This window comes from Streptomyces sp. NPDC085927 (assembly GCF_044540975.1).
In the GTDB taxonomy this organism is placed as follows: Bacteria; Actinomycetota; Actinomycetes; order Streptomycetales; family Streptomycetaceae; genus Streptomyces; species Streptomyces hirsutus.
Window position 1 is genome coordinate 1 of the sequence record NZ_JBITSN010000004.1, and the last position, 57,671, is coordinate 57,671.

Consider the following 57,671-nt stretch of genomic DNA (forward strand, 5'->3'; position numbering starts at 1 on the left):
CACGAACGACCCCATGCCCGGTCACGGCGTGGTGCGGTTGAAGTGTTTCATAGTGTTTCGGTGGTCATAGCGTAAGGGAAACGCCCGGTTACATTTCGAACCCGGAAGCTAAGCCTTACAGCGCCGATGGTACTGCAGGGGGGACCCTGTGGGAGAGTAGGACGCCGCCGAACTCCTTTTAGAGCTCTGGCTCTTGGGCACGCAGCCCAAGAGCCAGAGCTTTTTTGTTTTGAGGTAAGGTCAGTGAGCATCATCAATACGTTTCCCCCAGGAGGTCCCCGGGTGGAGGTCCAGGAGACTCGCGTCCAGACGGACCGTGTCCTCACCATCCCGAACATCCTCAGCATGGCTCGACTTCTCGGCGTGCCCCTCTTCCTGTGGCTGATCCTCCGGCCGGAGTTCGGTGGCCCGAAGAGTGACGGCTGGGCGCTCCTGGTGCTCGCTCTGAGCGGTGTCAGTGATTATCTGGACGGCAAGCTCGCGCGCCGCTGGAACCAGATCAGCAGCCTCGGCCGGCTTCTGGATCCAGCGGCGGACCGGCTCTACATTCTTTCGACCCTTGTCGGTCTCACCTGGCGCGAGATTCTTCCGCTTTGGTTGACGGCCGCACTGCTGGCCCGTGAGCTGGTTCTCCTGGTGATGGTGGGCATCCTCCGACGTCACGGCTATCCGCCCCCGCAAGTGAACTTCCTTGGGAAGGCGGCCACCTTCAACCTGATGTACGCCTTCCCGTTGCTCCTGCTCAGTGACGGTAGTGGCTGGATCTCGTCACTCGCTGCTATTTTCGGATGGGCGTTCGCCGGATGGGGTACAACCCTCTATTGGTGGGCAGGAGTCCTCTACGTGGTGCAGGTCCGCCGCCTGGTTCGTGCGGACGCCATGGCCGGCTGAACTCGCCGATTGGCACGCGCAACGCCGCGCGATGGCCCGCAGTGGAAAAGTGCGGGACAATCTTGGCGGGTGAAGTCGGCTAGACCGTCGTCTCTTGGAGGAGGACGCTTCCGACATGAAGGCCGTCGTGATGGCCGGGGGCGAAGGCACGCGCCTTCGTCCTATGACCTCAAGCATGCCCAAGCCGCTCCTGCCGGTGGCCAACCAGCCGATCATGGAGCACGTTCTGCGGCTGCTCAAAAAGCATGGGCTCAACGAAACCGTCGTGACCGTCCAGTTCTTGGCGTCGCTCGTCAAGAACTATTTCGGTGACGGCGAAGAGCTCGGAATGGAGCTCACCTATGCCAATGAGGAGAAGCCACTCGGTACCGCAGGGAGCGTCAAGAACGCCGAGGAGGCACTGAAGGACGACACCTTCCTCGTCATCTCCGGCGACGCGCTGACGGATTTCGACCTGACCGAGCTGATCAACTTCCACAAGGAGAAGGGCGCGCTGGTCACGGTCTGTCTGACCCGGGTGCCCAATCCGCTGGAATTCGGTATCACCATCGTGGACGAGGAAGGCAAGGTCGAGCGCTTCCTGGAGAAGCCGACCTGGGGACAGGTCTTCTCCGACACGGTGAACACCGGGATCTACGTCATGGAGCCAGAGGTCTTCGACTACGTCGAGGCCGACGTGCCCGTCGACTGGTCCGGGGATGTCTTCCCGCAGCTGATGAAGGAAGGCAAGCCCGTCTACGGCTTCATCGCCGAGGGCTATTGGGAGGACGTCGGCACGCACGAGAGCTATGTGAAGGCGCAGGCCGACGTTCTCGAGGGCAAGGTCGACGTCGACATCGACGGCTTCGAGATCTCCCCGGGCGTATGGGTCGCCGAGGGCGCCGAAGTACATCCCGATGCCGTGCTGCGCGGACCGCTCTACATCGGCGACTACGCCAAGGTCGAAGCCGGCGCCGAGATACGTGAGCACACGGTCGTGGGATCCAACGTCGTGGTGAAGAGCGGGGCCTTCCTGCACAAGGCCGTCGTCCACGACAACGTGTACGTCGGGCCGCACAGCAACCTGAGGGGCTGCGTCCTCGGCAGGAACACCGACGTCATGCGCGCGGCGCGGATCGAGGACGGCGCCGTCATCGGCGACGAGTGCCTGATCGGTGAAGAATCCATTGTCCAGGGCAATGTACGGGTCTACCCGTTCAAGACGATCGAGGCCGGCGCGTTCGTCAACACCTCGGTCATCTGGGAGTCCAGAGGACAGGCGCACCTCTTCGGCGCCCGTGGGGTGTCGGGAATCCTGAACGTCGAGATCACGCCCGAACTTGCCGTTCGGCTGGCCGGTGCCTATGCGACGACGCTGAAGAAGGGATCGACGGTCACCACCGCCCGGGACCACTCCCGCGGTGCCCGTGCCCTGAAGCGTGCGGTCATCTCCGCGTTGCAGGCCAGCGCCATCGACGTACGGGACCTGGAGAACGTACCGCTGCCCGTGGCCCGGCAGCAGACCGCGCGGGGCAGCGCGGGCGGCATCATGATCCGGACCACTCCCGGGGTGCCGGACTCCGTCGACATCATGTTCTTCGACGGGCAGGGCGCCGACCTCTCGCAGGGCAGCCAGCGCAAGCTGGACCGGGTGTTCGCGCGGCAGGAGTACCGGCGCGCGTTCCCGGGAGAGATCGGTGATCTGCACTTCCCGGCGAGCGTCTTCGACTCGTACACCGGCTCGCTGTTGCGGAACGTCGACATCACGGGAATCGCGGAGTCCGGGCTGAAGGTCGTCGTGGACGCGTCCAACGGCAGCGCGGGGCTCGTGCTGCCGAGTCTGCTCGGCAAGCTCGGAGTGGACTCGCTGACGATCAACCCGGGGCTCGACGAGTCCAGGCCGACCGAGACGGCAGATGTCCGGCGATCGGGGTTGGTGCGGCTCGGCGAGATGGTGGCATCCTCCGGTGCCGCGTTCGGTGTGCGATTCGACCCGGTCGGCGAGCGGCTCTCCCTCGTCGACGAGAAGGGGAGGATCATCGAGGACGACCGGGCGCTGCTCGTCATGCTCGACCTCATCGCGGCCGAGCGGCGCAGTGGCCGGGTCGCGCTTCCCGTGACCACCACCAGGATCGCCGAGCAGGTGGCGGCCTACCACGGCACCCAGGTGGAGTGGACGACCACCTCGCCCGACGACCTCACCCGCGTGGGCGGTGAGGAGGGCACGATCTTCGGCGGTGACGGCAAGGGCGGTTTCATCGTTCCGGAGTTCAACAGGGTCTACGACGGCACCGCGGCCTTTGTCCGGCTCATCGGCCTGGTGGCCAGGACGCAGCTCACGCTCAGCCAGATCGACGCGCGGATCCCGCGTGCGCACGTGATCAAGCGTGACCTGGCGACCCCGTGGGCGGTCAAGGGACTCGTGATGCGGCGGGTCGTCGAAGAGGCCGGTGACCGCTTCGTGGACACCACTGACGGTGTGCGTGTGGTGGAAGCCGACGGCCGCTGGGTGATGGTGCTGCCCGACCCGGCCGAGGCGGTCACCCACCTGTGGGCCGAGGGCCCCGACGACGCCTCTGCCCAGGCCCTGCTCGACGAGTGGGCAGCGGTCGTGGACAGCGCCGGACGGTAGCCGGAACCGGACAACGAGCGGCCTGCGCGCGTGCCGGACAAGTGTCCCCGACGGGACCTGTCCGGCACGCGCGCAGGCCCGTTCGGAGGTAGCGCCCGCGGCATGCGACGATGTGCGGCATGCCGCAGCAACCCCCCGTTCGGAGCACCCCCCAGCGGCTACCGCGCCCGGACGCGTCCATGTCGTTGATCACCAACGTGATGGACCACAGCCTCGACGAGGGATACGCCGAGGCTGCCGCGCGGAAGCAGGCCGACGGCAGCGGCGGCATGCCGAAGACCCTCCGGGCGAAACTGGGACTCGCCGGCGGTCTGGTGCTCGCGGCCCTGGTGGTGACCGTCGGAGCCGCGCAGGCCAGAGTCGAGGCTCCCGTCGTCGCCAAGGAGCGCGAGGAACTGATCGACAGGATCGACCGGGAAACCGAGGCGGCGGACGAACTCGAGGACGGCATCGACGCCCTCCGCGCCGACGTGGGCGCGCGCCAGCGCGAGGCGCTCCAGCGCAGCGGCCAGAGCGACCGGACCGATCTGGTGGGCATCCTGGCGGGTGCTGTCGCGGTGCACGGGCCCGGTGTGAAGCTCGTGGTGAACGACGCCAAGGACACGAGCGCCGGCGGGGACGGCGACGCTCGTGCGACCACCGGGTTCTCCGACACCGGGCGGGTCCGCGACCGGGACATGCAGCGCGTGGTCAACGGTCTGTGGGAGTCCGGCGCCGAGGCGATCTCCATCAACGGGCAGCGGCTGACCGCCCTTTCGGCGATCAGGGCGGCGGGGGACGCGATACTGGTCGACAACAGGCCGCTGGTACCTCCGTACACGGTCTTCGCCGTGGGGGACGGCCGCCGGTTGAGCAGCCGGTTCCAGAACAGCTCGGACGGGCTGTATCTGCATGCCCTGCAGGAGAGCTACGACATCCGTACCGCTCTTTCGGTGGAGGACGATCTCCGGCTGCCCGCCGCACCGAGCGTGATCGTCCGAACCGCTCAACCGATGACCGAGACCGCACCTGAGAAAGGCACATCGTGATCGCCGTACTGGGCCTCGTCGTGGGAGTCGTGGCCGGCCTGTTGGTCCGGCCCGAGGTTCCGGCGGTCGTCGAGCCGTACCTGCCGATCGCCGTCGTGGCGGCCCTCGACGCCGTCTTCGGCGGGCTGCGGGCCATGCTCGACGGCATCTTCGACGACAAGGTCTTCGTGGTGTCGTTCCTGTCCAACGTGGTCGTTGCCGCGCTGATCGTCTTCCTCGGCGATGAGCTGGGCGTGGGTGCCCAGCTGTCCACGGGCGTGGTGGTCGTCCTCGGCATCCGGATCTTCTCCAACGCCGCGGCGATCCGCCGGCACGTGTTCCGGGCGTGAGACCGATGAGCGACCAGGACCACGAGCCCGAGCACAAGCACCCCCGTCAGGACGACAGGATGACGCCCGAGCCGCCGGCCGGACCGCACACGGCCCCCGGAGCCCGCCAGGAGCCCCGCCCCGCCCCGGTACCGCCGCCCCCTGCTCCCGTGCCGCGTCCCGCCGCGGCAGCCGGTGGCGGCTTCCGGAAGGAGCTGCCCGACGAGGTACCCGCGAGCGCCTCCGCGTCCCCGCAGGAGGAGACGCCGGCGGAGCGGCCGGGATCCGGTCTGTCCGGACGGCAGAGGCTGGTGAAAGGCCTGTGGCCGCCCCGGATCACCCGGGCCCAGCTCATCGTCGCTCTCCTGCTGTTCGGCCTGGGCTTCGGCCTGGCCGTCCAGGTGGCCTCGAACAGCGAGGGCGACAGCGCCCTGCGCGGCGCACGCCAGGAGGATCTCGTCCGCATCCTCGATGAACTCGATGACCGCACAGAGCGTCTTGAGGACGAGAAGCAAGGACTCGAGGAGCAGCGCGACGAGCTCGAGAACAGCTCGGACCAGGCCGAGGAGGCTCGACGGCAGACCCTTGAGAGGGAACGCCAACTGGGCATTCTGGCGGGCACGGTGGCTGCACAGGGCCCCGGCATCACGTTGGTCATCGAGGATCCGAAGGGAATGGTCGAGTCGAACATGCTGCTCGATGCGGTCCAGGAGCTGCGCGCGGCCGGCGCCGAGGCCATTCAGGTGAACGGCGTACGGGTCGTGGCGGGCACCTACCTGTCGGATTCCGGCGACGGAGTGAGCGTCGACGGGAACAAGATCACTGCCCCCTATCGTTTCAAGGTCATCGGCAAGCCGCAGGACCTCGAGCCGGCGCTCAACATCCCTGGAGGAGTGGTGCAGACTCTCGAGAAGGAACAGGCCACCGCCTCGGTGGAGCGATCGACCAAGATCGTCGTGGATGCCTTGCGACCGGCGAAGCAGCCTGGCTACGCTCGGTCGTCCTCGCAGTGAACCGGGGGTGCATGGAGGGTGACCGGCGAGGGCAAGAGGTTGCGGGGGGTCGGCGCACCGAATGGGTGGTGCGTGGTGGAAACTGTCTGGTGGATACGGACGTTGTGAGGATGTCCGGGTCGGCCAGTGTGTTCAGTCAGGGTTCGTCCTGCCCCACGGGCGGGTCTGTTTCGGTCAAGGGGAATCGCCCGTGAAGTTGTTTGGGAAGTTGTTCGGCAAGAGCGCGCGAGAAGGCCGCGACAACGCGACCGCTCGTCATCGCGCACAGCCCGACGCGGAGACGTCGCGTCCGCTGTACCGGGATCAGGTCGGCGGCCCGGGTGAGGACGTTGCGGGAGGCCGGGGCGCGCCGTCGGTTGACCCTGCGCAGTCGAGCGGCATAGGTTTCGGGCAACCGTCAACCTCAGGTACGGGTGGAGGGTTCTCCGCCCCGTACGCGTCCCAGGCCCCCGGTGGGCAGGAGGATCCGTCCATGTCGGCCTTGGTGTGCACGAGGTGCGGTAACCGCAACGCGGAGAACAGCCGCTTCTGTTCGAACTGTGGAGCCCCGCTCAGGCCCGGAGCCGTCCCGGAGCGTCCCTCCGAGACGACGTCCACCATCTCCATCTCCGGTCTCGAGGCGTACGACGCCGAGGTCACCGGCCAGACGCAGGTGCCGGCGCTGTCCCCGGAGGCGCAGGCGGCCGTCGACGCGCTGCCGATGGGTTCCGCGCTCCTGGTCGTGCGTCGCGGGCCGAACTCGGGCAGCCGCTTCCTGCTGGACGGCGATCTGACCACGGCCGGACGCCACCCACAGAGTGACATCTTCCTGGACGACGTGACGGTCTCCCGTCGGCACGTGGAGTTCCGCCGCGGCCAGGACGGTTCGTTCACAGTGGCCGACGTGGGCAGCCTGAACGGCACGTACGTCAACCGTGAGCGGATCGACCAGGTCGGTCTGTCGAACGGTGACGAGGTGCAGATCGGCAAGTACCGGCTGGTCTTCTACGCGAGCCAGCGGGGTTACTGACCCTCTCCGGACTCCGTCCGGGGCACCCTGACCCCAGGGAAGGTCCATGCTTCATACACCGAGCGGCGGTGCCGGCCACGGCGCCGCCGCCGCGGAAACTGGACTGATGAGCATCGGCACGGTGCTGAACGTGCTGCGCGAGGAATTCCCCGAAGTCACCATCTCCAAGATCCGCTTCCTGGAGTCGGAGGGGCTCATCGAGCCGCAGCGGACCCCCTCGGGGTACCGCAAGTTCAGTGCCGGGGACGTGGAGCGTCTCGGCCATGTCCTGAGGATGCAGCGGGACCACTATCTGCCGCTCAAGGTGATCCGCGAGCACCTGGACGCGATGGAGCGCGGCGAGGCCGTCCCGCTTCCGGTACTGTCCCGGCCGCGGGACGGGGAAAACGGCCCCGAGCCGCCCGCCGACCCGGCCGCGACAGCGGCCCGGATCGGGAGGGCGCAGTTGCTGGCGGCGGCCGGCGTCGGCCAGCAGCAGCTCGCGGAGTGGGAGTCGTACGGGCTGATCGCGCCGGTGGGGGACGAGGTGTACGACGCCGAGGCGCTCACCGTCGCCGGCCTCATCACCGAGCTGGGGCGGTTCGGGATCGAGCCGCGGCACCTGAGGGCGATGAAGGCCGCCGCCGACCGGGAGGCCGGACTGGTCGACCAGGTCGTCGCCCCGCTCAAGCGGCACCGCAACCCGCAGACCAGGGCGCACGCGGAGGCGCGTACGAAGGAGCTCGCCGGTCTCACGGTGAAGTTGCACGCCGCGCTGGTGAGCGCGGCGCTCGGGGTGCGGCTGCCCTGAGGCGAGGAGGGCCCGGATCGGCCGCCCGATCCGGGCCCGACTACCCAAACGTCCCGGGCACGGCCTAGGGTTGCTGTGTGAACGAGCTCGATGTCGTAGGTGTCCGGGTCGAAATGCCCTCGAACCAACCGATCGTGCTGCTGCGTGAAGTGGGAGGCGACCGGTACCTCCCCATCTGGATCGGCCCGGGGGAGGCGACGGCCATCGCCTTCGCCCAGCAGGGCATGGCTCCCGCGCGCCCGCTGACCCACGACCTCTTCAAGGACGTGCTGGAAGCCGTCGGCCAAGAGCTCACGGAAGTGCGCATCACAGACCTGCGTGAGGGTGTCTTCTACGCGGAGCTGGTCTTCGCCAGCGGGGTCGAGGTGAGTGCCCGGCCGTCCGACGCGATAGCGCTGGCGCTGCGCACGGGTACGCCGATCTACGGCAGCGACACGGTGCTCGACGACGCGGGAATCGCCATCCCGGACGAGCAGGAGGACGAGGTGGAGAAGTTCCGCGAGTTCCTCGACCAGATCTCGCCGGAGGATTTCGGCTCCAGCAGCCAGTGAGGGGCGGCGACCGTTCCGCCGGATGCCGCTCGGAACCGGGGTGCGGGAGAGCCTTGCGCGGCCCGCGCGGAGAGCATTCGGCTAGCCTTTCCCCGCGGTGGGGCACGGGAAACCACTCTTAGGGTGATTATCACTCGGCGTGCCGAGTGTGGCGATCGTTGACGCACCCTTGGTGACTGCCTACCGTCGAGGAGGCAGGTCAAGGACGGAGGTCGGCGTGAGAAGCACCGGCGACGGTACGGCTGGGGGTGCCCCCGGACATGGTCTCGGGGTGAGCGGTCCGTACCCTCCCCCAGGCTCTCAGCTCCGCGCGAGCGGGGCGTATGCCCATCACGGCAGCGCGGCCGGTCCTGCTCCGCAGCGACCGGCGGCCGTGCCGAGCAGCGGAGGGGCGGCGACGTCCATGGCGTCCGAGGAGATCGGCTACCGCGGCCCGACGGCCTGCGCGGCCGCCGGTATCACCTACCGGCAACTGGACTACTGGGCCCGCACGGGGCTGGTCGAGCCCAGTGTGCGGCCCGCCCACGGCTCGGGGACACAGCGGCTGTACAGCTTCCGGGACGTCGTGGTCCTGAAGATCGTCAAGCGGTTCCTGGACACCGGTGTCTCGTTGCAGAACATCCGTACCACGGTCCAGCACCTGCGGGAGGGGGGCTTCCGCGACCTGGAGCGCATGACGCTGATGAGCGACGGCGCCACGGTCTACGAGTGCGCCACGCCGGACGAGGTCCATGCCCTGCTCCAGGGCGGCCAGGGGATCTTCGGGATCGCCGTGGGCGTGGTGTGGCGGGACGTCGAGAACGCGCTGTCGCAGTTGCACGGGGAGCGCGTCGACACCGGGGAGACGCTGATCGGCCCCAACCCGGCGGACGAGCTGGCGAGGCGGCGCAACCGCGCCGTCTGAACCGCCGCGCCGCACGGGGGGTCCGTGCCGTCTGCGCTTCCGGACGGTCTGCGCCGTCCGTGGGGCCGCACTGTCCGGGGGGCCGCACTGTCCGGGTCGTCGGGACGGCCGGAGGCACGCGCGGCGGGGGATTGTCAGTGGCGTAGGGCAGCATCGGGGATGTGAGATCCGCGCCCACAGTCCTGCATCTCGACATGGACGCCTTCTTCGCCTCGGTGGAGCAGGCGTCCAAGCCGAGCCTGCGCGGGAAGGCCGTGATCGTGGGCGGACTCGGGCCGCGCGGTGTGGTCGCCACCGCCTCGTACGAGGCCCGGGTCTTCGGCGTCCGTTCGGCGCTGCCCATGGCGCAGGCGCGGCGGCTCGCGCCGAACGCGGCGTATCTCGTGCCCCGCTTCGCGTTCTACCGGTCGATCAGCGACCAGGTGATGGGGCTGCTGCGGGCGCTGTCGCCCCTGGTCGAACCGTTGAGCCTGGACGAGGCGTTCGTGGATCTGGAGGCCGGAGGGGCGGCCCGGGACGAGCGGTCCGCCCGGCTGGCCGGCGCGAAGCTGCGCGCGGACATACGGGCGGCCACGGGGCTCACCGGCTCGGTGGGGCTGGCGGCCTCCAAGATGCTGGCGAAGATCGCCTCGGAGCAGGCCAAGCCGGACGGGCTGGTGCTGATCGAGCCGGGGACCGAGCGGGCCCTGCTGGCACCGCTGTCGGTCCGGACCCTGCCGGGCGTCGGGCCGGCCACCGGTGACCACCTGCGGCGGGCCGGCATCCACACGGTCGGGGACCTCGCCGAGGCAGGGGAGGACGAGCTGGTGCGCCTGCTCGGCAAGGCGCACGGACACGCCCTGCACGCCATGTCCCTGGCGAGGGACGATCGGTCCGTGGTGGCCGAGCGGGAGACGAAGTCGGTGTCGGTCGAGGACACCTACGACGTGGACATCCACGACCGGGTGCGGGTCGGGGTGGAGGTGCAGCGTCTCGCGGACCGCTGTGTGCGCCGGCTGAGGACAGCGGGGCTGTCGGGACGGACCATCGTGCTGAAGGTGCGGCGGTACGACTTCTCGACGCTCACCCGCTCCGAGACCCTGAGGGGGCCCACGGACGATCCGGCGGTGGTGCGTGAGGCGGCGGCCCGGCTGCTGGACTCGGTCGACACGACGGGCGGCGTACGGCTGCTGGGCGTGGGGGTCAGCGGGCTCGCCGACTACACGCAGGAGGACCTGTTCGCGCAGGCGGCGGGGGAGCGGGACAAGGAGTTGCCGGGCGGGGAAGCGGAGGCGGCAGCGCCCGCGGAGGAGCGGCAACAGGCGGGCGCCGAGCGGCGCTGGCCGGCCGGGCACGACGTCAGGCACAGCGAGTACGGCCATGGGTGGGTCCAGGGCAGCGGCCTGGGGCGGGTCACGGTGCGGTTCGAGACGCCCGGGTCGGCGCCGGGGCGGGTGAGGACCTTCCGGACCGACGACCGGGCCCTGCACCCTGCGGATCCGCTGCCGTTGGTGGAGCGAAGCCCCGGGGACGGCGCGGGAGGACCGGACGGCGAGAACCGCCAGGACGGTGACGGTCGGGGCGGTGAGGGCGCCCACGACGGGGCCGACGGCGACGCCCGGAGTACCCGGGACGGCCGGGCCGCCCGGGGCAGCCAGGGTTCAAGCGCTGGTGCGGGGGCGGCGGCTCGGGTGCGCCACGGGTGACGTCGTCAGGCGGAGTCGTCCCTGCCGGCGAGCCTGCCGAAGTCGTGGTCCGGGAGCGGGGGAGGGGCGCCTGTGTCCAGGCCGTAGTGGTGGTAGAGCTGGAGTTCCTGCTCCGGGGAGAGATGGCGGCCCACCCCGAAGTCGGGGGCGTCCTTGATCAGGGCGCGTTCGAAGGGGATGTGGAGGCTGCCGTCGATCAGCTCGCTCGGCTCCAGGGGGACGAAGGCGTCCCTGCTGAACAGGCCGGTGCGTATCGCCGCCCACTCCGGCACGCCGGTGGCGTCGTCGAGATAGACCTCGTCGATCGTGCCGATCCGGTTGCCGTTGCGGTCGAACGCCTTGCGGCCGATCAGGTTGCGCGGATCGATGTCGGTCTGCACGGGCCCTCCACGGGTCGCAAGGATTCGTCAGCACTACAAAACGGCACAATCGGCGGAGCGGCCACTCGAAAGTCCGGGTCTTGCCCTCGCTGGTACCCTGGCAGCGGCTGCTGACCCCGTGCGGGAGAGCCCTCTCTGCACCATCGGAGGGCGCCGAAGGAGCAAATCCTCCCCGGAATCTCTCAGGCCCACGTACCGCATGGACGAGGTCACTCTGGAAAGCAGAGCGGGTGTCGACGGCTCCCGCTCTCACCGACGGTGAAAGCCGGCCGCCCCGGGCGGCCGGTGAAGCTCTCAGGTTGAGATGACAGAGGGGGAGGCCGTCCGGGCACCCGCCGTGGTGCCCCTCGAAGGTCGTCGGACCAGGAGGCCTCCGCACATGACCGCCCATCGCATTCCCCTCTCCGAGCTCGAACAGGGAACGCCCTTCGAGCAGCGTCACATCGGCCCCGACCACGAGGCCCGCGCCAAGATGCTCGCGCAGGTCGGCTACGGCTCGCTCGATGAGCTGACGGCCGCCGCGGTCCCGGATGTGATCAAGAACGCCGACGCGCTGGACCTGCCGGGTGCCCGGACCGAGCCCGAGGTGCTGGCCGAGCTGCGGTCGCTGGCCGACCGCAACGAGGTGCTCGGCTCCATGATCGGGCTGGGGTACTACGGGACCTTCACGCCGCCCGTCATCCTGCGGAACGTCATGGAGAACCCCGCCTGGTACACGGCCTACACCCCGTACCAGCCCGAGATCTCGCAGGGGCGGCTCGAGGCGCTGCTGAACTTCCAGACCATGGTCGCCGAGCTCACCGGCCTCCCGACCTCCGGCGCCTCCCTGCTCGACGAGGGCACCGCGGCCGCCGAGGCGATGGCGCTGTCGCGTCGCATGGGCAAGAACAAGAAGGGCCTGTTCCTGGTCGACGCGGACGCGCTGCCGCAGACCGCCGCCGTCATCCGGACCCGAGCCGAGCCGGCCGGCGTCGAGGTCGTCGTCGCCGACCTGAGCGAGGGCATCCCCGCCGAGGTCGCCGAGCGTGAGATCAACGGCGTGCTGATCCAGTACCCGGGCGCCTCCGGGGCCGTGCGCGACATCAAGCCGGTGATCGACCGGGCGCACGAGCTGGGCGCGCTCGTCACCGTCGCCGCCGATCTGCTCGCCCTCACGCTGCTGACCTCCCCCGGCGAACTCGGCGCGGACATCGCGGTCGGCACGACGCAGCGCTTCGGCGTACCGATGGGCTTCGGCGGACCGCACGCCGGATACATGGCCGTGCAGGAGAAGATGGCGCGCAGCCTGCCCGGCCGGCTCGTTGGCGTCTCCGTCGACGCGGACGGGAACAGGGCCTACCGGCTCGCGCTCCAGACCCGCGAGCAGCACATCCGCCGCGAGAAGGCCACCAGCAACATCTGCACCGCCCAGGTGCTGCTCGCCGTCATGGCCGGCATGTACGCCGTCTACCACGGCCCCGAGGGGCTGAGGACGATCGCGTGGCGCACCCACCGCTACGCGACCGTCCTCGCCGAAGGGCTCCGGGCCGGCGGCGTGGAGATCGTGCACGGTTCCTACTTCGACACGCTGACCGTCCGGGTCCCGGGACGGGCCGCCGAGGTCGTGGCCGCCGCCCGGGACAACGGCGTCAACCTGCACCTCGTCGACGCCGACCTCGTCTCGATCGCCTGCGACGAGACCACCACGCGCGACCGGCTCGCCGCCGTGTGGAGCGCCTTCGGTGTCGAGGGAGACGTCGAATCCCTGGACGCGGCCGCGCGGAACACCCTCCCGGACGCCCTGCTGCGCGCCGACGAGTACCTGACGCACCCCGTCTTCCACCAGCACCGCTCCGAGACCGCGATGCTGCGCTACCTGCGCAGGCTCGCCGACCGCGACTACGCGCTGGACCGCGGCATGATCCCGCTGGGCTCCTGCACCATGAAGCTCAACGCGACCGCGGAGATGGAGCCCATCACCTGGCCCGAGTTCGGGCAGCTGCACCCCTTCGCGCCGGCCGGACAGGCCCAGGGCTACCTCACGCTCATCCACGAGCTGGAGGACCGGCTCGCGGAGGTCACCGGCTACGACAAGGTGAGCCTCCAGCCCAACGCGGGCTCCCAGGGCGAACTGGCCGGGCTGCTCGCCGTCCGCGGCTACCACCGGGCCAACGGCGACGACCAGCGCACCGTCTGCCTCATCCCGTCCTCCGCGCACGGCACCAACGCCGCCAGCGCCGTCATGGCCGGCATGAAGGTCGTCGTCGTGAAGACCGCCGAGGACGGCGAGGTCGACGTCGACGACCTGCGCGCGAAGATCGAGCGGTACCGCGACGAGCTGTCGGTGCTGATGATCACGTATCCCTCGACGCACGGGGTGTTCGAGGAGCACGTCGCCGACATCTGCGCGGCCGTGCACGAGGCCGGCGGCCAGGTGTACGTGGACGGCGCGAACCTCAACGCGCTGGTCGGACTGGCCAAGCCCGGGCACTTCGGCGGGGACGTCTCGCACCTGAACCTGCACAAGACCTTCTGCATCCCGCACGGCGGCGGCGGTCCCGGCGTCGGCCCGGTCGGTGTGCGGGCGCACCTGGCGCCGTACCTTCCGAACCACCCGCTGCAGCCCGAGGCCGGGCCGGAGACCGGGATCGGGCCCATCTCGGCGGCGCCGTGGGGCTCGGCGGGAATCCTGCCCATCTCGTGGGCGTACGTCCGGCTGATGGGCGGCGAAGGGCTCAAGCGGGCCACCCAGGTGGCGGTACTCAGCGCCAACTACATCGCCAAGCGCCTCGAGCCGCACTACCCGGTGCTGTACACCGGCCCCGGCGGGCTGGTCGCGCACGAGTGCATCATCGACCTGCGCCCCCTGACCAAGGCGACCGGCGTGAGCGTGGACGACGTGGCCAAGCGGCTGATCGACTACGGCTTCCACGCGCCGACGATGTCGTTCCCGGTGGCCGGGACGCTGATGATCGAGCCGACCGAGTCCGAGGACCTGGCCGAACTCGACCGGTTCTGCGAGACGATGATCGCGATTCGCGCGGAGATCGAGAAAGTCGGCTCCGGTGAGTGGCCCGCGGATGACAACCCCCTGCGCAACGCCCCGCACACCGCCGCGGCGCTCGGCGGGGAGTGGGAGCACGCGTACAGCCGTCAGGAAGCCGTCTTCCCGACCGGCGTGAGTGCCGCCGACAAGTACTGGCCACCGGTGCGCCGCGTCGACCAGGCCTTCGGCGACCGCAACCTGGTGTGCTCCTGCCCGCCGCTGGAGGCGTACGAGGACTGAGGCGGCGGTCGATCCCACGGGGCCGGGACCGGGGAACGGGACCGGCAACCGAGGAGCAACGCCCTGTACTGGTACCCGCACCGGTATCTGTACCGGTACCGAGGAGTGGAAGGGCTCCGCTTCGGCCGTGCGGCCGGGGCGGAGCCCTTCGTCGTACCCCCACCCGCCCTGCGGGCCCAGGGCCCGGGGCCTGGGCAGGCCGTTTCCGTGCGTCAGACGCGGTCGATATGGACGTTTGTCGATTTCACCCGCGCCGTGGCCTCCATGCCGACCTCCAGCCCGAGCTCCTCGACGGCCTCGCGGGTCAGCAGCGAGACCAGTCGGTGCGGGCCCGCCTGGATCTCGACCTGGGCGGCCACGTCGCCGAGCTTGATCGCCGTGACGATGCCGGGAAAAGCGTTGCGCGCCGAGGTGTACGGCGTGCCCTCCTCGGCCGCGCCGGCCTTCGCGAGGTCCACCGAGAACGCGGCCAGGTCCCGCCCGTCGATGAGCCGCCGTCCGCCTTCGTCGCGGTGGGTGGTGACCCGGCCCGCGTCCGCCCAGCGGCGGGCGGTGTCCGGGCTGACGCCGAGCAGTCGCGCTGCCTGGCCGATCGTGTAGGACTGCATGCCGATCACGATAGGGCGGGCGGCGGAGCCGGGCGGCGCGGGGGCGATGAGGGGGAATGGCTTCCGCGCCCTCGTTCGTAAGGTTCGCCGGATGATCCGAAAGTTTCGCATGCCTTGGCGGAAGTGACGCGGCGCCGCCCGGCGTGGTCGGGGACCGTCGCCGTGTGCTGATCGTCCGCTTCGAACCGGACCTCCGAAAGGGCCGTGGGCCGGGGTGCCGGTGGGGACGGCAAGGGCGTACCGGACCGGCCGACCGGCGGGAGCGCCGCCTTCCGGGGGGTGGCGGAAGAGCTCGGTCCGGCCCCGGTGGGCGGCCGTCTCGGTGCGTGCGGTGCGGGCCGGAGGCAGATTCACCGCGTACAAGGGGTTGCCACCGTTTGGCGGCTGTCTCTAGGGTGCGGCAACAACGCATGTTTCTGAATCTCTTCCGAAACTTTCGAACCAGTGGGTGGGTGTGGAGATGTCCGCCCCTGACTCCAAGGAGCGCATGACATGGGCGACCCGGCACTGTCCCGCCGCGGCTTCCTGGCGGCCTCCGCCGCGGCCGGCCTGGGCATCACGGCACTGAGCGCGTGCGGCGGCGACTCGGACGGAGGGTCGTCGGGGACGACCACGATCGAGTGGTGGAACATCTCCACCACCCAGCCGACGAAGGACGTCTGGGCCGCTCTCGCCCGGAAGTTCGAGAAGCAGAACCCCACGGTCAAGATCAAGATCGTGCAGCTCGAGAACGACGCCTACAAGTCCAAGATGACCGCGCTGACCGCCTCCGGGAAGCTGCCGGACATCTTCCACACCTGGGGCGGCGGCGTACTCAAGCAGCAGGTCGACGCGGGACTCGTCGAGGACCTCACCGGCTCCACCAAGGCGTTCGCCGACGGTCTGCTGCCGGTCGCCAAGGAGCCCTACCTCCTCGACGACAAGCTGTACGGCATCCCGTTCGACATCGGCATGGTCGGCTTCTGGTACAACAAGGCGCTCTTCAAGAAGGCCGGGATAGCCGAGCCGCCGGCCACGTGGAGCGGTTTCCTGGACGCGGTGGGCAAGCTGAAGGCCGCCGAGGTCACGCCGATCGCCCTGGCCGGCAAGGAGACCTGGACCGGCATGTACTACTGGGCGTACCTCGCGATGCGCACCGCCGGTATCGACGCCCTCGCGAAGGCCGACGCGGACAACGACTTCACCGGCCCCGACTTCGTCCGGGCCGGAGAGCACCTCAGGGAACTCGTCGACCTGGAGCCGTTCCAGAAGGGCTTCCTCGGCGCCTCCTACTCCACTCCCACCGGCCAGGCCGCCGCGGTCGGCAACGGCAAGGCGGCCATGGAACTGATGGGCCAGTGGGCTCCCGTCGTCGAAGCCGACGCGGGCAAGGGCCTCGGCGACGACCTCGGCTTCTTCCCGTTCCCGGCCGTCGAGGGCGGCAAGGGGAGCATCACCGAGGTGTTCGGCGGGGGCGGCGGACACGCGCTGCGCCGGGGCGCGCCGCAGGCCGCGGTCGACTTCCTGGAGTTCTTCGCCTCCGAGGCGACGGACCGCGAACTGGTCAAGGAGACCGGGGTGCTGCCCGTGGTTCCGGCCGCCGAGGCGGCGCTGACCGACGCCAACCTCCAGGCCGTGCAGAAACAGCTCAAGGGCACCACCGGCTTCCAGCTCTACCTCGACCAGGCCTACGCCCCCGCTCTCGGCCAGGAGATCAACGCCTCCGTCGGCGCTCTCATCGCCGGCTCCAAGTCCCCCGGACAGGCCGCCGAGTCCATCACGAAGACGGCGAAGGAAGAGCAGTAGCCGGCGATGACCTCCACGTTCCTGCCGGACAAAAGGACCGGCCCCGAGACCGATCTCTCGCCCCCGCCCACCTTTGACGCGCGCGGACGCCGACGCCGCCGCGCGCGGCACTGGCTCACCGCGGTCGGCTTCCAGGTGCCCGCACTGGTGCTGTTCGGCGTCCTGGTGCTGCTGCCGATCCTGTTCGCCGTGTACGCCGCCTTCTTCCGGTGGGGCGGCTTCGGCATGCCGTCCGACTTCGTCGGCGGCGACAACTTCGTCCGGCTGTTCCAGGACCCCGTGTTCCTGGGCGACCTGTGGCGCTGCTTCCTGCTGGTCGCCCTGTCACTCGTCCTCCAGCTGCCGTTCGCGCTGGCGCTGGCCGTGGCGCTGAACCAGCGCGTACGCGGCCGGGCCGTGTACCGCATGCTGTTCTTCGCCCCGTACGTGCTGTCCGAGGCCATCACCGGCGTGCTGTTCGCGATGATCTTCGCCCCTGGCGAAGGGCTCGCCGACGAACTCCTGGGCAAGGTGGGGCTCGAGGGCCTCGGCGGGGAGTGGTTCGCCGATCCAGACATGGTGATGGCGACCCTCTTCCTGGTCATGACCTGGAAGTACTTCGGCTTCCACATGATGCTCTACCTGGCCGGACTCCAGTCCATCCCCAAGGAGCTGACCGAGGCGGCACTGATCGACGGCGCGGGGCCCTGGCAGCGCTTCCGCAATGTCACCCTGCCGCTGCTGGCTCCCACCCTGCGCATCAGCGTCTTCCTGTCGGTGATCGGCGCCATCCAGCTGTTCGACCTGGTGTGGGTGATCACCCAGGGCGGTCCCGACCACCACTCCGAGACCATGGCCGTGACCATGTTCCAGTACGGCTTCAAGCGCTACCAGGTCGGCTACGCCAGCGCGATCAGTGTGGTCATGTTCGGCATCAGTCTCGTCTTCGCCCTCGCCTACCAGCGCTTCGTGCTGCGCCGGGACCTCGAAGGGGCGACCACGACCATGCGCGGAGGCGGAAAATGACGCTCCCCCAAAAACGGGCCGGCCTCGGCACGTCCGTGTCCGCGCCGGAGCCCCCGGCCGCGTCCGCGAGCCGGTCCGGGGCTGGTTCCGGGCCCGGATCCGGGCCTGTGCCCCGGCCCCCGCGCCGGCGTTTCCTCCGGACCCTGCCGTTGCATCTCGTCCTGGTCGCCGTCGGCGCGGTGATGGCCGTACCCCTGCTGTACGCCGTGCTGTCCGGGTTCAAGTCCACCGACCAGCTCTCCGGCAACCCCGTCGGGCTGCCCGACCCGTGGGTGGGCGCCAACTACACCGGCATCCTCGCTTCCGGCGACTTCTGGCGGCTGGTCGGCAACAGCACACTGATCGCGGTCGCCACGGCCCTGATCGTGGTCGCGGTGTCCGCGCTGGCGGCGTTCTCCTTCGCCCGGTTCGCCTTCCGGGGCCGGGAAGTGCTGTTCACGCTGTTCACGATGGGGCTGATGTTCCCGTTCGCGGTGGCCGCGCTGCCGCTGTTCCTGCTGCTGCGTTCCATGGGCCTGCTGGACAACCCGCTCGGCGTGATCCTCCCGCAGGCCGCCTTCGGACTGCCGATGACGATCATCATCCTGCGCGGATTCTTCCGGCAGATCCCGGGGGAGCTGGAGGAGGCGGCCACGCTCGACGGCTGCAGCCCGTTCGGCTTCTTCTGGCGGGTGCTGCTGCCGATGGCGCGGCCCGCGCTGGGCACCGTCTCGGTGCTCGCGGTGGTCACCAGCTGGAACAACTTCTTCCTGCCGCTGCTGGTGTTCACCGACGACACCTGGTGGACCATCCCCATAGGCGTCCAGCAGTTCCAGGGCCAGTACTCCGCGGACACCGCGCGTGTCTTCGCCTACCTCGTCCTGGCCATGGTTCCCGCGCTCGCCTTCTACTCGGTCGCCGAGCGCCAGCTCGTCGGAGGCCTGACCGCGGGCGCGACCAAGGGGTGACGCACACGCGCCCGGTGCGTGACGGTGTGCGACAGTCCCTGGACGCGTGTCGGGGCCGGGGCGCGGGAGTCCCGCGGTCCGGCCCCCGATGTTCCGTGGGCGGGCTCCGCTCCGCCCGGCAAAGCTAGGCGGTGGTCATCACCTGGGCGGCGCCCAGGGAGCGCTGCGGGGCGATGCACCTGCCGTCGGGCAGGAGTTCACCGGTGTCCTCGAAGAGCACGACACCGTTGCACAGCAGGCTCCAGCCCTGCTCCGGGTGGTGCGCCACGAGGCGGGCGGACTCCCGGTCGGCGGAATCGGCTGCGGGGCAGGGTGACTGGTGCTGGCACATGGATGGGATCTTTCGCTCTGGCGTGACCTGTGGGCTGGCTGTCGTTTCAGTTCCGCGGCGTGAAGCTTCGTTCATGGCCGCCCCCCGTGGTGATGGGCCCGTCGAGACGGGCCGGTCGGAAACAAGTGTTGCCCCTCGGGCGGCAATCCGCAGGGATTTCGCGGCACCACCCCTCACAGGTTGATGACGCGCCACCCTGGCGGACGGTTCAGCTCAACCGCCCTGTCACTTCGGGTGGTTCCGCATGGCCGGATGAGGCTAGTCCGGCCCGGGGGCCCGGGGGCCCGGTTGCTCCGGTGTCCAGGGCCGCGTCGGGCTTCCTCGTGGTTCCGGCGGGGGCGCCCCGCCGCCGGCGGTCCGGAGGCGGGGCGCGGAGGAGCGAGGTGCGGGAGAAGGAGGTGCGAGAGGGGCAGGGGCGCGGAAAGGGTGCTCGCGTGAGGTGCCAGGCGTCAGGCGGGCGAGCCGAGCAGCCGGTCGGGCGTGACCCGGTGGGTCAGCACCGGGAGGAGTTCGGCGGCCCGGTACGGACGGTGGGCCGCGATGCCGGGCGGTGCCGGGGCGAGCGGGACGAGCAGGTCGGTGGCCGCCGGATGGCCGGCGGCGCCGTCCGCGGCGCGGTCGCCGTGCAGCCAGAGGGCCAGCATGTAGAGGCCGGGTACCGACAGCAGCCGGGGCTGGTACGACTGCGGCAGGGCCTCGGCCTGGCGCAGGGCCAGTTCGGTGGAGGCGATGTAGGGGCCCTCGAAGAAGCGGGAGAAGGTCCAGCCGTCGGGGGTCAGTACGGTGTCCGCCGCGGCCACTGCCCGGTCGCCGCAGCGGATCAGGAAGCGCCAGCCGGCCAGGCGCGTCGCGGACACGCCCTCGGTGGTGACCCGGTCCAGGACGTGCACGGGCAGCGGCAGTTCGGGCGAAGCGGTCCCCTCGGCACCGAGGAGGGAGGGAGTTCGGGCCTCGCTGACCGCGGTGGGAGAGGAGAGCGCGGTCAGGACGGAACGCAGTGCGGGCGCGGGAGCCGGGGGGACATGCAGGGGCATGGTGGGTCGCCTCTCATTCGAAGGCACGGTGACGCGAGGGCGGGGCGGACGGCGCTGTCAGCTCGCGGAGGCCAGAAGGCAGGGGCCGGGGGTCTGAGTACGAGAGGTGGGGGTGAGGAGTGCCGCACGTCACCTCGTCGGCTGGATCACTCGACCGTGGGCGCCAACCTTCTGCCTTGTCCACGGAGTTTATACGACGCGTGTTCGGAGTATGTTTCGGCTACCCGTTTTCGACCCACAGAACAAGGGCACTTCTGGACGATGAAACGGGGGAATTATCCCGATTCTCGGCCGGGTATACGGCGATGACCTCGATAAATGGCCGCGCAGTGGTAGGCCTATTGTCGTCGGCGTTTTTCACGAGTTCGCCGTCGCCTTGTAACGTGCGTGGTCGGCCATGTGCCGGCCATGCCGCGTGAATGTGCCACTGGTCACCTTCGATCAGGGTAGCGGCCGACAGGTCACTTCGGGGCGTTATCAATCGCATCCACTGGGCATCCTCCACTGTGGACCGGGACCCGGCGGCCGATCATCGGACCGCCCGTCAGAGAAGGAGGGAGGCTTCGATGGGGGAGAAGGTCGTGGCAGGCGGGTTCGACCTGTCCGATCGCCAGCGCTACCGCGACAAGCTCCGCAGGTGTCTGACGGGTTTGGAGCGACTCCTGGCGGAGAAGCGGTTCGATCGGCCCAGGAACCTCATGGGGCTGGAGATCGAATTGAATCTCACGGGCACCGACGGGATGCCCAAAATGTTGAATGGGCAAGTCCTCGAGCGGATTGCGAGCCGTGACTTCCAGACAGAACTCGCCATGTTCAACCTGGAAGTCAACATAGCCCCACACCGTTTGGACGGCCGGGTATTCGACCGGCTCGCCGAGGAACTGCGCACCTCCCTCGCGTACGCGGACCGGAAAGCCGCCGAGGTGGACGCCGGAATCGTGATGATCGGCATTCTGCCGACGCTGGACCGCGACGACCTGGTCTCCTCGAATCTCTCTGCCGTCGACCGCTACACCCTGCTCAACGAGCAGATCGTGGCCGCCCGCGGGGAGGACTTCAGCCTCGACATCGAGGGGGTGGAGCGCCTCAGCTGCACCTCCAGGTCCATCGCGCCGGAGGCCGCCTGCACCTCGGTGCAGCTGCACCTCCAGGTCACCCCGGCCCGCTTCGCCGACGTGTGGAACGCGGCCCAGGCGGTCGCCGCCGCCCAGATCGCCGTCGGCGCCAACTCACCCTTCCTCTTCGGACGCGAGCTGTGGCGCGAGTCCCGGCCGCCGCTGTTCCAGCAGTCCACCGATACGCGTCCGCCCGAGCTCCAGGCCCAGGGGGTGCGGCCGCGCACCTGGTTCGGCGAGCGCTGGGTCGGCTCGGCGTTCGACCTCTTCGAGGAGAATCTGCGCTACTACCCCGCACTCCTGCCGATCTGCGACGACGAGGATCCGCTCGACGTGCTGGACCGGGGCGGCACCCCCTCGCTCGCGGAACTCGTCCTGCACAACGGCACGGTCTACCGCTGGAACCGCCCGGTCTACGACGTCGCCGACGGCGTGCCCCACCTACGGGTGGAGAACCGGGTCCTGCCCGCCGGGCCCACCGTCCTCGACGTGGTCGCCAACGCGGCGTTCTACTACGGCCTCGTCCGTGCCCTCGCGGAGGACAGCCGCCCCGTGTGGACCCGGCTGCCCTTCGAGGCCGCCGCCGCCAACTTCGACGCCGCCTGCAGGCACGGCATCGACGCCCGCTTCACCTGGCCCCGGCGAGGACGTTACGGGGGTACGGCCGAGGTGGACGCGGTCACCCTCGTACGCGACGAACTGCTGCCGCTGGCCGAGGCGGGACTGGACGCGTGGGGCATCGAACCCGCGGACCGGGACCTGTACCTCGGCGTGATCGAGGAGCGCTGCCGGCGTCGGCAGAACGGCGCGAGCTGGCAGGCCGCGACCTTCCACCGGGCGATGGACGGGGGCCTGTCCCGGGAGGCGGCACTGGCAGCCACCACCCGGCGCTACCGTGAGCTGATGCTGCGGGGTGATCCGGTGCACGCCTGGCCCGTCGGACTGCCGGAGCCGGTGCCGGCGGGCTGACCCCCGAGCGGGCGGACGTGCCCCGGACGGCCGGAGGGACAGTCGCCCGAGGAGGGGGCGGAAGGACGGCCGACGGCACGGTCGGCCGCGGAAGGGCACGGGGCCACCGGGCGCGGACCGCCCGTCGGGCCCCCGGACGGTGCCTTCATACTGAACCGATCGGACGGATCGGTGATGTGGAGGCAGGTGTGCAGGCGGAGGCGGGCCCGGAGGCCGATGCGTATCCTCGGCGGCGGCTCACGCGGAAGACGCTCCGCGACGAGACGCTGCTCGTGCTCGCGGTGTCACTCGGCGCGAGCGCGGTGTCCGCGCTGATCAGTTTCGTCGGCTCGGTCACCCGGCCGGGGGGCCTGAAGGACCAGGCGGCCACCCTCAACGGCTCGGCGGCACCGGGCCGTCCCTGGCTCGACCTGGCCTGGCAGCTTTTCGGAATCACCAGCGCGCTGGTCCCCGTCGCGCTCGTCGCCCACTTCCTGATCCGCGAGGGCGCGGGGCTGCGCACCCTCGGCTTCGACCGCACCCGGCCCTGGTCCGACCTCGGCCGCGGGGCGGCGGTCGCGGCGGCCATCGGCAGCAGCGGCATCGCCTTCTACCTGGCCATGCGCGGCCTCGGCTTCAACCTCACCGTGGTGCCCGAGGCGCTGCCCGAGGTGTGGTGGAAGTTCCCGGTACTGATCCTCTCGGCGATGCAGAACTCGATCCTCGAGGAGGTCATCGTCCTCGCCTATCTGCTGCGTCGGCTGGAGCAGTTGGGCTGGTCACCGGGCGCCGCGATGGCGACCAGTTCGGTACTGCGCGGCTCGTACCACCTCTACCAGGGCATCGGCGGGTTCATCGGCAACCTGGTCATGGGCGTGGTATTCGTTCACCTCTACCGCCGCTGGGGGCGGGTGGGGCCCCTGGTGGTCGCGCACACGCTGCTCGACATCGGGGCGTTCGTGGGGTACGCGCTGCTCGCGGGCAAGGTGGACTGGCTGCCTACCGCGTGAACCGGTTCGGGAAGGGGGCGTGCGGCGGTGCCGTACGCCCCCCTTTTTCCGTCCCAGGGCCCGGTTCAGCCCGTCGGTCCGCCGCGGCCCGGGGTCCCGCCGTCCGGTAGTGCGGCACTCAGCAGTTCGCCTTCGATGACGGTCACCGCCCGTCCGCCCAGCAGGGTGCGCTCGCCGCGCAGTTCCGTACGGACGCGGCCCGAGCGGGGTGAGGCCTGGAGGCCGGTGAGGGCGGTGCGGCCCAGGCGCTCGGACCAGTAGGGGGCCAGCGCGGTGTGGGCGCTGCCGGTCACGGGGTCCTCGTCGATGCCGACGTTCGGAAAGAAGCAGCGGGAGACGAAGTCGTAGCCCCGGGACGGGTCCTGTGCGCGGGCGGTGGCGATGACACCGCGCCGGGAGTGGGCACCGAGGGCCTTGAGGTCGGGCCGCAGGGCACGGACCGTCCGCTCGTCGGAGACCTCGACCAGCAGGTCGCCGACGTGCGGACCGGTGTCGAAGGCCGTGAGCGGCTCGGCCCCCAGCGTCTCGGCGAACCCTTCGGGAAGGGTGAGGGAGGTGAGCGGGGCCGTGGGGAAGTCCAGGGTCACGGAGCCGTCCTCGGCCGGCGCCGCGACGAGGACGCCACTGCGGGTGGCGAACCGGACGGGGCCCTCGTGCGAGCCCGTGGTGTGCAGGACGTGGGCGGTGGCGAGGGTCGCGTGACCGCACAGGGCGACCTCGGCGACGGGAGTGAACCAGCGCAGCGCCCAGTCGGCGTCCCCGCCCCCGGGCAGCGGGTGCGCGAAGGCGGTCTCGGCGTGGTTGACCTCCAGGGCGACGTCCTGGAGCCAGCCGTCGTCCGGGAACGCGTCCGTGTCCAGGAGCAGGACTCCGGCGGGGTTGCCGGCGAAGGGCCGGTCGGTGAAGGCGTCGACGATTCGAATGCGCATCCCCCGACGGTAGGGCGTGGGCGGAGCCGCGGGCCAAGGCCAATCCGAGGACACCGGACTGGATTCCCGGCGCTGATCCGGTGGCCCGCCGTCAAGGGGCCGAATCAGCCTCGGGCCCAGGGGGCGGCGTCGGCGGGGCGAGGTAGTCCGCCCGCCCTTCGTCGTCGAGTTCGAAGGGGCCCTCGGGGATGATGCAGAACTCATTGCCCTCCGGGTCGGCCATCACCAGGAAACCGCCGTCCGCGTACTCCTCCAGCCGACGCCCGCCGAGCGCCTCGACCCGCTGCTGCTCCGCAGCCGGGTCGGGTGAGGTGATGTCGAAGTGCATGCGGTTCTTGCCCGACTTGGGCTCGCCGGTCCGCTGGAAACCCAGACCCAGACCGTTCTCGCGTCGCATCCACACGTAGGGCCCCGTGCGGCCCACGACCGGGCGGCCGAGCAGTTCGGACCAGAACGCGGCGAGCCGCTCGGGGTCGGTGGCGTCGACGATGAGGGCGTTGATGCGCAGAGGTGAGCCGGTCATGCGCTGATCCTCTCAGGGACCACGGCACTGTCCGCCGTGTCGCCGCCGGTTCCCGCTCCGCGCCCCGCGCAGCTGCGGGACAGAGCGGCCGTCGTGACGGCAGGGGTTGCCACCATCATCCTTCCGATATATCGTTGAGTTATCGCGACAGGTCAACGATGGAATGGAGAGTGGTTGCGATGCGTACCCATGGTTTCGAGCATGGACATGGTCACGGTGGCCCGAGGGGCGGCCGGGGCGACTTCGACAGGCTGCGGGCCGCATTCGGGCCCTTCGGTCCCGGCGGGCCGGGCGGCCCCGGAGGCCCCGGCTTCGGTCCGGGCTTCGGGCACGGTCCCTGGGGCGGACGAGGGCGTGGCGGGCCCAGGGGGAGGGCACGGCGCGGTGACGTACGGGCATCGATCCTCGCCCTGCTGAAGGACCGGCCGATGCACGGCTACGAGATGATCCAGGAGATCGCCGAGCGCAGCGGCGGGGCGTGGAAGCCCAGCCCCGGTTCGGTGTACCCCACCCTCCAGCTGCTGGAGGACGAGGGGCTGATCGTCAGTGAGACCGAGGGCGGCAAGAAGCTGTTCGCGCTCACCGACGCCGGTCGCACGGCGGCCGAGGAAGGTCCCGAGGCGCCGTGGGAGGAGGCCTCCCGCGGCGTCGACTGGGAGGCGCTGAGCGAGATCCGGCAGGCCGGGTTCGGCCTGATGGAGGCCTTCGGGCAGGTCTGGAAGACCGGCAGCAAGGAGCAGCGCGAGAAGGCGCTCGCCGTCGTCAACGAAGCCCGCAAGAAGCTGTATCTCATCCTCGCCGGTGACGACGACTGAGATCGAGGGCTGAAGGCCGAGCCCCGGTGCCCGAGGCGCCGGCCGGCCGGTGTGAACGCGGTGCCCCGTGGAGTGATCCACGGGGCACCGTCGTGTCCGCGTGCCTCCGCGCCGGCTTCGGCCGGGCGGCCGTCTCTTCGCCCCGGGCCGCGGTGGCGGGTGCGCCCCGAGGGGAAGCGGGGCTGATTCTCCTTCCCAAGGAGGAGATTGCGGTCCGACGTGTCCACTTCCCGTGGGACAGGAAGATGCTCCCCACCGGGGATGCCGTGGACCCGCGGGGCTGGTGTGGTGGGAGACGTGCAACACCGTATCCCCCGGCCGTCGGCCGGCACGGCCCAGGAACAGGGCATTCACCGCGCGGAACACGGTGCCGGACTCAGTGTGGAGCTGGCAGCGGTGGTCAGCGGTGCCCGCCGCAGGGCGCTCAGGGACGCGGACCGCCAGATCGACACCGCCCATCTGCTGCACTCGCTGCTGGAGTCCGACGCCGAGGTGTGCGCGGTCCTGGGCGAGGGCCCGCGGACCGCGCGGCTGCTCGGCTACCTGGTGCAGCGCAGCATCGGTTACGGCCTGCGCTGGCAGAGCGCCGTCGAGGACTCCGGCTCCGTCCCGGTGATGGCGCGGGCCGCCGGGTTCTCGCCGCTGGCGGCGGCCGGCCTGGAACACGCCCGCGAACGCGCCGCACGTCATGGCGGGCCCGCGCGCGGCGTGGACCTGCTCGCGGCGATCATCGCGGACCCGCAGGCGCGGGCGGTGGAGGTGCTCGAGCACGCCGCCATCGACTCCCGCGACCTGTTCGCCCGGCTCGATACATGGGCCGGCGACCCCGCTCACTGAGAGGCCGGGAGCGGGGTGAGGGCCGGGCGGCTCCCGCCGGGCGGCGGGTTCCTTCCTGCCGCCGGACCCTCGCGCCCCGCCGTCCAGCCCGTGAGACAGGTGTCATGGGGGGTGACGCTCCTGTCGGTGCCTGGCATCATGTGCCGGTGTCTACCTCTGCCAGCACTCGGAACGCCCGGAGCACCCGTGGGAAGGGCGTCGGGCTCGGCCTCGCGCTCCTGTCCGCGGTGGCTTTCGGCGGCTCGGGAGTCGCCGCCAAACCGCTGATCGAGGCGGGCCTGGACCCGCTGCACGTCGTGTGGCTGAGAGTGGCGGGCGCGGCCCTGGTCATGCTGCCGCTGGCCGTGCGCCACCGGAGTCTCCTGCGCAGCCATCCGGCACTGCTGGCCGGGTTCGGGCTGTTCGCGGTCGCCGGTGTCCAGGCCTTCTACTTCGCCGCCATCTCCCGTATCCCCGTGGGCGTCGCGCTGCTCGTCGAGTACCTGGCGCCCGCGCTCGTCCTCGGCTGGGTGCGGTTCGTGCAGCGGCGGCCGGTGACCCGGGCGGCGGCGGTCGGTGTGGTGCTGGCGGTGGGCGGACTGGCCTGTGTCGTGGAGGTGTGGTCGGGCCTCGGCTTCGACGTGGTCGGGCTGCTGCTCGCGCTCGGCGCCGCCTGCTGCCAGGTCGGCTACTTCGTCCTCTCCGACCAGGGCAGCGACCACGGCGACCGGGCACCGGACCCGCTCGGTGTGATCGCCTACGGTCTGCTCGTGGGCGCCGCCGTCCTCACCGTCGTCGCCCGCCCGTGGTCCATGGACTGGTCGGTGCTCGCGGGTAGCGCGCGCATGGACGGCACCCCGGTCGCCGCCTTCGTGCTGCTCGCCTGGATCGTCCTCGTCGCCACGGTCGCCGCGTACGGCACCGGGGTGCTCTCGGTGCGCAGGCTCTCGCCGCAGGTCGCCGGGGTGGTGGCCTGCCTCGAAGCGGTCATCGCCACGGTACTGGCCTGGGTCCTGCTCGGCGAGCACCTGTCGGCGCCGCAGATCATCGGCGGCGCGGTGGTGCTGGCGGGTGCGTTCATCGCCCAGTCGTCGGCACCGGCCAGAAGCCCCGACCGCCCGGTGGCGAGCGGCGGTGCCGAAAGGGAGTTGTCCACACCGGGAATGCCGACCTAGGGTGCTGATCATGCATGCGCGCGCACTTGTTCTTCCGCCGCCCGCCCTTTGAGGCGGGCCCCGATCTCCCCGCGCCCGGCCCGTTGCCGCCGGGTGTCGTGACGCTGCCCGCAGACGCAGCCCGTGGGTCCCGCGGGACCGGTTCCATCCGGCCCTGATCCGGGGTCCCCATCCGACCTTTCGCGCAGCGCAGGCACCTCTGCGAGGGTGCGTACGCGCGCGTATCTGTGTGTACCTGCGGAGAGAACACGTGTCGAACACCGTCTCCGGCCTGCCCGTCGGGCGAGGCCTGCTCTATCTGATCGTCGCCGGTGCCGCCTGGGGCACCGCGGGCGCCGCCGCGTCACTGGTCTACCGGACCAGTGACATGGGACCGGTCTCCCTCTCCTTCTGGCGCTGCGCGACCGGCCTGGCGCTGCTGCTCGGCGCCCGGATGCTGGTCCCGCGCGCCCGGACCGTCGTGACCGAGGCGCCGGGTCCCCGGGTGCGGCGGGCCGTGGCCACCGGGGTGGGGCTCGCTGTGTTCCAGACGGCCTACTTCGCGGCCGTCGCCGCCACGGGACTCGCCGTGGCCACCGTCGTCACCCTCGGCGCCGGGCCCGTGCTGATCGCGCTCGGCGCGCGACTGTTCCTGGGGGAGCGGCTCGGCCGGGGCGGGGCCGCCGCCGTCGTGGGGGCGCTCGCCGGGCTCGCCGTGCTCGTCCTCGGCGGCGGGGAGACGACCGCGGACCCGTGGGGCGTCCTGCTCGCGCTCCTGTCCGCGGCCGGCTACTCGGCGATGACACTGCTCACCCGGTGGTGGGGGCGGAACGGCGGGCTGGACGCCTCCGGCACGACCGTCGGGGCGTTCGCCGTCACCAGCGTGCTGCTGCTGCCGTTCGCCGCGGTCGAAGGGCTGGTGCCGTACAGCGGCGATCCCGCTCTGCTGCTGTGCCTCCTGGTGTACGTCGCCGCGATCCCGACGGCTCTCGCCTACGGCCTGTACTTCGCGGGCGCGGCAGTCGTACGGTCGGCCACCGTGTCCGTGATCATGCTTCTCGAGCCGGTGAGCGCGGCGGTGCTCGCCGTCGTCCTGCTCGGCGAGCGGCTCACCCCCGCCATGCTGGCCGGCACCCTGCTGATGCTCGGCTCGGTCGCGGGGCTCGCGTTCGACGAGGCGCGGGGCGCGCGGGCCGGGCGGGCGGAGGGGGATGCGGCGCCGGCGTGACGACGGCAGGCCCCGAGGAGAGGCCCTCCCTGAGGAAAGGCCTCTCCTCGGGGGAGGGGCATGTCCCTGTCCTCACCGGTCGCGGTCCTGTGACGACGTCCGGCGCGATCCTTCCGGGGCGGCGCCGCGTCACAGGGCCGCCAGGTACTCCGGTGGTTCCGTGCCGGCGGGCAGGGCGGGGTCCGCGAGCGGGGTGCCGTACGTACGGGTCAGGGGGACGACGCCGGCCCAGTGGGGGAGGGCGAGGTCCTCCGGCTCGTCGTTCACGCCGCCGGTGCGGAGCTTGGCGGAGACCTCGGCCAGATCGAGGCGGAGCACCGCCGTGGCGGCCAGCTCCTTCTTGTTCGCCGGACGGGAGTCGGCGGCGCGGCCGGGGACGACGTGGTCGACGAGGGCGTCCAGCGCCTGCCGCTTCTCCTCGGGGTCGGTCACGTCGTAGGCGAGGCCGTGCACCACCACGGAGCGGTAGTTGATCGAGTGGTGGAACGCCGAGCGGGCCAGCACCAGCCCGTCCACGTGGGTGACGGTCAGGCAGACCGGGAGCCCGGGGTCGGCCAGGCCCGCCGCGCGCAGCGGGCGCGAACCCGTCGAACCGTGCACGTAGAGACGCTCGGCGACCCGGGCGTACAACGTGGGCAGCACCACCGGTGCGTCGTCGCGGACGAAACCGAGATGGCAGACGTAGCCCTCGTCGAGTATCGCGTGCACCAGGTCCCTGTCGTACGCGGCCCGCTCCGGGGAGCGGGTGGGGACAGTGCGCTCGGTGGGCCGGTAAGGGCCGGTGCCGACGGGCTGCTGCGGCGGCGGGGACGCTGACATGGCGTTCTCCATTGCACTAGTGCATAATTGTCTTTGTGCTAGAAGGTTATCGGATCACAGGTCGGCGTGCTGCGGAGATTTCGGCGAGCATCGAGGGCGCGGTGGGCGAAGGCGCACTCCGGCCGGGTGAACTGCTTCCATCCATGAGGGAGTTGGCGGACCGGCTCGGGGTGAACCCCAACACCGTCGCGTCCGCGTACCGGACCCTGCGCGAGCGAGGGGTGATCGAGACCGCGGGCCGTCGGGGGAGCCGGGTGCGGCCCAAGCCGGCCACCACGGCACGCGACGCCGTCCGGGTGGAGGTCCCGCGGGGCGTGCGGGATCTCTCCGACGGCAACCCCGACCCCGCGCTGCTGCCCCCGCTGGCCGAGGCCTTCGCCGCCGCGGCCGAACAGGGCGACCGGGAACCGGTGCTCTACGGGCACGCACCCGTGGAACCCGGACTGGCCCGGTTCGCCCGCGCCGGGCTGGACGCCGACGGCATCCCCGACGGCCCCGTCACCGTGACCTCCGGCGCCCTCGACGCGATGGAGCGGGTGCTCGCGGCCCACCTCAGGCAGGGCGACGCGGTGGCCGTGGAGGACCCCGGATGGGGCAGTGCGCTGGACCTCGTCCCGGCACTCGGCCTGCGGACCGTCCCGGTCGGCGTCGACGACGAGGGGCCGCTCCCCGACGACGTGCGGCGGGCACTGGCCGGCGGGGCACGCGCGCTGATCGTCACGGACCGGGCGCAGAACCCGACTGGTGCCGCACTGAGCGCGGCGCGCGCGCGGGCCTTGCGGGCGGTGCTCGCGGATCACCCGGAGACGCTGCTGATCGAGGACGACCACGGGCATCACATCGTCGACCTCCCCCTGCACCCCCTCGCCGGTCCCACCCGCAGCTGGGCCTTCGTCCGCTCGGCGGCCAAGGCGTACGGCCCCGACCTGAGGCTCGCCGTGCTCACCGGGGACGCGGTCACCCTCGACCGGGTCCGCGGACGCCAGCGGCTCGGGCCGGGCTGGGTCAGCCGCACGGTCCAGCGCGCGGTGCTCCGGCTCTGGACCGGCGGCGCGGTGGACCCGGCGGTGGTGGCGGCGCAGTACGGACGGCGCCGGGACGCCCTCGTCGGGGCGCTGGCCCGGCAGGGGATCACGGCGCACGGACGCAGCGGCATGAATGTGTGGGTGCCCGTCCCGGACGAGACCGGCGCCGTCGCGCGGCTGCTGCACGCGGGGTGGGCGGTGGCGCCCGGTGCCCGCTTCCGGATGGGCACCCCACCCGGCATCCGCGTCACCGTGTCGACGCTCACCGCGGACGACATCGGGCCCCTGAGCGAGGCGATCGGCGCGGCGATCGGACCGGAGGCGGGGGAGCCCAGGACGTATGCCTAGGCATGTGGTCCCGCGAGGAGCGAGCCAGGCGGGGGAGACCCGGGGCGGGCTCCTCGGACCGGGTTCCTCGGACCGGGCCCGAGGCCCCTCGGCCCGTCCCGCTACCGCGTGCCCAGCTTCCGGAAGTCCCAGGACACGATCTTCTCCGGGGTCAGCCGTATCCAGGCGTGCCGGCCGTCGTGCGGCATCTCGTCCAGGTTGAAGTTCTTGCGCGCGAACAGCGTCTCGGGAACGTCGAGTTCGGCGCGGAGTTCGCCGGTGCGCGGTATCTCGCCCACGAACTCCACCCGCCCGGACAGCTCCGCGCCGCGCAACTCGTCGTACTCCTCGCCGGTGTCCACCACGATCGCCACCCGCTGGTCCCGGCGCAGGTCCGCCCAGCGCTTGGAACGCACCACGGAGTACAGCCACAGCGAGGTGCCGTCCCAGGCGAACCAGAGCGTGCTCACATGCGGCGCGCCGTCGGCCGACACCGTGGCGACCCGGCAGGTGCGCTGGGCGGTGAGGAAGTCGTCCAGTTCGCCCGGCGTCATCATGATCTTCCGGCCCCGGCGCTGCGTGGCAGTCATGCGGCCCCCTCTTCTCTCACGTCGTGCCAGAGAGATCCTCTGACATCACGTCAGAAAAGGATGGGTCGTCTTCCTTTTCCTCGCAAGGGGGACCGGACCTCACCCGCCGGCCGCCGGCGGATGCCATCGCGGGGCGCCCGTTGACCGCACCTCCGCGATGGCCCGTCACGTCCTGCCCCGGTCGCCACCCTCGCGACCGCGGACGGTGTGCCGACCGGCACGGGCCCGTCGGCACCGTACGGTCCGGCGCCGGCGGCTCACGCGAGGGTGATCGAGTCCCCGCTGACGGTGATCTCCATGGCAGGCAGCGGCTTGGTCGCGGGGCCGCTCTGCACGCTGCCGTCGGCGATGGAGAAGTTGCTGTTGTGGCAGGGGCAGTTGATGACTCCGTCGGCGACGCTCTTCACCGCGCACCCCTGGTGGGTGCAGGTCGCCGAGAACGCCTTGAACTCGCCGGCCGTCGGCTGGGTGACCACCACCTTGCTGTCGGCGAAGACCTTCCCGCCGCCCTCGGGGATGTCGGCGGTCGAGGCGAGCACGTCACCGGCGGGCGCGCCGCCGTCACCGCCCGAACCGTTGCCGCTCGCTTCGTTGTTGTCCTTGGAGCCGTCGGGGGTGGTGGAGGCCGCGGACGAGCCGGAGGACTCGTCGGAGCTTCCGCAGGCGGTCAGCGCGACGGCGAGGCCCGCCGCTCCGGCGGCCGCCACGACGGTTCGACGGGCCGGTCCTGATGCGAGCTGATGCGATGCGCTGGTCATGCGGGTGTGTCCCTTCCGGGGATTGCGTGATCTGGGGAGAGGTACGGTCAGCGGGCCCGCGCTGTTCAGGCACTGCCGAGCTTGACCCGCGCGCGGTCGGACGGGCGTAAGCCACAGCTGTCGTTTCGCTGTCGGGGCCCGCCTTTCCCTTCCGGGAGGCCGGTGACGTGCGGTGATGCGGAGCCCGTAGTTCTGGGGCGATCATCGGCGGTCATCGAGGAAGGGGTACCGGCAGGCAGTCGTACGCCCAAAACCGTCGCCGACGGTCGATGGGAACGGCGGCGCACCGGCCGTTGGCCACCCTCGCGGCGCGGGCGGCGGTACCGGGGCCGCCGACCATCGGGACCTGGGGTACGGCTGAGGGGGCCTGGTGACCGACGCCGGCCGCGGACCCGGCGCCTGTGGCGGGGCGACGGACGGAACTGCTGGGTCCAGTGCCGGAGGAAGCCGATGGTCTCGTCACGCGTGGGAGGACCCCCCAGGTGGGCGGGGCGCCGTTCGGCTCGTACCAGACGAAGACGAAGCAGTTCTGCCCGGTGGCGCGGTGGTGCCGCAGACGCGCACGGGGCCGGCCGTCGGTGGTGCGGTACGGGACGGCGTCGTCACCCGGGAAGCGACACGGCAGGACCTTGCCGGGGACGAGTTCTCGTGAGCGCGCCGGACGGAACCAGCCACCGGGGCAGGGGAGATCCGGCTCCGGTACGCCCGCGGCCGGGTGCGGACGGCCGGCCCCGGGAACTCCATCCCTCGTCGTCATGCCCAGCAGCCAACCACGGAAGGAAACGCACCTCTTGCACATATTCGGCAGATTCACTCACGCAGGTGCTTAATGCGGTCATCTCCTCGACCGGGGGCGGCTGTCACCGCGGGCGGCGCTCTCGGTTGTCGAGCAGCGCACCAGCCGCGTGGTCCCGGCGTCCCCGGCCTCGACGGCACCACCGGCAGTCCCGCCCGCTGCTTCGGCCTCCCCGGCGTCAACACCTTCTGCCGGCCCCGGTCGACCGGACGGCTCGTCGGTCGGCTGCACGCCTTCGCCCCGGACGCCCGCGCACGGACGCTTCCGGGAGCCTGTCGGCCCGGACCGCATCCGCACCCGCTTGCGTACGTACCGGCGGGAGTCTCTTGACCTCCTCAAAACCCTGCGCGCCCGCCGGCGCAACGCCGCGCCGGACCGCCCGCGCCGGACCGAAGGCGCGCTTCGCCCCCGGCCCACCGATCAGTGCATGGACCGACTGCCCGGCCGGAGCCGCGTGACGAGCGACCGGCTCCGGCTATTCGTCCCCTCTCAGCCAGCCCTTCGCGACTGCCCGCGTACCGGCCTGGAAGCGGCTGCGGGCGCCGAGCTTCTCCATCAGGTCGGCAGCGATGCGGCGCGCGGTGCGCGAGGACACACCGAGGCGTTTGGCGACGGCTTCGTCGGTGAAGCCCTGGGCCAGCATCCGCAGGGCTTCGGCCTCTTGAGGGGGGAGATCGTCCTCGTCACGGTCGGGTGCGGTGCCGAGCGGGGTGGCCTTCTCCCACAGGGAGTCGAACAGGGCGCACAGTGCGGCGAGGGTGCCGTCCGCGCCCAGAACAAGGGCGCCGGCGGCACTGTTCTCCCCGTCGGTGGGCACGATGGCGACGTTGTGGTCCAAGATCATGAGTCTTATCGGCAGCGAGGGCACCGTTCTCACCTCGCCGCCGAGTTCCGCGAGCCACTTGGCGTAGGCGACGGTGTCCTGACTGTTGCGGACGCTGTCGAGGTACAGCGTCCGCATGCGCACGCCGCGGGCGAGGAGTTCCTCGTCCTGAGGCCTCGCCGCTGCCATGTTGGCTGCGCTCTGCGCACCGCCGGGAGCGAAGGCCATCACCTCGCTCTTGACCGCCCGGACCAAAACGTGAATGCGCTCCCGGATCTCCTCGATTCCCTCGAGCTGTTCGACATCGGCCACGCTCTTGCGGGGGCGGATGGCAGCGAAGTCGGCGGCAAGGTGGAGGGCGGCGGCACGGAGCCGCTCGACTCTCTGCTGTTCGGCGGTGAGTTGCTCCTGCTGCATCGCGATGAGGGCCTGAATGCCCAGCTCCGGGTCGACTGCACGGAAGGCGCTGGGTTCCTCGAGGCTGGGACGGACGAGTGCCAGTTCACTCAACTTGTCCAGCGACGAGCGTAATTGCGCTTCGGAGAAATCCAGTGCTTCTCTCAGTTCGTCCATGTTCGCCCGTGGCTGGGCCAGCAGGGCCTTGTAGACATCTTCGCAGGCATCGTCCAATCCGAGCGCGTCCAGCACGCTGTCCCCTTTGGTCGACCAAACTGGTTCACATCAGTGCTATCAAGTTGTGGTGCACCGGGAGAGGCGCCTGAAACCTCTGACCAAAAACCGGTGATGGCGATGGCCGCTTCAGGAACTGGCATAGACCGTCCCCGAGCTCGGCTTGTTGGCCCGTGCCCTCTTCATCAAGCTCGGAAGATGCAGCTTGTTCACGTACGGGTTCGGCTGGCGGTCGACTTCCCCACCCCTGAGCGCCTCACCATGATCCTCCTGTCCCACGCGCGCCCTCCCGACCAGATCCAGCACATCAGCATCCACCCGGACACGGGCCGGGATCTGACGGTCGGGGTCTACGTCATCGCCGATTCGCTGCTCGAGGCGGAGGGCATGGCGCGTGCGGTCGTGGCGCGTGCGGTCGAGAGGGAATACGAGCTTCGTGGCGCCCGTCTGACCGGATGGTCGGCGGCGTTGGTGCCGGAGTTCTACAACGGTCTCTGCGACGCCCGAGGTGGCGGTGGACGGTCTATGCAAGGGCCGGATCAGGAAGCCGGTCAGGCCTAGCGCCGCGCTGGAGCGGCGGGTGAACCTTGTTCCACCGGCAGAAAGACCCTCGGAGCCACGAGGAGGCGGCCGGGCCGGAGCACCCCCCGCGGGGCGCTGCGACTCGGGTGCACCGCCCCTTTCCCTCCCGGTTCCGCGGTCCACGACTCAAGCATTCTTCGTCACGGAGGAGTTCGGTATGTCGTTGCGTGCGCACCTTGCGAAGTTAGTTGCGGTTCTCGTGCTTGCCGCAGTTCCGGCCCTGGGGACCGTCGTGCTCACCGACGGGTCGGCGGACGGAATCGCCTCGCCCGTGGTGGCCTCGGACGGCGTGACCTCTCCGTCCTCCAAGGACACCACGGGCTGGGGCTGACAGCGCCGGGGCCTCCTCCTCCACGCCAGGACCCGCCTTCGCCGTGCCTGCCGTCGGGCAGGCGAGCGGCCTGCCCGACGGCAGGCATCTGCGCCGGTCCCCGAGTCCGCCCAGCCCGCCCCTCCCGCAACAGAGATGAGCATCCCTTGAACCGACGACAGCCGAGCGATGTGCGGGCACTGCACGTCATGGTCACCAGCCTCGCCTCCGACGCGCACACCTGGAATCTCGTGTACCTCCAGCTCCTGCTGGAGCAGTGGGGGCACAAGGTGGTGAACCTGGGCGCCTGTGTGCCCGATGAGATGCTGCTCGACAGTTGTCTCCGTCTCACCCCTGATCTGGTCGTGATCAGCAGTGTCAATGGACACGGCTTCCACGAGAGCAAGCGGGTCATCGGCAAGCTGCGGGCCCATGAGGAGCTCGCCCGGCTGCCGGTCGTCATCGGTGGCAAGTTAGGCATCGGCGGGCCGGGCGGGCGCGAGCGTACCTCCGTGCTGACCGAGGCCGGTTTCGACGGCGTGTTCGAGGACGGCAGCGGGATGAGCGCATTCCGCTCGTTCCTGGCGCGCCTGCCGCTGGGCGTGCCGTCATGACAGTGGGTACGTCCCGAGCCCCCCGTTCCTTCGGGGATTTCATCGCCCGGTCCGCGGCGTCCGGCCGGCTCGTCGTCCAGCCGAGGATGGGCATCGGCGACCCCGCCGGTATGCGCACGGGTCTTCGTGCCGTCCGGCAGGCCGGGGTGTGCGCGGTCGGCACGATCACCTTGGACAGCTTCACCCGTGTCGGCGACCACGCCGCCGTCCACACGGCGCTGGCCGCGGGCGACGCGCTGAACGGCTACCCGATCGTGGCCTACCCGCCCGAGTTCACCCACGAGGTCCTCAACGGACTGCACGACGACACCTTCCCCGTGCAGGTGCGTCACGGCTCGGCCCGGCCGCAGGACATCTTTGCCGCGCTCGGCGCGTGCGGCCTCCACGCGACGGAGGGCGGCCCGCTCTCGTACTGCCTGCCGTACAGCCGTGTCCCCGTCCAGGAAGCGGTGCGCTGCTGGGCCGAGTCCTGCCGGCTGCTCGCGGAACTCCGCGAGACCGGTGTGCGACCGCACCTGGAGTCCTTCGGCGGCTGCATGATGGGCCAGCTCTGCCCGCCGAGCCTGCTCGTGGCCATCAGTGTGCTGGAGGGGATGTTCTTCCGGCAGCACGGAGTGGAGAGCGTGTCCCTGAGCTACGCGCAGCAGACGCACCCGGAGCAGGACGCCGAGGCGGTACGTGCCCTGCGCCGGCTGTGCGCCAGGTTCCTCGCCGGAGCCGACTGGCACGTCGTGCTGTACGCCTACATGGGCGTCTACCCCCGGACCGTCGGTGGTGCCACCGAACTGCTCGCCCAAGCCGCCCGGCTGGCGGTGCGGGCCGGGGCGGAGCGGCTGATCGTCAAAACGGCCGCCGAGGCCCACCGCATTCCCACCGTCGAGGAGAACGTGACCGCGCTGCGGGTCGCGAGTGCGGCGGCCGATGACGAACGCTCGGCGGTCCGGTCCGACACGCCGGACACCGGCATCCTCGCCGAGGCCACAGCCGTGGTCGACGCCGTCCTGAACCTCGACGCCGACCTGGGCACCGCCCTGGTGCGAGCCGTCGAGCGGGGTTACCTGGACGTGCCGTACTGCCTGCATCCCGACAACGCGGGCCGTACGCGCGCGACCGTCGACGCGACCGGCCGACTGCGGTGGTCGCGCACGGGGGCCCTGCCGCTCGGCTCCCGCGTGGAGACGGTCGACCGCCGCGAGGCCGACGCCGCACAGCTTCTGCGCTCCCTGTCCTACGTGGAACGAACTTTCGACCGCGCAGCTCTGGAACGGTCCGTAAGTGCCGACGGCGCGATGCTCGACGCCGGCTGACCTTCCCGGACCCTCGAGGCCCCGCCACCACAAGACCCCTACCCGCCAAAGGAGAGAGAGTCCAGTATGGACATCGTCCAGGAGGCCCCCCCGCTCGCCGACCCGCGTTCCCACCTCACGTCTCCGACCACCCGGGCCGTGTTGCGTGTGCAGCACACGATGCTGGAGGCGGCCCGCGAGCACCTGTCCGGGCAGGGCTTCACCGAGCTGCTGCCGCCGGTGATAGGCCCGGTGACCGACCCCGGCGCACGGGGCGCCAAGCAGGTAGACGTGGACTACTACGGTCACCGCTACAAGATCATGACCAGCGCGATCCTGTACAAACAGGCGTCACTGACCGCCTTCGACCGCATCTTCTGCGTGGCGCCGAACGTCCGCCTGGAGCCGCTGGAGACCAGTTCCACCAGTCGGCACCTCGCCGAGTTCCACCAGATCGACGTAGAGATCGCCGGGGCGTCCCGGGACGAAGCCATGGGGGTCGCGGAGGGGGTGGTCAAGCACGTCGTGCGCCGGGTGGTGGAGCGCGCTCCGGCCGAACTCGCCGTGCTCGGCCGGGACACCGACACGTTCGCCGGACTGCTGTCGCAGGAGCCGTTCGGCCGGCGTACCCACGCGTCCGCCGTGGCCGACCTGCACTCCATGGGCCACGAGCAGAATCCCGACGCGGAGATCGACTGGAGCGGTGAGGCTCTGCTGTCGTCCAAGGCCGACCAGCCCTTCTTCGTCACCGACTACCCCAAGGGCTCACGCGGGTTCTACGACAAGGAGAACCACGAACAGCCCGGATTTCTGCGCAACTTCGACCTGCTGGCGGCCGAGGGCTACGGCGAACTGTGCAGCGGGGGCGAGCGCGAGCACGAGTACGACGCGATCATCGCCCGGATGCGGGAGACCGGCGAGAACCCCGCCAAGTACGCCTGGTACCTGAAGATGCTCCGCGAGGGCATCCCCGCAAGCGCCGGTTTCGGGATCGGCCTGGAACGTCTGACCCGGTACATCGCCGGGCTGGACTCGGTGTGGCAGGCCAGCGCCTTCCCCAAGGTCCCCGGGGTGGCGGCCCCGTGAGAGTCCTGCGAGCCGACCACTTCCCCGAGGCGGAGGTGCGCGAACGCGCCCGCACCGGGCCGGCGGCGGCCTTCCCCGAACTGCACGACTACGGCCGTGCCCTGTTCGGCGCCTCGGGCGAGGAGAGCGGGAGCGGGGACGAACTGGACAACGCCCGCCTGGTGCCCCCGGTCTTCATGCCGCAGCGGCTGGAGAAGCTGATCGACCTGGCGCGTGAACCGCTGCACAGTGACGTCGAGTTGACCACGATGGTCGGCGGATTCGCCTCCTCGCTGCCCCTCTATCTCTCGGCGTTCGGCTCGACGCAGGTCGCCAGCACCGACCTCGGGACGGCCGCCGGCCGGCAGGCGGGCGAGCTGGGCGTCCCGATGGTGATCGGCGAGAACGTCGCCCCGGTCAACGGGTCCGGCCGACTCTCCGGAGCCGACGGCTCCAGCCTGCTGGGGCGGGTGCGAGCCTACGCGGACGCCGTGCCCGACGAGGTCGGCGGGGTGGTCGTCCAGCAGAGCACGGAGGACGCCGACGCCGAGGTCTGGAATCTGGTCTACAGCGATCCGTCCGTCCGCCCGCTGCTGGACAGCGGTCGGCTCGCGCTGGAGCTGAAGGTGGGCCAGGGCGCCAAACCGGGCCTCGGCGGGATGACGGTCGTCGACGACGAGCGGGCGGCCGGGCTGGCGGAACAGTTCGCCCTGGAGCGGGTCTTCGACAGGGCGAGCGGCAAGCAGCTGCGTTGCGCCAGCCCTGGCACGTTCACCGAGGAGGTACTGCGCCAGCAGATCCGGCTGATGCGCAACAACTATCCCCGGGCCCGGGTGTGGGTGAAGCTGCCGCCGGGCCGCGACGTGGCCGAGGCGGCCCGAGTGGCCTGGGCTGCCGGCGCCGACGCCGTCACCGTCGACGGCGCGGAAGGCGGGTCGGGCTGGGCGCCCAGGACGTTCCTGCCCGGCGTCGGGCTGCCGCTCGCCGAGTGTCTGCGCCGCATCGGGGCCCCGGACGGCTGTCTGCTGGTGTCCGGGCGGATGTGGGAGGGGGCACGAGCGGTGAAGTGCCTTGCGCTGGGCGCCCGCGCGGTGGGCCTCGGCCGGGCGGCGCTGCTGGCGGTGGACGAGGATCCGCTGGCCGGCCTGCGACGCCTGGCCGAGTGTCTCGCACTGGAGATGCGGCTGCTGATCAGCGCGCTGGGCAAGTACCGTCCGGACGCCCTGTCCGCCGAGGACGTCTGGGCGCCGGCCACCGGGCCGGACCGGGAAGCGGCACCGTTGGGAGTGCGGTGATGCCCACCGGCGAAATGGAGGCGACCGCCGCGCGAACGGGTCCGGTGTCCTCCCGCTACCTGTCGTTCGTCGGCGCCACCGGTCTGTCGAGCGTGGGGGACGCGGCGTGGACCATCGCCCTCGCGTCGACAGTGGTCGAGTCGGCCGGTCCGGCGACCGCCGGTACGGTGCTCGCGTTGGCCGGGGTGCCGCGGATCGTGGCGCTGCTCGGCGCCGGTGCAGTCGCCGACCGGCACGGTGCGGCCCGGGTGATGGTGTGGTCGGACCTGGCCCGCTGTGTGCTGATGGCCGTCGCGGCGGTCGCCGTGGCGGTCACCGGGCCGTCGGTGCCGGTGCTGTTCGCCGTCGCCGCGGCGCTGGGGCTGCTGGGCGCTTTCTTCCTGCCCGCGAGCGGCGCGCTGCGCCCGCTGCTGCTGCCTCCGGAGCACCTGGTGCGGGGCAACGCCCTGTACCTGATCGGTCTGCGCACCGGTCAGGCTGCGGGCGGTCCGGTGGGCGCGTGGCTGCTCGGCCTCGGCGGGATGGTGGTCGTGGCCGCGGTGAACGCGGTGAGCTTCCTGCTGTCAGCGGTGGCGGTGGCCTTCTGCCGGCCGCGACGAGAGGGGAAGGCGGCGGAGCCCCCCGGAGACACGCAGGATGCGCACGAGGCTCAGGACCGGACCCGGTTGATCACCCGAGTGGTCGAGGGGATGCGGTACGCGGCCGGGCACCGGGATCTGCGTCTGCTGCTGTGCGTGGTCGGGCTGGTGGAGCTCGCGGGCGCCGGACCGGTGAACGTCGGCCTGGTACTGCTCGCCGACTCCCTCGGCGCCGGCGCCGCGGGAGCGGGTGTGCTGCTGTCCGCGTTCACCGTGGGCGCCGCCGCCGCGTTCCTGACGAGCCTCGCGCTGCCGGTGCGCCGACGGGTGACCGCCGTACTGGTGGCGTGCCTGGCAGGTCAGGCTCTGGTACTCGTGCTGCTCGGCCACGTCCACGCCGTGGCCTTGGCCGCCGTCGGCTACGGCCTGATGGGCGCAGTCACCGCGCAGGCGAGCCTGGTGCTGATGTCGTTGATCCAGCGCAGTTCCACGAGGGAGATGCGCGGCCGGGTCATGGCGCTGATGTCGCTGCTGTCGTTCACCGCTCCGCTGGCCGGCAATGTGGTCATGGGGGTGGCCGTCGGCTCCTTCGGTTTCGCGGTGACACTGGGCCTGCACGGAGTCGTCGCGGCCGCGTCGATCGCGGTGTTCCTGAACTCGCGCACATTGCGGGGGGCCCGCCTTGACTGAGTTCACGAGACCGTGGCCGTCCCTGGCCGAACTCGGCGAGCAGTTGCTGCGGCGGGAGCTGCGAGCCGTCGATCTGGTGGAGCGGTGCCTGCAGCGGATCACCGCCGTCGACCCGCTGGTGAACGCGGTGTTCGCGGTCGATCCGGCCGCCCGTGCCCAGGCACGGATCAGCGACCGGCGCTTGGCCGACGGCCGTGCGCGCCCGCTCGAGGGGATACCGGTCCTGGTGAAGGACAACGTGGACACCCGTGGCCTCGCCACGGCGGCCGGTTCGCCGCTGCTGACGGAACACCCGCCGGTGACGGACGCGGACGTGGTGGGTCTGCTGCGGGCCGCGGGTGCGGTGGTGGTCGGCAAGACGAATCTTTCCGAATGGGGCAACTTCCGTTCCGTCAACGGGATCGAGGGGTGGTCCGGGGCCGGCGGTCAGACGTGGAACCCGCACGCGCTCGACCACAGCCCCGCCGGTTCGTCGTCCGGGTCGGCCGCCGCGGTGGCCGCCGGTCTGGCGCCGCTCGCGATCGGCACGGAGACCGACGGCTCGGTCGTGTGCCCCGCGTCCGTCACCGGGGTCGTCGGGGTGAAGCCCGAACACGGCCTGTTGCCGGTGGGCGGCATCGTGCCGATCTCACCGGCCCTGGACACGCCGGGCGTTCTGTCGGGCAGCTGCGCCGACGCGGCGGCCTGCCTCGCCGCATTGACCGGCGAGGCACTGCCCGGGCCGGTTCCGGTGGCCGGACTGCGTCTCGGGGTGTGGCCGGGGCGGCGGATGGCTCCCGCCGCCCGGGACGTCCTCGACCGGACCGTGACCGCGCTCACCGCGGCGGGGGCCACCGTCGTGCCTGTTGAACTGGTGCTGGACTCAGGCGTGCTGGAGGAAGCACTGGAGGCACTGGTGGCGGAGTTCCGGCCGAGTGCGGAGCACTATCTGGCCGGTCGACGAGGGGCCCCGCCCACGTTGGCCGCACTGATCGAGGCCACGAGGCCGCTGGAGGCACCGTTCGGACAGGATCTGTTCGAACGCGCCCTGGCGGTCACCGACGAGCAGAGCGCCCAGGCATCGGTTCAGCGCGTCCGCGCCCGGCAGTGGGCCCGCACCCTCCTGCACGACGCGCTGACCGGAGCCGACGTGTCCGCCGTCGTCGCGCCGACCAGCGATCCGGCGTGGCCGGTGGACCACACGGGCGGCGACCGGCGTGCCCGCAACACCTCGACGGTCCCCGCCCTGGCCGGCTACCCGCACATCACCGTCCCGGCCGGGCTGCACGACGCGCTCCCCGTGGGCGTATCGGTGTTCGGACCGCCCCGCATCCGCGACGCACTGGCGATCGCCACCGCCGTGGAAACGGTCTGCGGCCCGCGCCCGGTCCCGCGGCTCGGCGCCGGCCTCGCTGCCGGGCCGGCAGAACTGCCGGACGGAAAGACCGTCCCCGTACCTCACGAGCCGTCGCGCACGACCGGGCGGTTCCCTTCCGACGACGCACGTACCGAACCCGAAGGAGCCCTGCGATGACCAACCCCTTCGACGCCACCGACGCCGACTTCCTCGTGCTGGTCAACGACGAGAACCAGCACTCCCTGTGGCCCGCCGCGATCGACGTCCCCTCAGGCTGGGCAACCGCGCACGGACCCGCCGACCGGGCCGCGTGCCTGGAATACGTCGAGGCCAACTGGACGGACCTGCGGCCCGCGAGCCTCGTCGCACTGCGCGGCTGACGTCCGCGCGACGGACACCACCGACAACCGAGACGGGTAGGAGTGAGGTGCGGTGACCAGGTCACAGCAAGCCGACGGGACACACGTCCCGCACGACTTCGGCACAGCCGCCGAGGGCGTGCACGAACTGTTCGAGCGCCGGGCCGAGGACACCCCTGACGCGACAGCCGTGGTCTGCGGGAGCGCCCGGATCGGTTACCGGGAGCTGGACGAGCGCGCCAACCGGGTCGCGCACCATCTGATCGCCGGCGGTGTGCGCCCCGGCGACGTGGTCGGCGTGTGCCTGCCCCGGGGCGTCCCCCTCGTCGTCGCCGTGCTCGCCGTGCTCAAGGCCGGCGCGGCCTACACGATGCTGGATCCCCGGTTCCCCGCCAAGCGCCTGGTGTCGGTGTGCGAGGACGCCGGGGTCCGGACCGTCGTGACGGAACCGGGCGGCGTCTTCACGGGCCCGCGGTGGTCGACGGTGGATCCGTCCGCCCCCGACGTAGCGGCTCGTCCGGTTTCGTCGCCGCGGGTCGCCGTGTCGCCCGAGGACGTCGCGTGCGTGATGTTCACCTCCGGCTCCACCGGCAGGCCCAAGGGCGTTATCACCCCGCACCGGGCGTTCACGGCGACCCTGGGCGGCCAGACGTACACGGACTTCGGCGCGGACCAGGTGTGGCTGCAGTGCTCACCCGTCTCCTGGGACGCCTTCGCGCTGGAACTCTTCGGGCCGCTGCTGCACGGCGCGGCCTGCGTCCTGCAGCCCGGTGACACCACGGACCCGTCCGCCGTCACGGAGCTGATCCACCGGCACGGCATCACCACCGTGCATGTGTCCGCCGGCCTCCTGAACCACCTCGTCGACGAGTACCCGCACACTTTCGACGGCGTCACGCATGTGATGACCGGCGGTGAGGCGGCCTCTCCCCGGCATGTGCACGCGCTGCTGGAGCGCCGGCCCGGCCTTGTCCTGACCAACGGCTACTCCCCTGTCGAGAACACCATCTTCACCCTGACCCACCGGATACGGCCGACCGATGCCCCCGTACCCGTCGGCCGGCCCCTCAACGGCAAGTCCGTACAGATCCTCGGCCCCGACCTCCGCCCGGTCGCCGACGGTGGGACCGGCGAGATCTACATGGCGGGCGCGGGTCTGGCGCACGGCTACACCGGGCAACCGGGACTGACCGCCCAGCGCTTCGTGGCCGCGCCGGACGGCGGGCGCATGTACCGCACCGGGGATCTGGGGAGGCTGCGCGACGGAGTCGTGGAGTTCCTCGGCCGGGCCGACCAGCAGATCAAGATCCGCGGCTTCCGTGTGGAACCTGCCGAGGTCCAGGCGGCCTTGACCACTCATCCGCTCATACGGCAGGCCGCGGTCACCGTATGGGACGCCGGTCCGGCCGACCGGCGCCTGGTGGCCTACGTGGTCGCGGACCGTCCTGTGCAGACGGAGGAACTCCGCGCTCACGTTGCCGAGTTGCTGCCCCAGCACCTCGTACCGTCGATGTGCGTGCAGCTGGACGCGCTGCCGCTGACCGCCAACGGCAAACTCGACCGGGCCGCCCTGCCCGCTCCGGCGGCGACCACGGGCGCGGGCGGAGCCGCCGAGACCGCGACCGAGGACGCGCTGTGCGTCCTGTTCGCGAAACTCCTCGGCGTGCCGTCGGTGGGCCTGGACGACGACTTCCTGGAGCTGGGTGGTCACTCGCTGCTGGTCGCGACCCTGATCAGCAAGGTGCGCGTGACGCTCGGGGTGCAGCTTCGTGTCACCGACGTCTTCACCGCCCGAACTCCACGCCGGCTGGCACGACGTGTCGCTGCCGCCGCCACGGCCGGGCCGGCTCTGGCGCACAGAGATGAGCGGCCGAACCCGAGCCCGATGTCCTTCGCCCAGGCGCGGCTGTGGTTCCTCGACCAGATCGAGGGCGGCGCCACTTACACCATCCCGCTCACCGTCCGGCTGCGCGGCACGCTCGACCCGACGGCACTGCGGGCTGCGCTGGCCGACGTGCTGGAGCGGCACGAGGTGCTGCGCACCGTGTTCCCCGTGGTCCGGGACATGCCCGTACAGCATGTCCTCGACCGGGCCGACGTGCCGTGGACGACCGAGGACATCACCGAGGACTCCCTCGACCCCCGCGTGCGGGAGCTGGCTTCGGTGGCCTTCGACCTCGCACGCGAAATCCCTCTCCGCGCACATCTGTTGCGTCTCGCGAACGACGATCACCTTCTGCTGGTCGTGCTGCACCACATCGCCGGCGACGGCTGGTCGACGGCCCCTCTGCTGCGTGACCTCGCGGCCGCGTACAACGCCAGGACGCAGGGAGCCGAACCCGTCCGGCCCGCGCCGGCGGTGCAGTACGCGGACTACGCGCTGTGGGCGCGCGACACACTGGGATCTCCGGAGGACCCGGCGAGCACGCTGGCCGGGCAGGCGGAGTACTGGCGATCCGCGCTCACGGGAATGCCCGCGGAGTCGACGCTGCCCGCCGACCGCTCCCGGCCGGCGGTGCGCAGCCCGCACGGGGGCACGGTGCCCTTCGCGGTGGAAGCGGACACGCACAAGCGCCTGCGGTCCCTGGCCCGGGACACCGGAAGCACCATGTTCATGGTCCTGCACGCCGCAGTGGCCGCCGTGCTCACCCGGCTCGGCGCGGGCACCGACATCTGCCTGGGGTCCCCGGTCGCCGGGCGGAGCGACGAGGCGCTCGACGACCTCGTCGGCTTCTTCGTGAACACCTTGGTGCTGCGTTCGGACACGAGCGGCAACCCCGCCTTCACCGAACTCCTCGGTCGCGTCCGCGCCACCGACCTCGCCGCGTACGACCATCAGGACCTGCCCTTCGACCACCTCGTCCAGGAGCTCAACCCGCAACGGTCACTGTCGCGTCACCCGCTCTTCCAGATCATGCTGGTCCTGCAGAACACTCCTCCGGTCACCGCCGAGTTCACCGGTCTGCGCGCCGAGCACGAAGTCGTCGACCTGGACGTGGCGAAGTTCGACCTCACCCTCGATCTGACCGAGACGGACGACGGGATCACCGGCACGCTCAAGTACGCGGCCGACCTGTTCGACCGTGCCACCGTCGAGCGCGTCGCGCAGTTGCTGAGCCGGGCCCTGACGGTGTTCGCGGCCGACCCGCACACCCCCATCGGCCGGGCGGATCTGCTGACGCCGGCGGAGCGGGATCTGCTGCTCGGCCGGCGGAGCGACCGTTTCGCCGGGATCAGCCGCTGCCTCCACGAGGTCGTCGCCGAACAGGCGGCGCGCACCCCGCACGCGATCGCGCTGATTTCCTCGGACGAGCGGCTGACGTACGCCGAACTGGACACACACGCAAACCGGTTGGCGCACCACCTCATCAGTGAAGGTGTTCGGCCGGGCGATGTCGTCGGCGTTCTGCTGGACCGGGACTGCGACCTCGTCGTGGCGGTCCTGGCGGTGCTCAAGGCGGGCGCCGCGTACACGATGCTGGATCCCCGGTTCCCGCAGGCACGGCTCACCGCCCTGGTCGACGGCGGCGGCATCGTCCATGTCCTCTCCACACCGGCCATGGGCTTTCCCGGGATCCTGCGCATCGACGACGAGTCGGTCGCGCAGCAGCCGTGTACCGCGCCGGACGTGCGGGTGTCGGCGGGAGACGTCGCATGCGTGATGTTCACCTCCGGCTCCACCGGCAGGCCCAAGGGGGTCGTGACCAGCCATGGCGCGCTGACGTCGACGCTGATGGGCCAGACGTACGTCGACTTCGCCGCGGACGCGGTGTGGCTGCAGTGCTCCCCGGTGTCCTGGGACGCCTTCGCCCTCGAACTCTTCGGCCCCCTCCTGCACGGCGCCACGTGCGTGCTGCATCCCGGCCACACCACCGACCCCGCCGCGGTGGCCGAACTCGTCGCCGAGCACACCATCACGACCGCGCACTTCTCGGCCGGCCTGCTCAACCACCTCGTCGACGAACACCCCGACGTCTTCCACGGCATCACGACGGTGATGACCGGCGGCGAGCCGGCTTCGGTGGCCCACGTGTCGCGTCTGCTCCAGCGACACCCCCACCTGCGCCTGGTCAACGGATACTCGCCCGTCGAGAACTCCGTCTTCACGCTCACCCACCGGATCGGCCCTGCGGACACCGCCGGCCCGATCCCGGTGGGACGGCCCGTCGCGGCCAAGGGCGTGTACATCCTGGACGAGCATCTCCAGCCGGTCCCGGCCGGTGTCCCGGGCGAGATCCACATGTCCGGCCCCGGGCTGGCCCACGGCTATCTGCGTGAGCCGCGGATGACCGCCGAACGCTTCGTGGCCTGCCCGTTCGAGCCGGGCCGCCGCATGTACCGCACCGGCGACCTGGGCCGCTGGCGCGCCGACGGCACCGTCGATTACCTGGGCCGCACCGACGATCAGGTGAAGATCCGCGGTTTCCGCATCGAGCCCGGCGAGGTGCGTGCGGTGGTGGAACGGCACCCCGGTGTCCGGCAGAGCGCCGTGACCGTCCGCGAGGACCGGCCCGGCGACAAGGTACTCGTCGCGTACGTCGTCCCGAACGGCTCGGTAGGCGTACCGGCCCTGCGCCGCCATGTCGCCGAGCACCTGCCGGAGCACCTGCGGCCGGGTGCGTACGTGGTGCTCGACCGGCTTCCGCTGACGGCCACCGGCAAGCTCGACCGGGCCGCCCTCCCGGCGCCCGAGCAGGCCCGCGCCGTGTTCGACGGTGCGCGCAGCGCGCGTGAGGAGATCCTGTGCGGGCTGTTCGCGGAGGTGCTCGGCCTGCCCGAAGCCGGACGCGAGGACGACTTCTTCGACCTGGGTGGCCACTCGCTGCTCGCCGCGAAGCTCGTCAACCGCGTCCGGGCGGCCCTGGGGTGCGAGGTCGGCCTCCGCGAGCTGTTCACCTGCCGAACGCCCGCCGCGCTCGACGCGGTCCTCGGCTCGGCCTCGCCGGCCCGGCGGGCGCTGGTCGCGGCCGAGCGGCCCGGGCGGGTGCCGCTGTCCCCCGCACAGGCCAGGCTGTGGCTGCTCGATCAGGTCGAGGGAGGATCGAGCACGTACAACGTGCAGTACGCCGTCGAGGTGGCCGGCCCCGTGGACAGCGCCGCCCTGCGGGCCGCCGTCACCGATACGGTCCTGCGGCACGAGGCGCTGCGCACGGTGTACCCGGTCGCGGACGGGGTGCCGTACCAGCACGTCCTGGCCGCACGGGAACTGGACGGCATCTTCGAGGCGTCGGCCGTCGCGGCCTCCGCTGCGGGAGAGGTCGTCACCACGGAGGCGCGGCACGTGTTCGACCTGGCCGGTGAGCCACCGCTGCGGGTCAAGCTGTTGAGCACCGGCGAGCGGGACCACACCCTGCTCGTGACCCTGCACCACATCGCGGGGGACGGCTGGTCGCTCCGCCCGTTGTTCGCCGACATCGCGACCGCCTACGCCGCCCGCAGGTCCGGGGCGGCTCCGGACTGGCGTCCCCTGCCGGTGCAGTACGCGGACTACACGCGCTGGCAGCGGGAACACCTCGGCGACGAGGGCAGCACGGACTCCGTCGTGCACCGTCAACTCGAGTACTGGCGCGCGCAGTTGGCGGGAATTCCGGAGAGTCTCGACCTGCCGTCCGACCGGCTGCGTCCGGCCCGTCCGACCCACCGGGGCGAGTCCGTCCCGGTGCGGGTCGACGCCGACGTGCACACCGCGCTGACGGCTCTGACCCGGGCGACCGGAGTCACCTCGTTCATGGTGGTCCAGGCCGCGTTCGCGGCACTGCTGACCCGGCTCGGCGCCGGCACCGACGTCCCCCTGGGGACCCCGGTGGCGGGCCGCACCGACGAAGCACTCGACGATCTGGTCGGCTTCTTCGTCAACACCCTGGTGCTGCGCACGGACACCAGCGGCGATCCCACCTTCATCGATCTCCTCGGCCGTGTCCGGGCCACCGACCTCGCCGCGTACGACCACCAGGACCTGCCCTTCGACCGGCTCGTCCAGGACCTCAATCCGGCCCGGACCAGCCACCGGCACCCGTTGTTCCAGGTCATGGTCGTGCTGCAGAACAACACGTCCCCGGACGCCGGACTGGCGGGTGCCCACTGCGTCCCCGCTGCCGTGCCGAACCTGGCGGCCAAGTTCGACCTGACGCTGTCGCTGCACGAGAGCGGCGACGGTCTGGCGGGCTACCTGGAGTTCGCCACCGACCTGTTCGAGCGCGAGACCGCTGAGCTGATGGTGGAGCGGTTCACCCGCCTGCTGGCCGCGGTGGCCCACGAGCCGGAGCTGCCGATCAGCGCCCACGACACGATGGGCGCGCAGGAACGGCTCGCCGTGTCCCAGCGATGGACCGGCGTCCCGCGCGAGGCCGACATGCGCCCCTTGCACACGATCGTCGCCGGGCACGCCGCCCGCACCCCTGAGGCGACAGCCCTGGTGTGCGGCGGTCGGCGGGTCACGTACGCCCGACTCGTGGACCGGGCGAACCGGTTGGCGCACCATCTCGGGGAGCGGGGAGTGCGGCCCGGGGACATCGTCGGCGTTCTGCTGGACCGCGACGAGGACATGGTCGTCGCCGTCCTCGGCGCGCTCACCGCCGGCGCCGGCTACACGATGCTCGACCCGCGGTTCCCGAAGGCCCGCCTGGCCGAGGTCCTGGACCGGACGGCCGCCCCGTCGGTGGTCACCTCGCGTGGCCTCGCCGGTCTGGTGCCGGACACGCCGCCGGTCCTGGTGGACGCCGACGCGGATGCGATCGCGACCGCTCCCCGGCACGCCCCGGACGTCATGGTGTCCGCGTACGACGTCGCGTGCGTGATGTTCACCTCCGGCTCCAGCGGTACGCCCAAGGGTGTCGTCACCCCGCACCGGGCGCTGACCGCCACCCTGCTCGACCAGGGATACACGGACTTCGCCGCGGACGCGGTGTGGCTGCAGTGCTCCCCGGTGTCCTGGGACGCCTTCGCCCTCGAACTCTTCGGCCCCCTCCTGCACGGCGCCACGTGCGTGCTGCAGCCGGGCCACACCACCGACCCCGGCGTCATCGCCCGACTGCTGACCGAACACGGCGTCACCACGGCGCACTTGTCGGCAAGCCTGCTCAACCACCTCGTCGACGAGCACCCGACCGCCCTGGCCGGGGTGAGCCACCTGATGACCGGTGGCGAGGCCGCGTCCGTGCCGCACGTACGCGCCCTGCTGGACCGCCACCCGCACCTCCGTCTCGTCAACGGCTACTCCCCGGTGGAGAACACGATCTTCACCCTGACCCACGACATCACCACCGAGGACTCGCCCGTCCCCCTCGGGAAGCCGATCGCGGGCAAGCGGGTCCGGGTGCTCGGGACCGATCTGCGTCCCGTGCCGATAGGGGTGCCGGGCGAGATCTACATGACGGGACCGGGCCTCGCCCACGGCTACGTCGGACAACCCGCACTCACCGCGCAGCGGTTCGTCGCCGCGCCCGACGGCGGTCGCCTGTACCGCACCGGCGATCTGGGGCGCTGGCGCGCCGACGGCGCCATCGAGTACCTGGGACGTACGGACGACCAGGTGAAGGTGCGCGGCTTCCGCGTCGAACCAGCGGCCGTACAGGAATACGTGAGGGAGTGTCCGGGAGTGCGGCGCTGTGCCGTAGTCGCCCGGGACGACCGGTTGGTGGCGTATGTCGTGGCCGAGGGCGACCTCGACCTGGCGGAGCTGCGGGCGTTCGTCGCCGACCGGCACCCCGAGCATCTGCGGCCGGCCGCCTACGTACGCGTCGATGACATCCCGCTCACCCCGAACGGGAAGCTCGACCGCGCCGCCCTGCCGGACCCGGGGCCGTCGGCGGGCGGCGGCAGTGAGGGCCATGCCGCCCGCACGGTGCGCGAACAGATCCTGTGCGGCCTGTTCGCCGAGGTGCTGGGCATCGGTGAGGTCGGCCCGGACGAGGACTTCTTCGCCCTGGGCGGTCACTCCCTGCTCGGCGCCAAGCTCGTCAACCGGGTGCGCTCGGCGCTGGGGACCGAGGTGGGGTTGCGAGACCTGTTCGACTGCCCCACGCCGGCAGCGCTGGCCGCCCTCCGCGACACGGCTGCCGCGGCGCGGCCGGCCCTGACCGTGGCGGACCGTCCTGCCGAGCTCCCGCTGTCCGCGGCGCAGGCCCGGCTGTGGTTCCTCGACCGGATGCACGGCGCGAACGCCGCGTACAACGTGAGCCACACCCTGGAACTCGGTGGCGACCTGGACCTGGACGTGCTGAGGGCGGCCCTCGCGGACGTCGTGGCCCGGCACGAGGCGCTGCGCACCACCTTCCCCTCGGTCGACGGGGTTCCCGTCTCCGTGGTCCGGCCCGCGGACCGGGTTCGGCTCGACGTGTCGTGCCGAGTGGTCCACGGATCCGAGCTGGACGAGGCGGTCGCCGGGGCCGCCCGCCACGCCTTCGACCTGAACACCGAACTCCCCATCCAGGCAGAGGTGCTGCAGACCGGTCCGCGGTCCCATGTGCTGGTGCTGACCCTGCATCACATAGCGGCCGACGGTTGGTCGATGCGTCCCCTGCTGGAAGATCTCGCGACCGCGTACACGGCGCGGTCGGAGGGTGACGCCCCGGATTGGCCGCCGCTTTCGGTGCAGTACGCGGACTACAGCCTGTGGCAACAGAAGGTGCTGGGCAACGGCAACGACCCGGATTCGCTGTTGGCACGGCAACTCGGCTATTGGGCCGACGCCTTGGCGGGCCTGCCGGACGAGGTGCCGCTGCCTGCCGACCGGCCCCGCCCGCCCGTGCCCACCGGTCGCGGCGACACCGTCGACATCGTGCTCGCCGCCCGGACGCACGAAGCGCTGCTCGGCCTGGCGCGTGCGCACGGGGCGACCCTGTTCATGGTGGTGCAGGCCGCGCTCGCGGCTCTGCTCACCCGGCTCGGCGCGGGCACCGACGTCCCCCTCGGCACGCCTGTCGCGGGGCGAACCGACGCCGCCCTCGACGACCTCGTCGGGTTCTTCGTCAACACCCTCGTGCTGCGTACCGACACGGCCGGGGACCCCACCTTCCGTGAGCTGCTGGCCCGGGTGCGCGAGACCGACCTCGCGGCCTTCGACCACCAGGACGTGCCTTTCGACCGTGTCGTGGAACACCTCAACCCGGCGCGCTCCGCGCACCAGCACCCCTTCTTCCAGACGGCACTGGTGGTGCAGAACAACACTGCCGCCACCGCGCAGATGCCCGGGCTGCGCACGACCGTCACCCCTGTGAGCACCGGCAGCGCCAAGTTCGACCTGGTCCTGTCGCTCGACGAGCAGCATGACGAGCACGGCCGGCCCGCGGGCATCGGCGGCCGCATGGAGTTCGCCACCGACCTGTTCGACCGGGCGACCGCGCAGGCGCTCGTGGCCCGTCTGTCCGGTGTGCTCCGGCACGCGGCCGCCGACCCGGAGGTGCGAGTCGGTGAGCTCGACATACTGACGCCGGGCGAACACGACGTACTGGTCGGGGACTGGGCCGGTACGCAGCCGGGCGTGAACGACCGGTGCGTCCACGAGACCGTCGCCGATCAGGCCGTGGCCACTCCTGAGGCGACCGCACTGATCTTCGGGGAACAGCGCATCGGTTACGCCGAGCTGGATCGCCGGGCGAACCGTCTTGCCCACCGCCTCGCCGCGCAGGGCCTGGGGCCCGGCCGGCTCGCGGCGGTACTGCTGGACCGGGGTGTCGACCTGGTCGTGAGCGTCCTCGCGGTACTCAAGACCGGGGCGGGCTACTCGCTGCTCGACCCGCGGTTCCCCGAGGGCCGTATCACCGCGATCCTCGAGGCAGCCGACGCGGCCGTGGTCGTCACCGGCACCGACGGCGCCGCCCGCCTCGGCACGGACCGGCCCGTCCTCGACCTCGGCACCGATCCGGGCCCCCTGCCGGACGGGCCTCCGGACGTGACGGTCACCCCCGACGATCCGGCGTGCGTGATGTTCACCTCCGGCTCGACCGGCAGGCCCAAGGGGGTTCTCGCCCCGCACAAGGCGATCACAGGCACGCTGCTCGGTCAGACGTACGCAGACTTCGGCGCCGGCCAGGTCTGGCTGCAGTGCGCACCGATGCCGTGGGACGCCTTCGCGATGGAGTTGTTCGGCCCGCTCCTGCACGGTGCGACGTGTGTGCTCCAGCCCGGCCCGACACCTGAGCCGGAGCAGATCGCCCGCCTGGTGCACCGGCATGCGGTGACCACCGTGTTCCTGTCGACGAGCCTCTTCAACTTCCTGCTCGACGAATACCCCGACATCTTCAACCGGTTGAGGCAGGTGATGACGGGCGGCGAGGCGGTGTCGCCGGACCACATGGCCAGGCTGCTGCGTGCCCATCCGCACGTCCGGCTCGTGCACGCCTATGGTCCGGTCGAGCACATGATCTACACCAGTTGCCACGATGTGGGCGCCGAGGACACCTCGGCCCGGACCGTGCCCATCGGCACGTCGCTGGCGGGCAAGCGGTCCTACGTCCTGGACGCCCGGCTCCGGCCGGTGCCGCCGAACGTCCCCGGCGAGCTCTACGTCGCCGGCATCGGCTCGGCGCACGGCTACCTCGGCGAAGCGGCCCTGACGGCCGAACGGTTCGTGGGATGCCCCTACGGATCACCGGGGGCGCGCATGTACCGGACCGGCGACCTGGTGCGCCGACGGGCGGACGGGGCGCTGGAGTTCGTCGGACGTGCGGACGACCAGGTGAAGATCCGGGGTTTCCGGATCGAGCCGGGTGAGGTGCAGGCCGCGGTCACCGCCCACCCGGAGGTGCGTCGCGGGGCCGTCGTCGTCCGGGAGGACAAGCCGGGTGACAAGCGGCTTGTCGCGTACCTCGTGCCTGAGCCGGGCAGCGGCCTGGACGCCGCCTCCCTGCGCGAGCACGCCCAGCAGTTCCTGCCCGAGCACCTGCGCCCCAGCGCGTACGTCCTGCTCGACCGGCTGCCGCTCAACCCCAACGGCAAGCTCGACCGCGCGGCGCTCCCCCTGCCGGACTTGGGCGAGCGTTCCGTCGGCCGGGCACCGGGAACCCGCGACGAGGAGGTGCTCTGTGAGCTGTTCGCCGAACTGCTGGGCCTGGACTCGGTGGGCGTGGACGAGGACTTCTTCGTCCTGGGCGGACATTCACTCCTGGTCGGCAGGCTGATCAGCCGGGTGCGGTCGGTCCTCGGGGCCGAGGTGTCCCTGAAATCCGTGTTCGAGGCGCGGACCGTGGCCGCTCTGGCCCGCCGGCTCGACCGGACCGCGCCAGTACGGCCCGCGTTGCGGCGGCGGGCCGGCCGGGAGGAGATCCAGTGACGGTGTCCGACGAAACGGCCCCACTGTCGTTCAACCAGCAGCGGCTGTGGTTCCTGGCCCGGGCCGAGCCCGGGCCCGCGTACAACATTCCGATCGTGCTGCGGCTGCGCGGTGAACTGGACGTGGACGCGCTGCGGGCGGCGCTGGCCGACGTGACGGCCCGGCACGAAGTGCTGCGCACGGCCTACCCCGAGGTCGACGGCACGCCCCGCCAGCGGATCATGCCGCCCGGTGAGGTCCCACTGGACGTGATCACCACCGGCGATCCGGCAACCGCTCTGGATCACGCGGCCCGCTACGTGTTCGAGCTGACGGCGGGCCCGCCCGTGCGCGCCACTCTGCTCACGTCACCGCGCGCCGACGAGCACGTACTGCTGCTGCTCGTGCACCACATCGCGGGGGACGGATGGTCCATCGCCCCCCTCACCCGCGACCTGGCGGCCTCGTTCGCCGCCCGGGTCGCCGGCAGCGCTCCGGAGTTCCCCGAACTACCGGTCCAGTACGCGGATTTTGCGTATTGGCAGCAGGAAGTGCTGGGCGAGGCGGACGACCCGGGCAGTCTGTTGTCCCGACAACTCGCCTACTGGCGAAGGGCGCTGGACGGCGCTCCGGAGGAGGCGGGGTTCCCGGCGGACCGGCCCAGGCCGGCCCGCCCCGACCAGTGCGGCGGCAGCGTACCGGTGCGGATCGGCCCGGAGGGGCACCGGGCGCTGCTCGATCTGGCGACCCGGTCGGAGACGACTCTGTTCATGGTGGTGCACGCCGCCGTCGCGGCCTTGCTGACCCGGATGACCGGCGGTACCGATCTGCCGCTGGGCACGGTCGTCGCCGGGCGGTCCGACGAGGCACTGGGCGACCTCGTCGGGTTCTTCGTCAACACGCTGGTGCTGCGCACGGACACCTCCGGAGACCCGTCGTTCGCCGAGCTGCTCGACCGGGTCCGTGCCACCGACCTGGACGCGTTCGCCCACCAGGACGTGCCGTTCGAGCGGGTCGTCGAGGAGGTCGGCCCGGCCCGGGTCGCCGGACGTCACCCTTTGTTCCAGGTGATGCTGGTGCTCACCACTCAGGTCGGCGATCCGCCGGCGTGGCCCGGGCTGCAGGTCGAGCTGGGCCGGCAGGGCACCGGGACAGCCAAGTTCGACACGACGATCGGGGTGCGCGAATCCCGGTCCGCCGAGGGTGAGCCGCTCGGGCTGGACATCACCTGGGAGTACGCGGCGAGCCGGTACGGCCACGGTTCGGCGGAGCTGCTGGCACACCGCCTGGAGCGGCTGCTCGCGCAGGTCGCGGAGGACCCGTCGCCGAGGCTGGGCGAACTGGCGGTGCTGGACGACGCGGAGCGCACGGCACTCACCGCGCCGGCCGAGGCCCCCGGCGTACGGGAGAGCTGCCTGCACGAACTGTTCGCCGAGCAGTGCTCCCGCACGCCTACGGCGACGGCCCTGGTGCACGAGGGCCGCCGCACCACGTACGCGGAGCTGGACGACCATGCCCGGCGGGTCGCCCGTCACCTGGGCACCGGACCCGGCGATGTGGTGGGTGTACATCTCGGCCGCGGGCCACTCATGGTGGCCGCGCTCCTGGGCGTGCTGAGGACCGGCGCCTGCTACACCCTGCTGGACACCGCGTTTCCCGCAGAGCGGCTGCGCTCGGTGCTCGACCGCGCCGGCATCCGCACGGTGGTCGGCTCGTCCTCCTCGTCGCAGGTCCTGGGCTTCCGGTGCGTGGACATCGCCGAGGTGCCGTCCGCCTCCGACGCGGAACCGTCCCCGGTCGCAGTGCATCCCGAGGACCCGGCGGTGGTCATGTTCACCTCCGGCTCGACGGGCGTGCCCAAGGGGGTCGTGGCCTCCCACCGAGCCATCAGTGCAACCCTCACCGGGCAGGAGTACGCCGGATTCGGCCCGGGTGAGGTGTGGCTGCAGAGCGCACCGGTGTCCTGGGACGCCTTCGGCACCCAGCTGTTCGGGCCGTTGCTGCACGGCGGCACGTCCGTCCTGTTTCCCGCCGCGCAGGTCGACCCGGCTGTCATCGCCGATCTGGTCGTCGAGCACGGCGTCACCGTCTTCGACGCGTCGGCGAGCCTGTTCAACCACGTGCTCGACGAGCATCCGAAGGTCTTCGAGACCGTCCGCCACGCTCTGACCGGAGGCGAGCCGGCCTCCCCGCATCACCTCGCGCTCGCGCGACGGAAATTCCCGGATGTGCGGCTCGTCAACGGCTACGGGCCCGCGGAGAGCACCGGCTTCACCACCACCCACGTCGTCACGGAGGTGGCGGACGCCCGGGTGCCGATCGGCCGGCCCCTGCCCGGCAAGCACGGTTACGTCCTCGACGATCGCCTCCACCTCGTGCCGTCGGGCGGCGTCGGCGAGCTGTACCTGACCGGGGCGGGGCTGGCCCTGGGCTACCTGGGCGCCTCGGGCGCGACCGCCGAGCGCTTCGTGGCCGATCCGTACGGCGCGCCGGGCACCCGCATGTACCGGACGGGCGATGTCGTACGGTGGCGGCCGGACCGCACCCTGGACTACCTCGGTCGCGCCGACGGCCAGGTCAAGGTGCGTGGCTTCCGCATCGAACCGGCCGAGACCGAGGCGGCGCTCGCCGCGCATCCGTCGGTCGCCCGGACCGCGGTCGTCGTACGGGAGGACCGCCCCGGCGACAAGCGGCTCGTCGCGTACGTCGCGCCGGCCACCGGCGCCGCGGCGGATCCGGCGGTCCTGCGCGAGCACGTCGCCGCGAAGCTGCCGAAGCACCTGGTCCCCGCCGCCGTCGTCCTCCTGGACGCCTTGCCCTACACCGCCAACGGCAAGCTGGACCGGCGCGCCCTGCCCGCCCCGGAGTACACACCGGGCACTGGCCGGGCGCCCGCCACCGAGACCGAGAACGCCCTGTGCGACCTGTTCGCCGAGGTCCTGGGGCTGCCGGCCCCGTCGGGCGTGGAGGACGGATTCTTCGACCTGGGCGGGCACTCGCTGCTGGCCACCCGGCTGATGGCACGGATCGAGGCGCGCCTCGGCGTACGCGTGGGCATCCAGACCCTGTTCGAGGCACCCACGCCCGCCGCCATGGCGTCCCGGCTGGACACGTCCCGTGAGGACGACGGGTTGGCCGTCCTCCTGCCGCTGCGCTCCGAAGGGGCCCGGCCACCGCTGTTCTGCGTGCATCCGGCGGCCGGTATCAGCTGGGTCTACTCGGGGCTGCTGCGCCATCTGCCGGACCGGCCGGTCTACGGCCTCCAGGCCCGCGGCCTGTCCGAGCCCGACGCCGCCCCGGCCACGATCGCCGACATGGCCGCGGACTACCTCGCCCAAATCCGCACCGTCCAGCCCAACGGGCCCTACCACCTGCTGGGGTGGTCGTTCGGCGCGAGCGTCGCGCACGCCATGGCTGCCTCGCTGCAGGACAGCGGTGAGGAGGTCGCGCTCCTCGCGATGCTGGACGGTTATCCGTCCGTCGCCACCGGAGCGTCCTTCACCGCCGACGACCCCCAAGTGCAGGACGCCCTGCGGGAATCGCTGGGCCACGCGGATCTGACCCCCGACGAGTTCCGCGAGCACATCGGCGCCCCGGCGACGCTCGCCGACGTGTTCGCGCACCACCTGACGCTCAGCTGCGCCGGCACACCCACGCACTACGCCGGACGCGCGCTGTTCTTCCGTGCCACCTCCGGCAGGACGAGCGGGGCACCCACGCCCGACGCGTGGCTGCCCCACGTCACGGGCATGGAGCTCCACCCCATCGACTGCCGGCACGGAGACATGACCGCACCCGACCCGATCGCGCGGATCGCGGCGGTGCTCGACGCCCACCTCGACAACACGGGAGAC

The 57,671-nt window shown here is 71.4% G+C and carries 42 protein-coding genes, 1 rRNA gene and 1 riboswitch (1 of these 44 running past the window's edge); of the genes, 33 read left to right on the forward strand and 10 right to left on the reverse strand.

Features of this window, described 5'->3' with window-relative positions; translation table 11 throughout:
• Positions 1 to 56: 56 nt before the first annotated feature.
• From rrf to ACIF80_RS11930, 11 genes are all read left to right on the forward strand, one after another.
• A 5S ribosomal RNA gene (rrf, locus tag ACIF80_RS11880) occupies positions 57 to 173 on the forward strand.
• A gap of 109 nt (positions 174 to 282) precedes the next feature.
• Complete coding sequence (locus ACIF80_RS11885) at positions 283 to 891, forward strand: CDP-alcohol phosphatidyltransferase family protein (RefSeq protein ID WP_399803903.1); 609 nt, start codon at positions 283 to 285, stop codon at positions 889 to 891.
• Between the two features lie 115 nt (positions 892 to 1,006).
• The gene (locus ACIF80_RS11890) at positions 1,007 to 3,502 is read left to right on the forward strand and encodes a sugar phosphate nucleotidyltransferase (RefSeq protein ID WP_399802673.1); all 2,496 of its coding nucleotides are present in this window, start codon (positions 1,007 to 1,009) and stop codon (positions 3,500 to 3,502) included.
• A gap of 110 nt (positions 3,503 to 3,612) precedes the next feature.
• Positions 3,613 to 4,530, forward strand: a complete 918-nt coding sequence (locus tag ACIF80_RS11895) for a DUF881 domain-containing protein (RefSeq protein WP_399802675.1) — start codon at positions 3,613 to 3,615, stop codon at positions 4,528 to 4,530.
• Positions 4,527 to 4,859 carry a small basic family protein gene (locus ACIF80_RS11900; protein WP_030808725.1) on the forward strand — a complete coding sequence of 111 codons (333 nt, stop codon included), beginning with the start codon at positions 4,527 to 4,529 and terminating at the stop codon, positions 4,857 to 4,859. Before ACIF80_RS11895 ends, ACIF80_RS11900 begins: the two co-directional genes overlap by 4 nt.
• Before the next feature lie 59 nt (positions 4,860 to 4,918).
• Entirely contained in the window at positions 4,919 to 5,851 is a 933-nt protein-coding gene (locus ACIF80_RS11905; protein ID WP_399803906.1) for a DUF881 domain-containing protein, read from the forward strand.
• Between the two features lie 61 nt (positions 5,852 to 5,912).
• Entirely contained in the window at positions 5,913 to 6,860 is a 948-nt protein-coding gene (locus tag ACIF80_RS11910) for an FHA domain-containing protein (protein ID WP_399802678.1), read from the forward strand.
• A gap of 46 nt (positions 6,861 to 6,906) precedes the next feature.
• The gene (locus tag ACIF80_RS11915) at positions 6,907 to 7,650 is read left to right on the forward strand and encodes a MerR family transcriptional regulator (protein WP_399802680.1); all 744 of its coding nucleotides are present in this window, start codon (positions 6,907 to 6,909) and stop codon (positions 7,648 to 7,650) included.
• A gap of 77 nt (positions 7,651 to 7,727) precedes the next feature.
• Complete coding sequence (locus ACIF80_RS11920) at positions 7,728 to 8,201, forward strand: bifunctional nuclease family protein (RefSeq protein WP_003988851.1); 474 nt, start codon at positions 7,728 to 7,730, stop codon at positions 8,199 to 8,201.
• A 217-nt stretch (positions 8,202 to 8,418) separates the two neighbouring features.
• Positions 8,419 to 9,105, forward strand: coding sequence for a MerR family transcriptional regulator (locus ACIF80_RS11925; RefSeq protein ID WP_399802682.1), 687 nt, complete (start codon positions 8,419 to 8,421; stop codon positions 9,103 to 9,105).
• Between the two features lie 161 nt (positions 9,106 to 9,266).
• Positions 9,267 to 10,790, forward strand: coding sequence for a DNA polymerase IV (locus tag ACIF80_RS11930; RefSeq protein WP_399802684.1), 1,524 nt, complete (start codon positions 9,267 to 9,269; stop codon positions 10,788 to 10,790).
• A 5-nt stretch (positions 10,791 to 10,795) separates the two neighbouring features.
• On the opposite strand, the gene ACIF80_RS11935 is transcribed toward ACIF80_RS11930, so the two are convergent.
• Complete coding sequence (locus ACIF80_RS11935; RefSeq protein ID WP_399802686.1) at positions 10,796 to 11,170, reverse strand: PRC-barrel domain-containing protein; 375 nt, start codon at positions 11,168 to 11,170, stop codon at positions 10,796 to 10,798.
• A gap of 111 nt (positions 11,171 to 11,281) precedes the next feature.
• Positions 11,282 to 11,378, forward strand: a riboswitch (glycine riboswitch).
• Positions 11,379 to 11,549: 171 nt separating this feature from the next.
• Here ACIF80_RS11935 and gcvP point away from each other — a divergent pair.
• Positions 11,550 to 14,435: an aminomethyl-transferring glycine dehydrogenase gene (gene gcvP / locus ACIF80_RS11940; protein ID WP_399802688.1), complete on the forward strand. Its 2,886-nt coding sequence runs from the start codon at positions 11,550 to 11,552 to the stop codon at positions 14,433 to 14,435.
• Between the two features lie 212 nt (positions 14,436 to 14,647).
• Here gcvP and ACIF80_RS11945 read toward each other — a convergent pair whose 3' ends face one another.
• Positions 14,648 to 15,043, reverse strand: a complete 396-nt coding sequence (locus ACIF80_RS11945; RefSeq protein ID WP_399802690.1) for a molybdopterin-binding protein — start codon at positions 15,041 to 15,043, stop codon at positions 14,648 to 14,650.
• A 492-nt stretch (positions 15,044 to 15,535) separates the two neighbouring features.
• Here ACIF80_RS11945 and ACIF80_RS11950 point away from each other — a divergent pair, with 492 nt between their 5' ends.
• The 3 genes from ACIF80_RS11950 to ACIF80_RS11960 all read left to right on the forward strand — a co-directional run bounded on the left by ACIF80_RS11950 (position 15,536) and on the right by ACIF80_RS11960 (position 18,780).
• Positions 15,536 to 16,828 carry an extracellular solute-binding protein gene (locus ACIF80_RS11950; RefSeq protein ID WP_399802693.1) on the forward strand — a complete coding sequence of 431 codons (1,293 nt, stop codon included), beginning with the start codon at positions 15,536 to 15,538 and terminating at the stop codon, positions 16,826 to 16,828.
• Between the two features lie 6 nt (positions 16,829 to 16,834).
• Positions 16,835 to 17,833, forward strand: coding sequence for a carbohydrate ABC transporter permease (locus ACIF80_RS11955; protein WP_399802696.1), 999 nt, complete (start codon positions 16,835 to 16,837; stop codon positions 17,831 to 17,833).
• A 182-nt stretch (positions 17,834 to 18,015) separates the two neighbouring features.
• Positions 18,016 to 18,780 carry a carbohydrate ABC transporter permease gene (locus tag ACIF80_RS11960; protein ID WP_240503209.1) on the forward strand — a complete coding sequence of 255 codons (765 nt, stop codon included), beginning with the start codon at positions 18,016 to 18,018 and terminating at the stop codon, positions 18,778 to 18,780.
• A gap of 124 nt (positions 18,781 to 18,904) precedes the next feature.
• Here ACIF80_RS11960 and ACIF80_RS11965 read toward each other — a convergent pair whose 3' ends face one another.
• Together ACIF80_RS11965 and ACIF80_RS11970 are read right to left on the reverse strand one after the other, a co-directional pair.
• Positions 18,905 to 19,111 (reverse strand): DUF5999 family protein, encoded by a 207-nt coding sequence (locus tag ACIF80_RS11965; protein ID WP_399802698.1) that lies wholly within the window; start codon positions 19,109 to 19,111, stop codon positions 18,905 to 18,907.
• A gap of 449 nt (positions 19,112 to 19,560) precedes the next feature.
• On the reverse strand, positions 19,561 to 20,145 hold the full coding sequence (locus ACIF80_RS11970; RefSeq protein WP_399802701.1) for a hypothetical protein: 585 nt from the start codon (positions 20,143 to 20,145) through the stop codon (positions 19,561 to 19,563).
• A 566-nt stretch (positions 20,146 to 20,711) separates the two neighbouring features.
• Here ACIF80_RS11970 and ACIF80_RS11975 point away from each other — a divergent pair.
• On the forward strand, positions 20,712 to 22,229 hold the full coding sequence (locus ACIF80_RS11975; RefSeq protein WP_399802703.1) for a glutamate--cysteine ligase: 1,518 nt from the start codon (positions 20,712 to 20,714) through the stop codon (positions 22,227 to 22,229).
• Positions 22,230 to 22,417: 188 nt separating this feature from the next.
• Complete coding sequence (locus tag ACIF80_RS11980; protein WP_399803910.1) at positions 22,418 to 23,218, forward strand: CPBP family intramembrane glutamic endopeptidase; 801 nt, start codon at positions 22,418 to 22,420, stop codon at positions 23,216 to 23,218.
• A gap of 65 nt (positions 23,219 to 23,283) precedes the next feature.
• Here ACIF80_RS11980 and ACIF80_RS11985 read toward each other — a convergent pair whose 3' ends face one another.
• Both ACIF80_RS11985 and ACIF80_RS11990 read right to left on the reverse strand, forming a co-directional pair.
• Entirely contained in the window at positions 23,284 to 24,147 is an 864-nt protein-coding gene (locus ACIF80_RS11985) for a PhzF family phenazine biosynthesis protein (RefSeq protein WP_399802705.1), read from the reverse strand.
• A gap of 91 nt (positions 24,148 to 24,238) precedes the next feature.
• The gene (locus tag ACIF80_RS11990; protein WP_399802708.1) at positions 24,239 to 24,670 is read right to left on the reverse strand and encodes a VOC family protein; all 432 of its coding nucleotides are present in this window, start codon (positions 24,668 to 24,670) and stop codon (positions 24,239 to 24,241) included.
• A gap of 179 nt (positions 24,671 to 24,849) precedes the next feature.
• On the opposite strand from ACIF80_RS11990, the gene ACIF80_RS11995 reads away from it, so the two are divergent.
• From ACIF80_RS11995 to ACIF80_RS12010, 4 genes are all read left to right on the forward strand, one after another.
• Positions 24,850 to 25,485: a PadR family transcriptional regulator gene (locus ACIF80_RS11995; RefSeq protein ID WP_399802710.1), complete on the forward strand. Its 636-nt coding sequence runs from the start codon at positions 24,850 to 24,852 to the stop codon at positions 25,483 to 25,485.
• A gap of 297 nt (positions 25,486 to 25,782) precedes the next feature.
• Positions 25,783 to 26,322, forward strand: coding sequence for a Clp protease N-terminal domain-containing protein (locus ACIF80_RS12000; RefSeq protein WP_399802713.1), 540 nt, complete (start codon positions 25,783 to 25,785; stop codon positions 26,320 to 26,322).
• Between the two features lie 140 nt (positions 26,323 to 26,462).
• The gene (locus tag ACIF80_RS12005) at positions 26,463 to 27,476 is read left to right on the forward strand and encodes an EamA family transporter (RefSeq protein WP_399802715.1); all 1,014 of its coding nucleotides are present in this window, start codon (positions 26,463 to 26,465) and stop codon (positions 27,474 to 27,476) included.
• A 250-nt stretch (positions 27,477 to 27,726) separates the two neighbouring features.
• Entirely contained in the window at positions 27,727 to 28,683 is a 957-nt protein-coding gene (locus tag ACIF80_RS12010) for a DMT family transporter (protein WP_399802717.1), read from the forward strand.
• A gap of 129 nt (positions 28,684 to 28,812) precedes the next feature.
• On the opposite strand, the gene ACIF80_RS12015 is transcribed toward ACIF80_RS12010, so the two are convergent.
• Entirely contained in the window at positions 28,813 to 29,502 is a 690-nt protein-coding gene (locus ACIF80_RS12015; protein ID WP_399802719.1) for a pyridoxamine 5'-phosphate oxidase family protein, read from the reverse strand.
• A 35-nt stretch (positions 29,503 to 29,537) separates the two neighbouring features.
• Here ACIF80_RS12015 and ACIF80_RS12020 point away from each other — a divergent pair, with 35 nt between their 5' ends.
• Entirely contained in the window at positions 29,538 to 30,875 is a 1,338-nt protein-coding gene (locus tag ACIF80_RS12020) for an aminotransferase class I/II-fold pyridoxal phosphate-dependent enzyme (RefSeq protein WP_399802721.1), read from the forward strand.
• Positions 30,876 to 30,976: 101 nt separating this feature from the next.
• On the opposite strand, the gene ACIF80_RS12025 is transcribed toward ACIF80_RS12020, so the two are convergent.
• The 3 genes from ACIF80_RS12025 to ACIF80_RS12035 all read right to left on the reverse strand — a co-directional run bounded on the left by ACIF80_RS12025 (position 30,977) and on the right by ACIF80_RS12035 (position 34,469).
• Complete coding sequence (locus ACIF80_RS12025) at positions 30,977 to 31,444, reverse strand: pyridoxamine 5'-phosphate oxidase family protein (protein WP_399802723.1); 468 nt, start codon at positions 31,442 to 31,444, stop codon at positions 30,977 to 30,979.
• 257 nt (positions 31,445 to 31,701) lie between these two features.
• Complete coding sequence (locus tag ACIF80_RS12030) at positions 31,702 to 32,202, reverse strand: Rieske (2Fe-2S) protein (RefSeq protein ID WP_399802725.1); 501 nt, start codon at positions 32,200 to 32,202, stop codon at positions 31,702 to 31,704.
• 1,271 nt (positions 32,203 to 33,473) lie between these two features.
• The gene (locus tag ACIF80_RS12035; protein ID WP_399802728.1) at positions 33,474 to 34,469 is read right to left on the reverse strand and encodes a helix-turn-helix domain-containing protein; all 996 of its coding nucleotides are present in this window, start codon (positions 34,467 to 34,469) and stop codon (positions 33,474 to 33,476) included.
• A gap of 180 nt (positions 34,470 to 34,649) precedes the next feature.
• Between ACIF80_RS12035 and ACIF80_RS12040 the strand changes: the two genes are divergently transcribed.
• The 11 genes from ACIF80_RS12040 to ACIF80_RS12090 form a co-directional block, all read left to right on the forward strand.
• Complete coding sequence (locus ACIF80_RS12040; RefSeq protein ID WP_399802731.1) at positions 34,650 to 35,012, forward strand: hypothetical protein; 363 nt, start codon at positions 34,650 to 34,652, stop codon at positions 35,010 to 35,012.
• 178 nt (positions 35,013 to 35,190) lie between these two features.
• Positions 35,191 to 35,364 (forward strand): hypothetical protein, encoded by a 174-nt coding sequence (locus ACIF80_RS12045; RefSeq protein WP_399802733.1) that lies wholly within the window; start codon positions 35,191 to 35,193, stop codon positions 35,362 to 35,364.
• 188 nt (positions 35,365 to 35,552) lie between these two features.
• Complete coding sequence (locus ACIF80_RS12050; protein WP_399803913.1) at positions 35,553 to 35,957, forward strand: cobalamin B12-binding domain-containing protein; 405 nt, start codon at positions 35,553 to 35,555, stop codon at positions 35,955 to 35,957.
• Positions 35,954 to 37,264 carry a methylaspartate mutase gene (locus tag ACIF80_RS12055; protein ID WP_399802735.1) on the forward strand — a complete coding sequence of 437 codons (1,311 nt, stop codon included), beginning with the start codon at positions 35,954 to 35,956 and terminating at the stop codon, positions 37,262 to 37,264. Before ACIF80_RS12050 ends, ACIF80_RS12055 begins: the two co-directional genes overlap by 4 nt.
• 66 nt (positions 37,265 to 37,330) lie before the next feature.
• Positions 37,331 to 38,329 carry an asparagine synthetase A gene (locus tag ACIF80_RS12060; RefSeq protein WP_399802737.1) on the forward strand — a complete coding sequence of 333 codons (999 nt, stop codon included), beginning with the start codon at positions 37,331 to 37,333 and terminating at the stop codon, positions 38,327 to 38,329.
• Complete coding sequence (locus tag ACIF80_RS12065) at positions 38,326 to 39,603, forward strand: glutamate synthase-related protein (RefSeq protein WP_399802740.1); 1,278 nt, start codon at positions 38,326 to 38,328, stop codon at positions 39,601 to 39,603. The genes ACIF80_RS12060 and ACIF80_RS12065 overlap by 4 nt, the downstream gene beginning before the upstream one ends.
• Positions 39,603 to 40,871 (forward strand): MFS transporter, encoded by a 1,269-nt coding sequence (locus tag ACIF80_RS12070; RefSeq protein WP_399802742.1) that lies wholly within the window; start codon positions 39,603 to 39,605, stop codon positions 40,869 to 40,871. The genes ACIF80_RS12065 and ACIF80_RS12070 overlap by 1 nt, the downstream gene beginning before the upstream one ends.
• Entirely contained in the window at positions 40,864 to 42,384 is a 1,521-nt protein-coding gene (locus tag ACIF80_RS12075) for an amidase family protein (protein WP_399802745.1), read from the forward strand. Before ACIF80_RS12070 ends, ACIF80_RS12075 begins: the two co-directional genes overlap by 8 nt.
• Positions 42,381 to 42,587: an MbtH family protein gene (locus ACIF80_RS12080; protein ID WP_399802747.1), complete on the forward strand. Its 207-nt coding sequence runs from the start codon at positions 42,381 to 42,383 to the stop codon at positions 42,585 to 42,587. The genes ACIF80_RS12075 and ACIF80_RS12080 overlap by 4 nt, the downstream gene beginning before the upstream one ends.
• A 52-nt stretch (positions 42,588 to 42,639) precedes the next feature.
• Positions 42,640 to 53,838: an amino acid adenylation domain-containing protein gene (locus tag ACIF80_RS12085; protein ID WP_399802750.1), complete on the forward strand. Its 11,199-nt coding sequence runs from the start codon at positions 42,640 to 42,642 to the stop codon at positions 53,836 to 53,838.
• Positions 53,839 to 53,840: 2 nt separating this feature from the next.
• Positions 53,841 to 57,671 carry the 5' portion of an amino acid adenylation domain-containing protein gene (locus tag ACIF80_RS12090; RefSeq protein ID WP_399802752.1) on the forward strand. The gene runs 9 nt beyond the window's last position, so only the first 3,831 of its 3,840 coding nucleotides appear in the window; the start codon lies at positions 53,841 to 53,843; its stop codon lies off the right edge, out of view.

Coding starts and splice junctions, on each gene's coding strand:
- ACIF80_RS11905 (WP_399803906.1), top strand. CDS start 4,919: ATGACGCCCGAGCCGCCGGCCGGACCGCACACGGCCCCCGGAGCCCGC.
- ACIF80_RS12060 (WP_399802737.1), top strand. CDS start 37,331: ATGGACATCGTCCAGGAGGCCCCCCCGCTCGCCGACCCGCGTTCCCAC.
- ACIF80_RS12025 (WP_399802723.1), bottom strand. CDS start 31,444: ATGACTGCCACGCAGCGCCGGGGCCGGAAGATCATGATGACGCCGGGC.
- ACIF80_RS11915 (WP_399802680.1), top strand. CDS start 6,907: ATGCTTCATACACCGAGCGGCGGTGCCGGCCACGGCGCCGCCGCCGCG.
- ACIF80_RS12080 (WP_399802747.1), top strand. CDS start 42,381: ATGACCAACCCCTTCGACGCCACCGACGCCGACTTCCTCGTGCTGGTC.
- ACIF80_RS11965 (WP_399802698.1), bottom strand. CDS start 19,111: ATGTGCCAGCACCAGTCACCCTGCCCCGCAGCCGATTCCGCCGACCGG.
- ACIF80_RS12030 (WP_399802725.1), bottom strand. CDS start 32,202: ATGACCAGCGCATCGCATCAGCTCGCATCAGGACCGGCCCGTCGAACC.
- ACIF80_RS11985 (WP_399802705.1), bottom strand. CDS start 24,147: ATGCGCATTCGAATCGTCGACGCCTTCACCGACCGGCCCTTCGCCGGC.
- ACIF80_RS11975 (WP_399802703.1), top strand. CDS start 20,712: ATGGGGGAGAAGGTCGTGGCAGGCGGGTTCGACCTGTCCGATCGCCAG.
- ACIF80_RS12015 (WP_399802719.1), bottom strand. CDS start 29,502: ATGTCAGCGTCCCCGCCGCCGCAGCAGCCCGTCGGCACCGGCCCTTAC.
- ACIF80_RS11955 (WP_399802696.1), top strand. CDS start 16,835: ATGACCTCCACGTTCCTGCCGGACAAAAGGACCGGCCCCGAGACCGAT.
- ACIF80_RS11910 (WP_399802678.1), top strand. CDS start 5,913: ATGGGTGGTGCGTGGTGGAAACTGTCTGGTGGATACGGACGTTGTGAG.
- ACIF80_RS11995 (WP_399802710.1), top strand. CDS start 24,850: ATGCGTACCCATGGTTTCGAGCATGGACATGGTCACGGTGGCCCGAGG.
- ACIF80_RS12070 (WP_399802742.1), top strand. CDS start 39,603: ATGCCCACCGGCGAAATGGAGGCGACCGCCGCGCGAACGGGTCCGGTG.
- ACIF80_RS11970 (WP_399802701.1), bottom strand. CDS start 20,145: ATGCCCCTGCATGTCCCCCCGGCTCCCGCGCCCGCACTGCGTTCCGTC.
- ACIF80_RS11945 (WP_399802690.1), bottom strand. CDS start 15,043: ATGCAGTCCTACACGATCGGCCAGGCAGCGCGACTGCTCGGCGTCAGC.
- ACIF80_RS12055 (WP_399802735.1), top strand. CDS start 35,954: ATGACAGTGGGTACGTCCCGAGCCCCCCGTTCCTTCGGGGATTTCATC.
- ACIF80_RS12040 (WP_399802731.1), top strand. CDS start 34,650: ATGCAGCTTGTTCACGTACGGGTTCGGCTGGCGGTCGACTTCCCCACC.
- ACIF80_RS11990 (WP_399802708.1), bottom strand. CDS start 24,670: ATGACCGGCTCACCTCTGCGCATCAACGCCCTCATCGTCGACGCCACC.
- gcvP (WP_399802688.1), top strand. CDS start 11,550: ATGACCGCCCATCGCATTCCCCTCTCCGAGCTCGAACAGGGAACGCCC.
- ACIF80_RS11895 (WP_399802675.1), top strand. CDS start 3,613: ATGTGCGGCATGCCGCAGCAACCCCCCGTTCGGAGCACCCCCCAGCGG.
- ACIF80_RS12045 (WP_399802733.1), top strand. CDS start 35,191: ATGTCGTTGCGTGCGCACCTTGCGAAGTTAGTTGCGGTTCTCGTGCTT.
- ACIF80_RS11960 (WP_240503209.1), top strand. CDS start 18,016: ATGGCCGTACCCCTGCTGTACGCCGTGCTGTCCGGGTTCAAGTCCACC.
- ACIF80_RS11950 (WP_399802693.1), top strand. CDS start 15,536: ATGGGCGACCCGGCACTGTCCCGCCGCGGCTTCCTGGCGGCCTCCGCC.
- ACIF80_RS12050 (WP_399803913.1), top strand. CDS start 35,553: ATGGTCACCAGCCTCGCCTCCGACGCGCACACCTGGAATCTCGTGTAC.
- ACIF80_RS11890 (WP_399802673.1), top strand. CDS start 1,007: ATGAAGGCCGTCGTGATGGCCGGGGGCGAAGGCACGCGCCTTCGTCCT.